The following is a 56,612-nucleotide window of genomic DNA, read 5'->3' as shown; positions in this document are numbered from 1 at the left end:
ATAAATCATGATTAGAGTCTTTTTTGCCTAAAAATTCTACATTAAAAACTACTCCTGCAACAAAAAGCAATAAACATAAAAAACCTACGCCTAAACCTTTAAAAAAAGCTAACATGGATATCCTTAATAATTTAATTTGAGCTAATTTTAGCAAAAAATTTTAAAATTTTTTGTTATACTCTCATTTATGCAAAAAAAAGAGCTTGAAAAACTACAAGAAAATTTACTTCTTTGGTATGAAAAAAATGGACGCAAAACTTTACCTTGGCGTAATTTACAAAGTCAAAATTGTGATGAAAGTTTAAAGCATATTGATAGAGCTTATGGGGTTTATATCAGCGAAATTATGCTTCAGCAAACTCAAGTTAAATCAGTTTTAGAAAGGTTTTATTTCCCCTTTTTGCAAAAATTTCCTACTTTAGAAAGTTTGGCTAATGCTAATGAAGATGAGCTTTTAAAGGCTTGGCAAGGACTTGGTTACTACACTCGTGCTAGAAATTTAAAAAATGCAGCCTTAGAATGTGTGGATAAGTTTGAAGCTAAATTACCCAAAGAAGTTGAGGATCTAAAAAAATTAAGCGGCATAGGAGTTTATACAGCAGGAGCTATAGCTTGTTTTGGCTATGATCAAAAGGTTTCTTTTGTTGATGGCAATATACGCCGTGTGCTTTCTCGTCTTTTTGCTTTAGAAAATCCTAGCATGAAAGAACTTGAAAAAAGAGCTAAAGAGCTTTTAAATTTAAATCATGCTTTTGATCATAACCAAGCCTTGCTTGATATAGGGGCTTTGGTTTGTGTGAGTAAAAATGCAAAGTGTGGAATTTGTCCTTTGTATGATTTTTGTCAAGGCAAATTTCATACAGAGCTTTATCCAAGAGCTAAAAAAATACTTTATAAGAGTGTAAATTTAAATCTTTTTTTGTTTGAATTTAATAAAAAATTTGCCATAGGGCAAAGTCAAGATAAGCTTTATAAGGGTATGTATAATTTTCCTTTTTTTAAAGAAGGAGAGTATAAACTTTCTAAAGATATGAGTTTTGTAGGGGGGTTTAAGCACAGCTATACTAAGTATAAACTTAATATCAAGGTTTATCATCAAATTTTAAACAATGAAAATAAAAATTATGAATTTAAAACCTTAAAAGAGTTAGAAAGTACCGCACTTTCGGCACTTTCTTTAAAAGCGTTAAAATTAATTAAGCTCTGATTTTTTAGGCAAACATAAAGTAGCTATAAGCATGATGATTGTAAAAATAGCTATATATATAAAAAAGCCATTTTCTATACCTGCATTTTTAAATTGTAAAGCAACCCAAGGAGCAGATCCTCCAAAAACAGCATTTGAAATAGCATAACCCAAACCTGTCCCTAAAGCTCTTACATGTTCAGGAAAAAGTTTTGCTTTAAAAATCCCAGCAACTGAAGTATAAAAACTTAAAATAACAAACAATAATACCACCAACATAAATGTCAAAGAAGGATTATTTTGTGCGTTATTGGCTATAAGTGAAAAAATAGGATAAATTCCTACCAATGCCAAAATACAAAATACAATTAAAGATCGTTTGTGACCTATTTTATCTCCTATATATCCAAAAAGAGGTTGAATGATCATTAGTATAAATAAAGCACCTAAGAAAAGATTATTAACAAGCATTTTATCCATACCCGTATTTTCCATAAAAGTTTTAGTATAAGTTGTAATAGTATAAAAAGCTAAAGAACCTCCAGAAGTAACCCCAAGTACCATTAAAAAAGGTTTCCAAGATTTGCATAATGCTTTTAAAGTACCACGATCTTCATGCTGGTGAAGTTTTGTAGCACTTTCATTCATCATTTTTCTTGCAAAAAGCGAGCCTAGTGCTAAAATTCCGCCTATTACAAAAAGTATTCTCCAAGCATAATCTTTCATATCATCAATGCTAAAAAATAAAAACATTATACTAATGCTTGCAACGGCCAAAAGTTGACCACCTATTAGGGTTACATACTGAAAAGATGAGTAAAAACCGCGTTTTTCTTCCGTAGCAAGTTCTGAAAGATAAGTAGCTGCTATGCCATACTCCCCGCCTACACTAAGACCTTGAATGAGTCTTGCTATTAAAAGTAAGATAATAGCAAGATCTCCCACTGTATCTTTGCTTGGCAAGGCTGCTATCATAAAAGAGCCCAAAGCCATTAAAACCACTGATATAACCATAGATTTTTTACGACCTACTTTATCAGCTAAAGAACCAAAAAGCCAAGAGCCTATAGGACGCATAAAAAACCCTGCTGCAAAAACCCCAAAGGCATTGATTTGCTGGATAACAGGATTATCTGAAGTTGAAAAAGTATGAGCAAAATAAGTTGCTGTAAAAGCATAGATATAAAAATCAAACCACTCTACTAAATTTCCGCTACTTGCAGCAATAATAGAGCGAATTTTTTTCGTGCGAGTAAGCTCTTGCATAAACCCTTCCTTAATTTTAGATTTTTATTTAAGTATAGTGTGATTTTTGTTTAATATATTTAAAAATAAAAAAGAGAAATAAAAAAGATAAAAATATTGATAAAAATGTTACATATTTTAATAAATTTCATAAATTTTGGTAAAATGTTTACTCTAGGAAATATAATGAAATTTAAAAAAATATATATAGAATTAAGTGATATTTGTGGTTTAAAATGCGATTTTTGTCCTTCTCGAAAAGGAATTCGCGGGGTAATGAGTGAAGAAAAATTTCAAAACTTAGCTCATGAAATTTCTAATAAGGCTGAGCTTTTTACCTTTCATCTTTTGGGCGATCCTTTGCTTTTACCTAATTTGGAAAATTATCTAAAAATCTCAAAAAGTGAAGCTATGAAGCTTGAAATCACTACAAGTGGCTTTTATTTAAATTCTAAAAATCAAGCTTTATTGTTAGGGTATGAGAATATCCATCAAATCAATATTTCTTTAATGTCTTTTTTAAGTCAAAGCAAAATTTCTTTAGAACAGTATTTTAAGCCTATTTTAGAACTTTGCAAAAAGCATTTAGAGCAAAAAAGCCTTTCTTTTATCAATCTAAGACTTTGGAATTTAGATGCTAATTTTAAAGCACCTAAGTCAAATTTAAAAATTTATGAGTTTTTAGCCAAAGAATTTGAAGTTAAGATTGATACAAACTTAAGTAAAAATCGCTTGCAAAGACATATTTTGCTTCATCAAAATAAACTTTTTAAATGGCCAAATTTAAAAGATGAACCCCTTTATAAAAAAGGAAAATGTCATGCTTTAAAAGAGCAAATTGGGATTTTAAGTGATGGAAGTTTAGTGCCTTGCTGTTTGGATACTAAAGCAGATATTAACTTGGGAAATGTTTTTGAAAATAACTTTGATAAGCTTTTTAAATCACCGCGTATAAAGATGATGAAAAAAGCTTTTGAAGAAGATGAACGCATAGAAAAGCTTTGTCAAACTTGCGAATTTTTTAAAGCAAGATTGGGTGATTAAAAATTGTTATTTTCTAGCTTTGTTTTAAATTCTTGAATTCTATCTATTATCTTAGGACTAAGACGTAATAATATATGTGTATCTTTGTTAAAATAAATACTTCCTGTTTTAACTGCTTTGGTATTTTTCAATAAAGCATTTGTATCCAAAAGATTATTTTTGGCATTCATTCCAAGAATGAGTATATCCGGATTTTGTTTCAGTATGTATTCTGCTGATATAACAGGTCTTGAAATTTGACTTTGCGGACTTAAATTTTTAATCCCTATGAGTCTTAAAATATCAGCTATTAAAGAATTATCATTAAAGGCCATTAAAGGGTTGCTAGAATAAAGATAAATTGCACTTTTATTTAAAGGTTTATCACTTAATTTTTTTAAATTTTGAGCAAATTCTTGTTTTAAAAGCTCCGCTTCTTTTTCTTTTTTGGTGATTTGGCCTAAGGTTGTGATATTTTTTGTTATATCTTCTAAACGCTCGGCTTTTAAATTGATACTTTTGATACCAAAATTTTTAAGTCCTTCTTCTAAATTTAAAGAATAAGAGCTTAAAATCACCAAACTTGGTTTTAATGCTACTATTTTTTCAAGTGAAGGATTTGAAAAAGTGCCTACGCTTGTAAGTTTTGAGGTTTGATCTTTAGGATAGATATTTGAGTGTTGTAAAGTGGCAATGCCTACGATTTGATCTTCAGCCTTAAGCATAAAAAGGGTTTCTATGCTTGCAGGATCAAGCACTACAAGGCGTTCTTTTGCATTTAGTGTGATTAAAAACAAACTCATAATAATTAAAATTTTTTTCATTTTTTCTCCTTTAAAGCTAAAATATAAGGTTTAGAATTTTTATAAATAATCTCGCAGTTTAAATCATAAATTTCTTTTAAAATTTCTTGAGTAAAAAGCTCTTTGCTCGTTCCAAAATACTTTATTTCCCCTTCTTTTAGAAAAAGGATTTTATCGCAGAACATAGAAGCTAAATTTAAATCATGCAAGATAGCAACAACGGCTATATTTTTTTCTTTAACTAGTTTTTCGCAAAGACTTAAAAGCTCTATAGCATAGTTTAAATCAAGGGCTGAAGTGGGTTCATCTAAAAAAAGAATTTTTGGCTTTTTAAGCAAAGCTCTTGCCAAAAGCATTCTTTGAAATTCACCCCCACTTAAAGAAAGTATGCTTCTTTCTAGAAAATTTTCAAGTCTTAAATCCTTAGCAAATTCTTTAATTTCTAAAATATCTTCTTTAGAATAAGAACTAAAAGCGTGTTTTAAATTCGCATATTTGCTCATTAAAAGCACATCGATGACTTTTAAAGGGGTGTTTAATTCTGATTTTTGAGGCACAAAGCCGCAAATTTTGGCAAATTCTTTAAGAGAAAAATCTTTGATATTTGTATTAAAAAGACTTATCTCTCCTTTATTTGGACTTAAATTTTTAAGTATAAGTTTTAAAAGAGTGCTTTTACCTGAGCCATTTGGCCCTAAAATTCCTATAAAAGCCTGATTTTTAAGTTCTAAATGAATGTTTTTTAGTAAATCTTTTTGGTGATAAGCAAAGCTTAAATCATGTATTTTTAGCATTATAAAAATCTCCTAGCACTTAAAGCCAAGTATAAAAAAATAGGAGCTCCAAAAAATGCAGTTAAAATTCCAATCGGAATTTGCACAGGGGCTAAAAGAGTTCTTGCTAAAGTATCACAAATAAGTAAAAATAATCCTCCAAATGCTGTACATAAAGGGATAACTAAGGCATTATCATAATTTTTAAGCAAAAGTCTTATAGTATGAGGAATGATTAGTCCAACAAAGCCTATAAGTCCGCTAAAAGCAACCGCAAAAGATACAGCTAAGGATGAGACAATGAGTAAATTTATCTTTAATTTTTGAGCATTTACCCCTAGATTTCTAGCTTCATCATCTCCGCTTAAAAGTATGTTTAATTCGTTTTTATGAGCGTAAAAATAAAACAAACAAAAAATTAAAGGCAAGATTAAAATTCCCACACGAAACCAAGAAGCATTGCCTATATTTCCCATAAGCCAAGCGACTATTTTAAAAGAATCTTCGCCTATAAGATAAGTGAAAAAAGAAGTAAAAGCTCCTAAAAAAGATGAAGCTGCTATGCCGATAATGAGTAAAGTTGCTATAGAAGCTTTAGAAGAAATTTTAAAAACTCCTAGGGCAAAAAAGGCAGAGCAAACAAAACCTAAAATTCCATAATAATAATCATTCAATTTTAACAAATACGCCAAAACCGCTCCAAAGGTTGCCGCAGAAGCTATACCTATGATATAAGGATCGGCTATAGGATTTGAAAATACATTTTGAGTGATAGCCCCACTGCTAGCTAGAAGCATACCGATTAAAATCGCCATTATAATGCGTGGCAAGCGTCCATCTATGATGATTTGTCTTAAAATTTCATCTTGGCTAAAGATATATGAAAAAAGTTCTTTTGGGTTTAAATTCTCATCTCCTAAGCAAAGTGCTGTAAAAGAAGCGATTATATAAGCTATCAAAAGCCCTATAATCACTAAAATTTTAGAATGCGTATTTAATTTCAACATAGTAGTTTCTGCCATTCCCAACTAGGTATTGATCATTTATACTGTCTTGATAGGTGTAGTATCTTTTATCGAAAAGATTGCGAATTCCTGCTAAAATTTGTAATTTTTTATAATTATATTTCATACCAATATCTGTTAAAAAATAATCCCTTATCCAAGAATTTTTAGACATTTTTCCTGTATTTCCATCTATAGTTCCACCATCTTTTGCTCTAGAAAAATAGGTTAGATCAATAAAATTTGAGAAATTTTTATTCCAAGCGTATTCGAGCCCAGCTGTGGCTTTGATTTTTGAAACATAAGGAATTCTTATGCCGTCATTAACACCTTTAGAAATTTTAGCATCAAGATAAGTTAGACTTTCTCTAAAGATTAAATCATCATCTAAGAAATTTTGACTCAGACTTAATTCTACTCCTAAACGGCGAGTTTGATCTATATTATAATATTGCCAAAATCCTCCACCTGTGGCATGAGGGTTTCCAAGATAAGAAATTTCATCTTTGCTTAGGGTGTAAAATAAAGTTAGATTAAAGCCGTAAAAATCCCACCAAAAATCATCAATTCCTAGTTCAAAGGTATCAAAGATCTCAGGATTTAAATTTGCAGAATAATACTTTTGTAAATTTTTATCCTTATTGACAAATTGTGCTGGACTTGGAGAGACAAAACCTCTTTCGTATTTGATATAAAGCTTTCCTGTGTCTGAGTATTTAAAATTTGGAGTGATTTCAAAGGCGAAGTTATGACTTGTATCATCGGTCGAAAAAAGTTCAGTTTTAATATTAGGTCTTCCAAGTATTATCATATTGCTAGTGTAATTTCTATTTGTGTCATAAAGATTATATTCATATCTTGCTCCACCTAAAATACTAAAAATATCATTAAATTCATGAGAATCAAGAGCGAAAATAGAATGGCTTTGCTTATCCATATCCATAAGCGTTGTCATAGTATGACTCATGTTAGTGCTTACATCATAGTGAATAATGCTTGTTCTTTTTGCATCATGGTTTGTAAATTCATAACCAAAAATAAAATAAGAATTATTTGCATAATTTAGTTTGTTTTTTAAACTTATCCCTGTAAGCGTGTCTTCAAAACCACTTCCATTTTGATATACAGGAAGACTCATACCTCTATAACTCATTGTAGAAACATCTTTTAGATAATTGATCTTTTGATTTTGCCAAAAAGCTTCTAGGTTAAATTCCCATATATCATCAAAATAGTAATGATAATCCAAAGAAATTTCAGGGCGATTGATTTGTGTGATATTATCACTATTACCTTTTTGAGTTGGATTGCTTTGAGCTTGTGCTTTTGTTAGATAGCCACTGCTGGTATTTTTGCTTTTAAAATAATTATAACCCAAAGTTAAATCGCTATTATCATTGATATCAATATAGGTTTTTGTGTTGATAAAATAACCTTTTTCATTATAACCTTCTTGATATCCATCAAGGTTAAAACTTTGTATATCAAAGCTAAAAGCTAAATTTTCATTTATTTGTTTGGCGCCATTGATACCTAAATTTCCACCTAGTCCACCATGATCATAGGCACTGCTTTTTAAATTTATAGCAAAAGCATCTGATTTTTGTTTTTTTGTAATGATATTAATCACACCCCCTCTAGTACCACTTCCATAAAGCACAGATCCACCCCCAGGTATGATTTCTATGCGTTCTACATTATCTAAATTGATACTATCTAGAGGGGTTACACCATGGGAATTATCAAGAACATTAATAGCACGCCCATCGATCATAACTTTTACAGCTATATTGGATTTATCTCCTTGTCCACGCATATCTATATTGCGTCCAAGTCCAAAATTTACAAAGCTAATACCCGAAATTCTTTCTAAGGCTTGTTCTAAGGAAACATAACCTTTATTTTGCAGATCTTTGCCTTCTATGCTGATTACATTGCGTAAATTTGAGTCTGCATCTTGCTCAAAACCTGTTGTACTAACAACAACTTTTTGTAGATTGATAGCTTCATTTGATTCTTGTGCATTTAAATTAGTTATTAGCAATAATGCAAATAAAGATAATTTAAAAGCTTTTTTATTTGGGTGCAAATTTTACTCCTTAAATAAAATAAATAATGATAATTTATATCATAATAATTTAGAACTAAATTTATCCTTTATTAACTTAATTTAGTATAAATTTTTGTTAAAATAGATAATTTATATATTTTAAGTTATTTTTAATTTGATAATTGATACCATTTTTTTTAATATTTTATTTTAAAATCAAGAAAGGATAAAAATGAATTTTGAAAGCATTATTTCTCATATGAATGATCATCATAAATCAAATTTAGTTGATCTTTGTAAAAAATTTGGTGGTATTGAGCAAGTGCAAGATGTTTTTCTAAAAAGTGTTGATTTTAATGGCTTAGATCTTGTTTACAATGATAAAGAAAATTTACGAGTGGAATTTCCTAAAAAAGCCGATGAAAACACGATTAAAGATACTATAATATCCCTTTGCATGAGTGCAAAGAGCGAGCAAAATTTTAGTGGCGTAGAAAAAGAATTAAATGAATTTATGCTAAGTTTTAATTCTGTAGCTTTGGCAACTTTAAATACAAATGGAGAAGTTGTTTGCTCGTATGCACCTTTTGTAAGCACACAATGGGGAAATTATATTTATATAAGTGAAGTAAGTGAACATTTTAACAACATCAAAGTAAATCCAAACAATATAGAAATAATGTTTTTAGAGGATGAGAGTAAAGCTGCTTCTGTTATACTTCGCAAAAGATTGCGCTATAGAGTAAATGCAAGCTTTTTAGAGAGAGGTGAAAGATTTGATCAAATTTATGATGAGTTTGAAAAACAAACCGGAGGAGAAGGAGGCATTAAAACTATACGCAAGATGCTTGATTTTCATCTAATAAAGCTTGAATTTAAAAAAGGACGCTTTGTAAAAGGTTTTGGTCAAGCTTATGATATAGAAAATGGAAATGTTGCACATGTAGGTGCTAGTGGAAATCCACATAAATTCCCACATAAGCATTAATTTGTATAAAATCTTATAAATTTTGTTCTTGTAAAGCTTGGGCTTGATGATGAGTGATTAAAGGTTCTATGATTTCATCAAAAAGCCCATCTTGCATAATGGCATCTAAGCGATATAAAGTAAGATTTATTCTATGATCGCTGATACGATTTTGTGGAAAATTGTAAGTGCGAATGCGTTCGCTTCTATCTCCACTTCCTACTTGTGATTTTCTTGCTTCACTTTCTTTTGCTAGTCTTTCACTCTCTTGCATTTCATAAAGCCTTGCTTTTAGGACTTTCATCGCACTTTCTTTATTTTTGTGTTGGCTTTTTCCATCTTGATTGACTACAACTATACCTGTAGGGATATGAGTGATACGAACAGCTGAATCAGTAGTATTTACACTTTGTCCACCATGTCCTGAAGATCGCATAACATCAACTTTAAGATCGTTTGGATTGATTTCGATTTCTATATCATCAACTTCTGGCATTACTGCCACGGTGATAGCAGAAGTATGCACGCGTCCTTGGGATTCTGTTTGAGGAACTCTTTGAACACGGTGCGTTCCACCTTCATATTTAAGTCTTGAATAAGCCCCTGTTCCTTTAACAAGCATGATGATTTCTTTAAATCCACCTACACTTCCTTCACTAGAGCTTACAATCTCAAGTTTATAGCCGCGATTTTCAGCATATCTTGCATAAGCTTTTACAAGATCTCCTACAAATAAAGATGCCTCATCGCCACCTGTGCCTGCACGAATTTCAAGAAAAATATTTCTTTCATCATTGGGATCCTTAGGAAGAAGTAAAATTTTAATCTCTTCTTCAAGTTTTGGTTTTAATTCTTCTAAAGTTTTTAGTTCTTCTTTTGCAAGTTCCCCAAGTTCTGGATCGTTTAGCAAAGCTTTATTTTCTTCTATATTGTCTAAAGTTTTTAAATACTCTTTAGCTTTTAAAACGATAGGTTCTAAATTTTTTTGTTCTTTAGAGAGTGTAGTCATTTTACTGATATCGTTGAGTATATCAGAACTGCTAAGAAGAGAATTTAACTCTTCAAAGCGTTTTAAAAAAGGATCTAGTTTGCTAGCTAACATTAAAAACTATATAGAAAATTATGCGATTTTATTTACTAAAAGGGCTAAGCGGCTTACACGGCGAGAAGCAGTTTGTTTTTTAATGAAACCGCGACTTACCATAGCATGAATGCTTTTATTAGCTACTTTTAAAGCTTCATTAGCAGCATTTTTATCTCCATTTGCTGCAGCTTCTCTTACGGCTTTAGTTATATTTTTAAGTCTTGTTCTATAGAATCTATTTCTTTCTGTTTTTTTAATAGTTTGTCTTGCTCTTTTTTCAGCAGATTTATGGTTTGCCATTTATATTTTCCTTTTTTGAAATTAAAGACTAAATTATATAAGAATAAAATTTAAAATTTAATTAATTTAAGCAAAATTTCAAAATAAATCTTTTAAATTTATATCCCAAAAAACTAAATTAAATTTAAGTAAAAATCCGTAAATTACCGCACTTAAAAGTCCAGCAAACAATCCTGCTAGCATATCATCAAGCATTACACCTAGTCCGCCTTTGACTTTTTTATCTATCTTGCCAATAATAGAAGGTTTTGTAATGTCAAAGAGTCTAAATAAAACAAAAGCCAAAACAAAATTGACTATCGAGTTTTCAACACTTGCTGCAATAGCACAAGCAAGAAAAACCCCAGCAACTTCATCGATAACTATGTGTTTGTCATCGTGAATTCCTGTTTTTTTTTCATAATCATCTATAACACGAATACTTGCAACAAAAATTAAAATGCTTAGTAAAAACAAAGTATTAATCCCAAGATATTTAAGTATAAAAAAAGCAGGTATTAAAGCAGCGATAGTACCAAAAGTCCCACTTGCCTTTTTTATAGAACCTGAATAAAAAAAAGTTAAAAATAATTTTTGCATTTTGTTACACCATATAAGACATTTGATGAATTTCTAAAAGTTTTTGATAAAATTCTTCATCATTTTTGTATTCTAAAATTCCATCAGTTGGAAAAAGCTCATTATAAATTTTTTGCATATTTTTTAATCTATTTGGAAAAAGAGAAGTTAAGATAACACTAGATACTTCCTTGCGCATGAAAATTGCTGGAGGAATGATACCCGCTCTTAGTAAATCTTTTAAAGACTGAGAATTATAGTGCAAATGGTGATGACAACCATGAGGGCAAGATCTTGTGCTAACAATCATGCGACATTGATCGCAAAATACAAATTCAGGCAAAACAATCACTTCTATGCCATAATCCTTGGAAAAATCATCAAGTATGGTTTTTGGTTGATTATCATCATAAAACATTCCAAGTCCTGTATGATTTTGTCCTACTACTAGTTTGGTACAACCTAAACTTTTTGCGATAATGCTTTCTAAGCCAGGATTTAAATGAGCGTGAAAAATATTAATATTTTTTAATGGAAAAATGAAAATTCTATCCGGTGGAAGATAGTTTTGAATAAATTTTTTCAAATACGCTTCTTTAAGTTCGAATTCAAACCCATTTGCATCAAAAGATTCTACAAGAAAAATTACAACTAAATCTGCTTTATCAATAGTCCAACGAAACATTCTTTCATGAGCACGATGCAAAGGATCAAAACTTGAAACTATAGCGGTAATTTTTTGTGCATTAAGATTGTTTTTGATTTGTTGAAAATTTTCTTTTATTTTTTTAATTTGAGAATTGTAAATTTCTATTTTTCCACTTATACAAGTTGTTCCCATATCTTCCAAAGAGCAAGTGTTAGGACTGAAAATATCAGAAAAATTTTTATTATTTTTAAATTGGCTTTTAAAGTCTATATGTCCTACTACTTTTTCGTCTAGTATGAGATCGATTCTATCGCCAGATTTTATATCATTTAGTGCTTCTTCAGCATTTTTTGGTGCAAAGCTTAAGGGATAGGGAAAACTTTCTCCTTTAAATTTTCCTGATTTAATGATTTCATTGACTTCTTTTTCATTCATTAAATGAGTGCAAGTGCCTAGCAAACTTTCTTTAATAAGTGATAAGATGCCAAATTCATTTTGATCTATGGTAATGTTTTTATTTTTTCTTGCTGATTTCATATTTCTTCCTTTTTTCCCATAAAGATTTACGTGAAATGCCTAATTTTTTTGAAAGATCAGTATCAGGAAATATATTTTGGTAATTTATAATAACATATTTTACATACTCATCTATGGTTAAAATTTCATTGCTATCGATATTTTTTTCATTATCATTTAAATTAATGCAGTTTATTTTTAAATCATCTGTATTTGAATTGGTATGCAAAATAACATTTTTGTTTTGTATAAAATCTAGGAGTTTTTCCTTTTCTGCTGCTTTTAATGCTTGAAAATTACTCAAAAATAAGAGATTGTTTTCTGTGGGAAGTTTCATAACTTTTTCAACTGAATTTGTAGATGTTAAATCAATAAAAGAAAGAGTAATGTCACATTCATTTACATAATTAAAAACAAAAGCATCAGCACTGCTTTGCTTGTTGGATTTTAATATCAATGGAAGTTTTAATTTTTTATAATTATACTCTGGAATTTTGATTGTTTCTAATCTTGATTTGATGTAGCTTTGATAAGCTTTATTAAGGATTGAAAGTTTTCTAAAATCTTGATAATGCTTTATTTTTCTAATCAGCTCTTCTATCATAAAGGGTTTTTGAATATAATCACTAGCACCTAATTTCAAAGGATTTGAAACTGTATCTGTACTTATATAAGAAATAAGCAAAATAATAATACTATGTTTAAACTGACCTACGGCTTTTAGAAAATTATTAGTATTTGTAGAAAGCAGTACAATATCATAGTATTTTTCACCATTGTATTCATCAAACGAGTTGATAATTTCACAGCTATATCCAGCATCACTTAGTTTAATGCTAATGCTTTGTGCTAGATAAATTTCATTTTCAATAATTAAAACTTTCATAATCTTGTCCAATCAAAATATTTTAAATTTACACTACTAAGCACTGCCATACCTTCTTTTCTTCCAATAAAACCCAATTTTTCCGTTGTTGTGGCTTTAACATTGATTCTAAATTCATCTAAATCTAAAGTATGAGCTATATTGCTTTGCATAGCTTGTTTAAAGTCTTTAAGTTTAGGGCTTTGTGCCATGACGCAAATGTCTATATTAATGAGTTCAAAACCTATTTCTCTGACTTTATCATAAGCCTGTTTTAAAAGCTCCATGGAGTTGGCATTTTTAAATTTCATATCAGTATCAGGATAAAGCTCTCCTATATCTCCAAGTCCTGCAGCACCTAAAATCGCATCAGTTAAAGAGTGAGCTAAAACATCTCCATCGCTGTGTGCTTTAAGCCCCATAGTAGGATGAATTTGCACTCCTGCTAAAAGCAAAGGGCGATTCTCTCCAAATTCATGCACATCAAAACCATTGCCAGTAAAAATTTCAAAGCTAGGTGTAGGCAAATCAAGCTTTTTAAGATCTTCTTTAAAGGTTAGTTTTCTTGCATTTTCTTCACCTTCAACAAACCAAATTTTTCCACCCATTGCAGCTATAGCTGTACTATCATCTGTAAATTCTAGGTTTTGATCCAAAGCTTTTTTAAGCAATTTGGTTTTAGAAATTTGCGGGGTTTGAATGAGTTTGATTTTTTCTCTTTGTAAGGCTTCATTGTTAAAAAGTGTTGTATCTGCAACTTTTAAAGCAGGAGTGATGCAATCTGCTTTATCTAAATTTTCAATCAAGCGATCAAATAAATTTTTACTTACTAATACTCTTGCCACATCGCTTACCATAACAAATTCACTATCTATGAGCTCTAAGGCTTTTTTTAAGGATTCTGCTCTGGTATCACCACCTTCTATAAATTCATAGTTTTTAGTGAATTTTTTCATATAAGCGATATTACTAGAGGTAACAACTATTTTTTTAAAAGGATAAAAAGAGCTTAAATTTTTTGTTGCATAAAGCCAAAGAGGGTCATTTCCAAGTCGTAAAAATTGTTTTTTTACCTTTGTGTTAAAACGAGTAGAATTTCCAGCTGCTAACATAATGAGGCTAATTTCACTCATTTTTTCATTCCTCTTTTTAATATTGTTGGTTTTTATAATGTTACCATATTATACACTTATAAAAAGCTAAATTTTATCATTTTATTAGTAAAATTGATTTTTTTAAAAGACAAGGAAAAAACATGAAAGAACAAATTTTAGAGAAATTAAAAACTGTAAAATATCCTGGTTTTGAAAAGGATATAGTGAGTTTTAACTTTGTAAAAGATATTAAAATTCAAGATGATGGTGTATTTATTGATATAGAAATCGTTTCAGCAAATCCTGAAGTAGCTAATGAAATTCGTAAAAATGTTACTGAAGTTTTATCGAGTTTGGCTTTAAAAAATATCGAACTTAATATCATCACTCCAAAAATTCCTGAAGAAAAAAGTAATTCAAGAAGTGGAAAAAATATCGCTCCACAAGTAAAAAATTTCATCATGGTTTCAAGTGGAAAAGGTGGTGTGGGCAAATCTACAACTACAGTGAATTTAGCAATTTCTATGGCTAAAATGGGAAAAAGAGTAGGTATTTTAGACGCGGATATTTATGGGCCAAATATTCCAAGAATGCTAGGCGAAACCAAAACTCAGCCTGAAGTAGTAGGACAGAGATTAAAGCCTATTTTAACTCATGGTGTTTATATGATGAGTATGGGGGTTTTGATCGAAGAGGGTCAAGGCCTTATGTGGCGTGGAGCTATGATTATGAAAGCAATCGAGCAACTTTTAGCTGATGTGATTTGGCCTGAACTTGATGTATTGTTTTTAGATATGCCTCCAGGAACAGGCGATGCACAAATTACTTCCGCGCAAAGTATTCCTATTACTGCAGGAGTTTGTGTAAGCACACCTCAAACCGTATCTTTAGACGATAGTAAAAGAGCTTTAGATATGTTTAATAAACTTCATATTCCTATAGCGGGTGTGATTGAAAATATGAGTGGATTTTTATGTCCTGATAATGGTAAAGAGTATGATATTTTTGGTAAAGGAACAGCTGAAGATATGGCAAAAGCCTATAAAAGTGAAGTTTTAGCACAAATTCCTATAGAAATGATAGTAAGAGAAGGTGGAGATGAAGGCAAGCCTGTGAGCTTTTATCATCCTGAAAGTGTGAGTTCAAAGCGTTATTTAATAGCAGCTGAAAAAATTTGGAGCTTTATAGAAAAGATTAACGATGAAGGTGGTGCGGATAATTCTGCTATACAACCTGTGATGAATGGAAAAAGTGCGTGTTCGCATTAAAAATTAAGTGGATAAGGAAAAGAAAATGATTAATACTAAAGAAGATTTTTTACTTTTAATCAAACAAATCGAGCAAAAAAGTGGCTATAAAAAACCTAAAGCTTTTGGTATAGCAAGGCTTGATAGAGGACAGCTAAATAAAAATAAAATCTTGCAAGCAAGTTTTGCTTTGATTAATTACGAGCAAAATTTTGGCTCAGCAGCAATCATGCTTGAAGCTTTTATGCAAAGGGGTGTGGAGATTGATTTTAATGCGAGTGAGTTTGTACAAACTTTGAAATTAGAAGATATTGATTTTGCACTTTCTTGTTTTAAACCTTTTTTAGAAGAAGAGGGACATCAAAATATTGATTTATTAAAGCTTATCAAAGATAAATTTAAAGACGATGAATTTGCTTTTGTTTGTCTTTTTGAGGATAAAGAACCTTTAAGTGTAGAAAGTGTTTATCTAAAACTTTATTTGCTTTCTACTAAAAAAGTACCTTTAAGAAGTATCAATCTAAATGGAGCTTTTGGACTTTTAAGCAATGTAGCTTGGAGTGATGATAAACCTATTGAGCTTGAGTATTTAAGAGCAAATGAAATGCGTTTAAAAATGAGCAATCAATATCCAAAAATCGATTTTGTTGATAAATTTCCAAGATTTTTAGCACATATTATCCCTGAGAATAATACAAGAATTTTAGAAAGTTCTAAAGTAAGAATGGGTGCGTCTTTAGCAGCAGGAACAACCATCATGCCAGGGGCAAGTTATGTGAATTTTAATGCAGGTACAACAGGAGCTTGTATGGTTGAAGGGCGTATTAGCTCGAGTGCTATAGTAGGAGAAGGTTCTGATGTGGGTGGCGGAGCTTCGATTTTAGGTGTTTTAAGTGGAACAAGTGGCAATGCTATAAGCGTAGGTAAGGCTTGTCTTTTGGGAGCTAATTCAGTGACAGGAATTCCTTTAGGGGATAATTGTATAGTTGATGCAGGTATTGCGGTGCTAGAAGGAACGAAATTTTTACTCAAAGATGCCGAAGAACTTGCTAAACTTAATCCTTATTTTAATTTTGATAAAGAAATTTACAAAGGCTTAGAGCTTAAAGGTTTAAATGGGCTACATTTCCGTCAAGATTCTATAAGTGGTGCTATGATAGTAGCTTTAAATAAAAAAGCAGTCAAACTTAACGAAGCCTTGCATTGATACAAATTTATTTACATAAAGCTTTAAGCTTTATGTCTTTCTTTTAACTTTGAAATCACATCTGAGAAACTAAGATTTGCATCTACAAGTAAAACACTTAAATGATACATTAAATCCGCTGCTTCACAAATAAGTTCTTCTTTATCTTTTACTGTCGCTGCTAAAGCTGTTTCTACACCTTCTTCGCCAACTTTTTGTGCGATGCGTTTTGTACCACTTTTGAAAAGTTTTGCCGTATAAGAAGTATTTTCATCGGCATTTTTGCGTGCATTAATAAGTTTTTCAAGTCTGGCTAGAAAAACAAAATCCGCATTTTTAGAAATTTTTTCAAAACAAGAAATATCGCCCGTATGACAAGTAGGCCCTACAGGATTTGCTAAAATTAAAAGCGTGTCATTATCACAATCTAAGCTTAAATCTACGATATTTAAGAAATTTCCACTTTCTTCACCCTTCATCCAAAGACGCTGTTTTGTGCGTGAAAAAAAGACTACTTTGCCACTTTCTAAGCTTTTTTCTAAGGCTTCATTATTCATAAAGCCCAGCATTAAAACTTCGCAAGTTTTTGCATCTTGGATGATGACAGGTAAAAGATGATCCACTTTTTGCCAAGCAATTTTTTCATTAAGTTCTTTGAAATTTTGCATATTATATCCTTATACTTAAGCCTTGATTTTTAAGATAAATTTTTAATTCTTTAATGTCTATAAGTTTTTGATGAAAAACAGAAGCAGCTAAAGCCCCATCTATACCTAGTTTAAAAGCTTCTAAAAAATGCTCCATTTTTCCCGCTCCCCCACTTGCAATCAAAGGTACTTTACAAATTTTATATACAGCTTCTAATTGTTCTAAATCATAGCCATTTTTAATACCATCTTGATTCATCATATTTAAAACAATTTCGCCTGCACCTAGATCTTGTACTTCTTTAACCCATTCTAAAGTGCTTTTTCCACTATGTTTGCTTGTTTTTTCATCGCCTGTGTATTGAAATACTTTTAAATTTCCATTTTCATCTTTGAAGCTATCAATCCCTACTACTATGCATTGCACACCAAAGCTTTTAGCAAGGCGTGTGATTAGGCTTGGATCATTTAAAGCAGAAGAATTGATAGAAATTTTATCTGCCCCATTAGCTAAAAGTTCAGCTGCATCTTCTTCGCTTTTAATACCCCCTGCAACACAAAAAGGAATATTGATATTTTTTGCTACTTCACTTACCCATTCTCTTGATATGCGTTCTTTTCTAGCACTTGCAGCAATATCATAAAAAATAAGCTCATCAATACCATTTTGAGAATAACACCTAGCAAGCTCTATGATATCTCCCATATCTTTATGGTTTTTAAATTGTGTTCCTTTTACTACTCTGCCATCTTTGACATCTAAACATGCAATTATGCGTTTTGTAAGCATTTATTTCTCCAAAATACATTTTTCTTTAAGATATTTTTCCATTTCTTCATCGCTTTTAATTTCATCAAAATTAGCTTGAATTTTTGCTTCTTTGCCCACTTTAATTTGTTTGTTTATATCATCAATAAATTCTTTAAAATTTGGATTTTTATTAATCAGCATATTTAGTGTTTGAATATCAAGTTCTTTTTCTTTTGCACTAATTAAAATTTGAGAATTTGAAATATCTTTTTCAAGTTTTATCACTCCTATGCCAAAACTTTGATTTAAGCGTCTTAACTCGCTTAAAACTTCGCTATCAATTTCTTGTAAAACAACTAAATAGCCTTCATTTGCCCAGCTAGAATTACTTACAGCTTGAAAATAGCATTCTTTTAAATTTGAAAAATTTAAAGCAATTTTAAGTTCAAAAGAAAAAAGTTTATAGCTGTTTTGTTTGATATTTTCTAAAAGTGTTATGGTTTCTTTTTCATAATCATCATAAGGAAAATAAACCCCTACAATATCAGGATAATTCCACTTATCTTCCCCGCCTTTACCCTTTTTGCTTTGTTCATGGTAAATTGTTTTGCAATTTAAATTAAAATCTAAATTTTCATATAAAAATTTTACAAGCAAGGGGTGTAAATCTCTTTCATGAAATTTATTTTTTTCTTGTTTTTCGTTGGTAATTTCATTTTTATTATCAAGCTTTAAAAGTTCATTTTCTCTTTCTTTTAGCCAAAAAGTTGTAGGTTTTTGGGAAGCTTTGATAAATAAAGAATTGTGTTGTAATTCTTTTATATCTACATATATCCTAGCTCCTAAAGTAGCAATTGGAGTTTGTCCTATGCTAGAAAGCTTTTTATCTAAGCCTTTTTCAAGAGCTTTTTGCCAAATTTCATTAACACTTAAAGGTCTGTCACTTTGTTTTAAAATTTCTAAAGTAAGTTCTTTGTAGCTTAATTTGCTAGACATCTTATCCCTTCTTCTACGCTAAAAACTCCGTCTAATAAAGCTTTTCCTACGATAACCCCGCTACAAATTCCTTTTAAGTTTTCAAGGTCTTTTAAGCTCGCTACTCCACCACTTGCCTGAATGCAAATATTAGGAAAAATTTCATGGATAAGTTTGTAAAGTCTTACATTTGCTCCTTGCATGGTGCCATCTTTTGAAATATCTGTGCAAAGTATGTGTTTTAAGCCTTTATTGCTATAAAAATCTAAAACTTCCATAAGCTTTTTATCACTTGCTTCTTGCCAAGCATTTACAGCCACAACATAATCTTCTTTTAAAATCGTATCTAAGGCTAAAACTATAGCTTCACTATCAAATTCTTTTAAAATTTCAAGACATAAAGTCGCATTTTTAATCGCCATAGATCCTATAACTACTCTTTTTACTCCACAATCAAGCAAAGCTTTAACTTCTTCTTTAGAGCGTATGCCTCCACCTACTTGTAAATTGACACTGACTTCTTTGGCTAATTTTTCTATCAAAGCAAATTGTCTTTTGCTAGGATCTTTTGCACCTGTAAGATCTACAAGATGAAGTTCTTTCGCTCCTGCTTTTTCGTATTCTTTAAATTTCTCCAAGGGATTGTATTTATATACTTTTTTTTGTTCGTAATCCCCTTTTATAAGACGCACCACTTCGCCATCTATAAGATCGAGTGCGGGTATGATTTGAGTCATCCTATATCCTTAATAAAATTTGAAATTAAAATTTCCCCCGCTTCACTGCTTCTTTCAGGGTGAAATTGCACCCCGTAAAAATTATCTTTCATTACACTTGCACTAAATTTTTGCGAATACTCACAATCTGCTATAGTGTATTCCCTAAGTCCTACACAATAACTATGCACAAAATAAAAATAAGCCCCTTCTAAGCCTTTAAACAAAGCATGAGAGCTATGAACTTGATTCCATCCCATATGTGGAAAAGTAAAGCCTTCTTTAGCTTTAAATTTTTGAGTTGTAAAATCTATAAGTTTTAAGGTTTCTTGATTTAATTCTTCAGAAAAATTTCCTAAAATTTGCATACCTAAACAAATGCCAAGTAAAGGTTTTTTAGTATTTTTAATAAAATCAATAAGATTAAATTGTTCTAAATTTTTCATCGCTTCTTTTGCGGTACCCACTCCAGGTAAAAAAAGCTTATCCGCACTTTCAAGTTGTTTTAAATCCCTACTGATAGTTGCATTAAAACCTAATCTATCCACACAAAATTTCAAAGATGCCAAATTCGCACAGGCTGTATCGATGATGATGATTTTCATATCACTCCTTTAGAGCTGGCTAAATTTTCACTTTCTATTTTCACTGCCATTTTCAAAGCTTTTGCAAAGGCTTTAAAAAGCCCTTCGGCTTTATGATGATCATTTTTACCTTTAACTTTTAAATGCAAACTTACACCCATAGCATAGCTTAAAGAATAAAAAAAGTGCTCGATCATTTCTGTGCTTAAAGCCCCTAAATGAGATTTTTTAAATTTGGCTTTATAGACTAAATGAGGACGATTGCAAAAATCCATCGCACAACTTGCCAAACACTCATCCATAGGTAAAGCAAAACCATATCTTGCAATGCCGATTTTATCCCCTAAAGCTTTTTTGATACAAGCTCCAAGTGCTAAGGCTACATCTTCAACGCTATGATGCTCATCGATTTTTAAATCCCCTTTGCAAGAAATTTCAAGCCCTATACCTCCATGTACAGCGATTTGCTCTAACATGTGATCAAAAAAATCAATACCTGTTTTAATGCTAACCTTGCCCCCATTTAAGCACACTTTTACTTTTATATCTGTTTCTTTAGTAGTTCTTTGATAACTCGCACTTCTAAAAGAACTTAAAATTTCATTTTCTATTTCTTTCCAAGAAAGTTTGCCGTATCTTAAACCACGCACGCCTAAATTTGAAGCTAAGATCATATCACTTTCGCGATCTCCTATAACAAAACTTTGCTCCTTATCATAAAGTTCGTGTTTGATATACTCTTCTAACATAGCGGTTTTAGGTTTTCTACAAGCACAATTTTCATTTTCAAAATGCGGACAAATAAAAATATTTTGAAATTCTATACCACAACTTTTTAAAATATCAAGCATTTTTTCATGAGCAATTTCAAAATTTTCCTTTGGAAAACTTGGCGTTCCAAGACCATCTTGATTGCTTACCATGACAAATTTAAATCCAAAATTTTTTAGTTTTAAAAGAGTAGGAATAGCATCTTTTTCAAAACGCAATTTTTCAAGAGTATCGATTTGAAAATCGCTTTTTGGCTCCTCTATTAAAGTGCCATCTCTATCTATAAAAAGGATTTTTTGACTCATTTTAAGCTCTCTAAACGAAAAGTTATAGCGTTTTTGTGTGCGTCTAGATGCTCATTTTGTGCTAAAATTTCAACACTTTTACCTAAAGCTAAAAAGCCTTCTTTACTTAATTCTTGAATGGTCATTCTTTTACTAAAATCTGCCAAACCTAAACTAGAATGCGTTTTAGTAAGTCCATAAGTAGGTAAAACATGATTTGTCCCGCTTGCATAATCACCCATAGACTCTGGGGAATAAGCTCCTAAAAATACCGATCCTGCGTGTTTTACACCTTTTAAAAGTTCTCGTGGATTTTGAGTTTGTATGATCAAATGTTCAGGAGCATAAAGATTTGAAATTTCTAAGGCTTGATTTAAATTTTTAGCTATGATAATGCGTGAATTAGCAATGCTTTTGCTTGCAAGTTCTTTGCGAGGCAAAAGTTCTAATTGACTTTGGACTTCATCACTTGTTTTTTGAGCAAAATTTTGACTTATACACACCAAAATCACTTGAGAATCTGCACCATGTTCAGCTTGTGAAAGCAAATCACTAGCTACAAATTTTTCATTAGCTAAATCATCAGCTATTACTAAAACTTCACTAGGTCCTGCTTGCATATCAATAGCTGCTCCATTTATATCGCTACTTACTTGGCGTTTTGCTTCGGTTACAAAGGCATTTCCTGGGCCAAAAATTTTATCCACCTTTAAAACACTTTGCGTACCGTAAGCCAAAGCTGCTATAGCTCCTGCACCACCCATTTGATAAATTTCATCCACACCACAAAGCTTGGCACAAAAAAGCACGGCATCATTGATTTTTGCAGGACTTGCTAAAACGATTTTTTCACAACCTGCAATTTTTGCAGGAATGGCTAGCATTAAAACCGTTGAAAACAAAGGTGCCAAACCCCCTGGTATATAAAGTCCTACTTTTTCTATAGGACGTGTTAAAACCTCGCATTTAACGCCTTTTGTAGTTTCAAGAGCGATTTCATGCGGGATTTGAGCTTCGTGGAATTTTTTAATATTTTCATAAGCCACTAAAATAGCGTCTTGTAAATCTTTATCTAAACGATTGCTTGCTTGAGTGATTTCTTCTTGAGTGATTTTAATCTTTGAAATTTCAGCCTTATCAAATTTTAAAGCTTGTTCTATTAAAGCTTTATCACCTTTTTCTTGCACTTCTTTAATGATAGAACTTACTATTTTTGAAATTTCATCTTTCGCACTTATAGCAGGGCGTTTTAACGCTTCTTCTTTTTGTTTTTCATCTAAATTCTCATATACTAAAATTTGCATTTTTTACTCACTTTAACATTTTTTCTATAGGCATAACCAAAATCGAACTCGCACCTTCTTCTTTTAAAGCCTCCATGGTTTCCCAAAAAAGATTTTCTTTACTTACCATATGTAAAGCTACATTTTTTTCATCGTGTGCTAAAGGTAAGATAGTTGGTCTTTCAACTCCTGGAAGTAGGGCTTGAATTTTATCAAGCTTTTCTTTTGGAGCATGAAGCATAATGTATTTAGATTCTCTTGCTTGCATTACTCCTGCTACACGCAACATAATTTTATCCACTAAGGCTTGTTTTTCTTTGCTTAAAGCATTTTCTTTTTGAATCAAACAAGCACGAGATTCATAAATGACTTTAACTTCTTTAAGATTATTTGCTTGTAAAGTTGCCCCGCTTGAAACAAGATCGCAAATTGCATCGGCTAAATTTGCCCTAGGGGCTACTTCAACAGAACCTGTAAGCATACAATTTTTATAATTAATCCCATTTTCTTTCATAAAACGCTTTAAAAGTTGTGGATAAGAAGTAGCTATCCTTAAGCCTTCAAAATCTTTCAAATTTTGAAATTTATTTTCTTGAGGTAAGGCAAGAGAAAGACGGCAATATCCAAAATCTAGCTTTTTTAAAAGCTTATAGCTTGGATTTTCTCCTAAAGACTGACGTTCAAGTTCATTTTCTTCTAAAACATTTTCTCCTATAATGCCTAAATCTACAACCCCATCAAAAATAAGCCCTGGGATATCATCATCTCTAACGCGTAAAATATCTATGGGTAAATTTGTAGAAAAAGCGATCAAACTTTGTTCATGGATATGCATTTTAACACCACATTCTGAAAGAAGCTCTATGGATTCTTTTGAAAGTCTACCTGATTTTTGTATCGCAATGCGTAAACGAGTGTTTTCTTGCATAACATATCCTTGAAATTAAAAATTAAAAACTTATATTAGCATAAATAGTTGAATTTTTAGCAAGGGTTTTAGAAAATAAATAAATTTAATTTTATTTAAAATAATTATTTAAAACTTTTTATTTTTAGGGTATTTAATTGAAGTATTAATCCTAGCAAAAGCTAGGATTTGATTAAGCTACAAATTCAATGAAAGCCATTTCAGCAGCATCACCACGGCGAATTCTTGTTTTGATGATTCTTGTATATCCACCATTGCGATCTTTGAATTTTGGAGCAATTTCAGTCACTAGTTTATTAGTAGCGTTTTTATCTTGCAATGAAGCAAAAACTGCTCTATGAGCGTTAAAATCTCCAAGTCTTGCTCTAGTAATCAATCTTTCTACATAACCTCTTAGTTCTTTAGCTTTTGGTAGAGTAGTTTCGATTTTTCCGCTATTTACTAAAGCTATAGTTAAATTTTTTAATAAGGCAGCACGATGAGATGAAGTTCTGCCAAGTTTTCTATATCCATGTTTATGTCTCATTCTTTATCCTTCGTTTTGTGCTTTTAATTCTGCGATTTTATTTTTAAGTATTTCTTTATTATCGCTAAGCTTAGAAGTTCCCACAGGAAAACCTATGCTTTCCATGATGTTTTTAATTTCATCAAGAGATTTTTTACCTAAATTCTTAAGCCCTGCAAGCTCACTTACACTCATCAAAGCAAGCTCACCTATGTAAACTACTCCTGCTTTTTCAAGACAATTATAACTTCTAGCACTTAAATTTAAATCTGTAATGTTTTGCAATAATTTAGTATTTTCTAGTTCATTGCTTGTTGCTTGATTTTTAATTACACTTCTAACATTGGTAATTTTATCAAATACTGATAATTGTTTATACATAGCTTCTAGAGCATTTTGAAAAGCTTCATTTGGAGTGATTTGTCCATCAGTTGTTACGGTTAAAACCACTTTTTCATAATCAGGATTATCTTCAAATAAAACTTTTTCAATATCATAGGTTGCTTCTCTTACAGGTGTAAAGAAAGCATCTAAAGCTATAAATTTAGGATCATTTAAAAGCTCTTTAATTTCTTCGCTTGGTACATAGCCAATACCTTTTTCAACGATCAATGTGAATTTGAGTTCAGCATCTTCGTTGATTGTTGCTAGATAGGCGTCTTTATTTACTACTTCTACTTGATCATTATTTAGATCTTTGCCGTAAATTTCTTTTGAGCCTTTAAAGCTAAATTCTACTATTTCTTTATTTGATTCGCCTTTAATTTTAAAGCGTAGTTTTTTTAGATTAATGATAAAAAGTGCTACATCTTCAAGCATACCACGCATGCTATCAAATTCATGAGCTACGCCATCAATATGGATCGCAGTTGGAGCATATCCTATGGTACTAGTGTAAAGCAAACGGCGTAAAGGATGGGCTAGGGTGATTCCATAGCCGATCTCAAAAGGCCAAGCACTGATTTTAGCCACAGTATCACTAATGTTTTCTATTGTAAATTCTGTTGGCGTATAAGCAGATGTTGTAATATTTCTCATATTTAGCCCCTATTACTTAGAGTAAAGCTCAACGATAAATCTTTCCTCAACCGGAATGACAACTTCTTCTCTTTCAGGTTTTCTTGTGAAAATTCCAAATCTCTTATCTTTTTCAACATCAACCCAAGCAACGATTCCAGTTTGTGCTGTAAGTTCGATAGCTCTTGTTATTTGTGGATTGTTTTTGCTTTTTTCGATGATTTCGATTTTAGCACCTGCTTCTACTCTAAAGCTAGGAATATCCACTCTTTTACCATTTACTAAAACATGTCCATGTGTTACAAGTTGTCTTGCAAAACGACGTGTTGTAGCAAAACCCATTCTATATACCACATTATCTAATCTTTGTTCTAAAAGTTGGATAAGTAATATCCCTGTATTTCCTTCTCTTCTTGCTGCTTCAGCAAATAAACGACGGAATTGCTTTTCGCTTACTCCATACATAAATTTAGCTTTTTGCTTTTCTCTTAATTGAAGTCCATACTCACTAATTTTACCTTTTCTTGCTCCGTGTTGTCCTGGTGCATAAGGGCGTTTATCTAGTGCACTTTTGCCAGCTAGTCTTCTTTCTCCTTTTAATGCTAAGCTAACACCAAAGCGTCTTTCTAATTTTTCTACTGGTCCTCTATATCTTGCCATAATATTCTCCTAAATTTTTCTTATATCTTAGACACGACGACGCTTAGGCGGTCTGCAACCATTGTGAGCTAATGGAGTGATATCTTTTAAGAAAGTTACTTTGATTCCTTCCATAGCACCTACACTCTTAACAGCAGTTTCTCTACCGCTTCCTGGTCCTTGTACTTTAATGCCTACTTCTTTAATTCCGTGTTCTTTTGCTTTATTTAAAGCGTCTTCTACTGCTTGTTGTGCCGCATAAGGAGTTGATTTTTTAGAACCTTTAAATCCTAAACCACCTGCACTACTCCAAGCGATAGCATTTCCCATTTCATCAGTCACTGTAACCATAGTATTGTTAAAAGTCGCACTAATATAAACAATACCTTTTGCTATATTTTTTTTAACTACTTTTTTCTTTACGATTTTTCTTTTTGCCATGATTTATCCTTATGATTTTGCACCAACAGTTTTTCTCTTACCTTTTCTAGTTCTTGCGTTTGTTTTTGTTTTTTGTCCGCGAACTGGTAAGCCTTTTCTGTGTCTTAAGCCTCTAAAGCTTCCTAAATCCATAAGTGCTTTAATATCCATAGCAACTTGTTTTCTCAAGTCCCCTTCAACCATATAGTTTTCTTGAATTTCTTTACGGATAGCCGCTGCTTCATCTTCACTTAACTCATGAACTCTTTTATCATAAGAAATTCCTACTTTATCTAGAATTTTTCTTGAAGTGAAAAGTCCTATACCATAAATATAGGTTAGTCCATACTCAATTCTTTTTTTCTTTGGTAAATCCACACCTGCAATACGAGCCATGTTTATCCTTGTCTTTGTTTATGTTTTGGATTTTCGCAAATAATGCGAACCACGCCTTTACGGCGAACTACTTTGCACTTGTCGCACATCTTTTTAACCGATGGTCTCACTTTCATGAGCGTCTCCTTGAATGAATTCCACTTGATTTACGACTACATAAGGTTTTATGAATAACCAACTATTTTCAAAATAAGTGGTGGATTTTAAAAATACTTCTTCATATAGTTCGATGTAATTTGTCGCAAAAACTCTAATTTTATCTAAAATTAGCTTTTAAATAACTTAGATTATTTATATCTAAAAGTTATACGCCCTTTATCAAGGCTATAAGGTGTAAGTTCTACTTTTACTTTATCACCTGGCATTATTCTTATATAATGCATACGCATTTTTCCTGCAATATGACATAAAATTACATGTTTGTTGTCAAGTTCAACCTTGAAATTTGCATTAGGTAATGCTTCAAGTACGGTGCCATCAATTTCGATTACATCATCTTTTGCCAAAATTTTCTCCTTTCATGAAATAAAAAGGCTATAATTTTAGCAAAAATTATTAAAATTTTTACTTAATTTTTAGTAATTTTTAAGTAATTAATCTAAAAATTTAGGCTCAATAAAAGGCACATGAGTCCCTATAACTTTGAGTTTTCTTTCTTTAAATTCTTTAAGTAGTTTTTCCCTTGTTTGTATAGCCTCATTTTGATCTATATCAAATTTTATAGCGATTTTAGGTTTTGGGATTTGTATATCATAAAGATGAAGTAAATATCTCCCCAAAAGACTATTTTATCATCAATTATGATAGCATTTTGACCTGGGGTATGTCCATAAGCAGGTATGGCTTTAATGCCTGAATTTTGAAAGATCAAATCTTTAGAGTGGTTAATAAATTCTATATTTTTAAGTTTAAACAAGGTGTTTTTAATTTCTTGTCTATCGCTTTTGATCCAAAAATCATATTCTTTTTTATCGATTAAAATTTGAGCTTTTGGAAAAAGATTTTCTTCGCTCATTAAAGCTCCTATATGATCAGGATGCGCGTGTGTTAAGATAATATGAGTGATATCTTTAAAATCGGTTTTGTGGGTATGCAATTTTTCTTTTAATGTGTCAATAGTATCTAAAAACCCTTTGTCTATTAAAGCATTAAAATTTGGATTTTTTATCAGAGCAATATTATGCTCATTTCTTTTGATTTTTGTGCGAGTTTTTTCTATAAAATTCTTATCTTCATCGTTTTGCGGCACTAAAAAAGAAAATAATAAATTAAAAATTCATCATCAGATTGTTTAAGTGAGATTATATGGGTTTGATTTGAACTTTTGCTTGTGGTTTTTTCTTTTAAAAAATAAAGATTGGTTTTTGAAAGAGTGGTTATAAAATTAAACATATTTATCCTTAAATTTTTAGATAATATTTTGGAAATGATTATAGTATAATAAAAACAATATTTTTAAAATTTAAGGTAATTAATCAATGAGAAAATCAAAATTTGGAACAAAGGAAATTAAGATCTTAGGACTTTCTTCACTAGGAGGAACTTTAGAATTTTATGATTTTATTATTTTTGTCTTTTTTGCTGAATATATAGCTAATGTATTTTTTCCTAAAGATATGAGTGAATTTTGGGCTTTATTAAATACTTATGGAGCATTTGCAGCTGGATATTTAGCACGTCCTTTAGGTGGTATAGTTATGGCACATTTTGGGGATAAATTTGGGCGTAAAAATATGTTTATGCTAAGTATTTTACTAATGGTTCTTCCTACCTTTGTCTTAGCTTTTATTCCAGGTTATGAAACTCTTGGGTTTTTAGCTCCTGTTTTATTGATACTTATAAGAATTTTTCAAGGCATAGCTATAGGTGGAGAATTGCCTGGAGCTTGGGTTTTTGTAAGAGAACATTGTCAAGAAAAACAAAAAGCTTTCTTTTTAAGCTGTTTAAATTCAGCTATGGCTTTAGGAATTTTGTTAGGAAGTATAGTATTTTTAATCATTAATGCTTTTTTTAGTATAGAAGAAATTGCTGCTTATGCATGGCGTATTGCTTTTTTTGTAGGTGGAATTTTTGGGATTATTTCTATTTATTTGCGTAGATTTTTGCAAGAAACTCCTGTTTTTAAACAAATGAAAAAAGAATCATCGCTTAGTTCTTTTCCACTTAAAGATTTATTTAAAGAAAAGGATATTGTAAAAAATTTATTTTCATCAATGATGATGACTTGGGTTTTAACAGGTTGTGTTATTGTGCTTGTTTTATTGATGCCTAAATTTATGCCTAGTATTTTAAATTTAAGTGGGGTTGAAGGAAGTTATTTACAGATATTAGGAATTTTGGGAATAGCTTTAGGCGGGGCTTTTATGGGTTATCTTGTAGATAAATTTGGTTTATTTAAAATTTGCATTTTCTTTTCTTTAACTTTTGTATTTTTTTCTTTTTTATATTTTTATGCTTTATATGAGCTTAAAAATTTGGTTTTGGTGTGTATTTTGTATTCGATTGTTTGTTTTTTAGGTGGGATTAATGTGTTTGCGCCTATTTTAATGAGTGAAGTTTTTAGAGCTAAAATAATATTTTCAGGAATTTCTTTTTCTTATAATATTGCTTATGCAATTTCAGGCGGTATTACTCCGCAACTCGTTTTTTGGCTTAATACACTCGCGAGTAAAAATGAAAATCCATTTTTATATGGTATGAGTATATATATGATTTTTTTAGCGTTATTGGCTATTTGTGCTGTTTTTATAGTAAAAGATAAAATAAAATTTGATAATCACTCTTAAAATGTTATAATTAAAATTATATTTTGGAGTTTATAAATGCCTTTTATTATCGAATTACTTAAGCAAAATAAATTAAAGTTGATTTCTTTTTTGCTTTTTTCTTTTATTACAAGTGCTGTTGGAGTTTTAACTCTTGTTTTTATCAATGATTATTTGCTTAAAAATGCACAAAATATTCCTATTTTTTATTTTATTGTTTTGCTTTTGATCTTTTTTATAAGTTCTACCATAGTTGAACTTGGACTTAGTATTTTTGGACAAAATTTTATTTTTAAAATGCAAAGGCGTGTAGTAAAGCAGATCTTAGACACTCCTTTATTAAGAGTGGCTAAAGTAGGTAAGGCTAGAATTTTAGCTTCTTTGGGAAGTGATGTGAGAAATATATCTTTTGGGCTTTTAAGATTGCCTGATTTTTTACAATCAAGTATATTGATTTTATGCACTAGTGTTTATTTATGTTATCTTTCACCACAAATTTTTGCTTTGTGTGTGGTATGGATTATGGTTATTTTTATTACTAATAATTTTTTGATGATGAAAGTATATCAGTATTTTAGAAAGGCAAGGGAAAATGATGATGCTTTACAAAATAATTACCAAAATATACTAGATGGACATAAAGAACTTTTGATCAATCGCGATAGAGCCAAGCTTTACTATGAAGATGAATTTGAAAATAATGCAAGATTGAAAAAGAAAAATAGTACTTTAGGCAATCTTTTTAACAATCTCTCAAACAACTGGACAAATGTAACTCTTTTGGCTTTAGTAGGTGTAGAGTTTTACTTAGCTTTAAAATTTGAATGGGCAAGTGTTGCAGATGCTACAACTATAGCTCTTTCTATTTTGTTTTTACGAACCCCTTTAGTATCTATGATAGGATCTTTTCCTACTTTGCTTTTGGCAAAAATTGCTTTAGATAAGATCGCAAAATTGGAATTAGATGATTATATAGAAGGTTTTAAAAAAACACATTATATTAGCGAATGGAAAAAAATTTCTTTTAGAAATACTCAATTTGCTTATGAAGAAAATTTTCACTTAAATCCTGTAAATATAGAACTTAAAAAAGGTGAATTGGTATTTTTAATAGGTAAAAATGGAAGTGGTAAGTCCACTTTTTGTATGCTTTTGACAGGACTTTTTAAGCCAAGCAAAGGCGGAATTTATGTTGATGATACGCTTATAGATGATAAAAATTTAGATGAGTATAGATCTCTTATTTCTGCTGTTTTTAGCGATTTTCATCTTTTTACTAAAACCTTAAATAAAGAAAATTTTGCAAGCGAAGAAAAAATTGCTTTTTGGTTGGAGTTTTTAGAACTTAAAGATAAAACAAGTGTCAAAGATAATGAACTGACTTTAACTAAACTTTCTACAGGGCAAAAAAAGCGTTTAGCTATGCTTATAGCCTTGCTTGAAGAAAGGGATATTTTAGTGCTTGATGAATGGGCGGCTGATCAAGATCCTGTTTTTAGAAGATTTTTTTATAAAAAACTTTTACCTTTGCTAAAAGAGCAAGGTAAAACAATCTTTGCTATCACACATGATGATGCATATTTTGATAGTGCTGATAGAATTTTCTTGGCTCAAAATGGTGAAATCAGCGAATTAAAGGGTGAGAATATAAAGGAATTAGCTAAAAATTTAGTAGAAAAATTTGATTAAAGCCCAAAATGGGCTTATATTATTTATCATAGAGCTTTTTTTCTATATCGATATAAAATTCAGCAATTTTTCCATAAGCAACTTCCCAAGCTTTAAGAGTGGCTTCATCAGGATTTAAAAGATTTTTAATAGCTTTTAAAAGGCAAGCTCCAACTATAGGATAATGCTCTTCTTTAACCCCTAAATTAACATGAGTTATGGCAACTTTATCAACAAAACTTCTCATATTTTCTAAATTTTCTATATTTTTAGCTGCCATTAAAATAGCCATCGCTAAAGCTTTTGGTTGTTCTCCTGAAATTTGTTTTTCCATATTAAACATAGGTTTTACCTCAGGATAATCATTAAACATTATTTTATAAAACTCATTGGTTAAATCCTCTCCATTTTTTTGCAAAATAGGCACACAATCTTTGATGATTTGAATTTGTTCTTTTGTCATAATTTCTCCTTTTTGTTGTAAAAGAGATATTTTATATCTTAAAAAGGAGAAAAAAATTGACTTGTGTTAAAATTTTGTATTTAGTTGATTGAAAAAATCTTGCATTAACATTGTTAATGCTTTATAAAAATGTGTTTTAGCTTTATTGATAACATCAAAACTCCACATGTTAAACCAAGTAAAAAATTCTTCTTTTAAGAATTTTTGCAAAGTTATATCATCTTGTTTTTTGATTAAAAAACTAATAAATAATAATTCATTTATCAAGCTATCTGCAGGTTCTTCATTAAAAAAAGAAAAAAAGTTATTTTGCGCAAAAATTTGCTTAACTTTATCAGAATTATCTGAATAAATTTCTTTATTTTCATCAAGATAAAAAGAAGCAAAAGGCGGTGCTTTTACATAATCAACATCGCTTAAAAACAAAGATGTAAAATCACTTGCTATTAATTTATCATCTTCGTTTGAAGATGATAAAAGCTTTAAAGCGGTGCATTGCAATTTGCTATTATTTTTTAAAAACCAATTTTGCCAGAATTTTTCTTTTTTAAGTTTTTCTAGTAAAAAATGATTAGGTGGATTTTGCAAAAAATTGATAAATATATCTATTGCCAATTTTTGCATTAAGAATGTCCCAACATGATTTGAGTACTTATAAGTCCATAAAATAGCATTCTAGTGGTAAACACCCCTAAAAATGCACAAAGCAGGGCAAAATAAGCAAAAAATTTACTTTTAAATTTTTCATGTAAATAATTATGCAAATACCAAGTAACAATCCCAAGTCCTAAGAATACAAAAGAAAGCGATATAAACCAATCATAGGTTCCACCTAAAAGTTCAAAAGGGTTTACAAGCCCCATAATCCAAGTTTGTCCTACATGTAGGGTTTGTAAAACTATAGCAGTGCTTAAAAGCCCTATGCCTATAAGTCCTGTAAAAAATGACATTTTTCTTTCATGTTCGCTATTTTCAAAAAAACAATAATAAACAATAGCACCTAAAAATATAGCACTAGCAAAAAAATAAAGTAAAGTGATCTTAAAATCCCAAGTAGGTACACTTTCTTGCATGGAACCATAAGCTCCACTCATAAAGAAAAGTCCTAAAATTCCACATACTAGCGTAAGATAAAACACCCAATTTGAAGTTTTTAGATAAAGCAAAAAGCCCAAAGCACATAAAAGAGATACAAATAAAATTTCATTATTCATCCAGCCTATATGCCACTCATTGTTTGCATAAAAAACACCCATTCTATTTAATACATTAAAAATATGTGTAATATCATTTAAATGAAAAAATGAAGGGATAAAAGCAACCATCATTGCAATTCCTAAGGCTAATCCAAAAGACTTTAAATTTGCATAATTTTTGTAACCATTTATAAATGCAGGTGCATAAACCAAACTAAGTCCAATTACAGCTTGTGCTAAAATAGTAAATAATACCAAAGGCATTTCGCTTAAAATGTGATTAAATGATGTCATTTTTAACTCCTTGGTAGTTTTGAGGTAGATGAAAAATCGCACTTTTATTACCTGAAGGCAAACTATGTTTTTCAGGCACTATACATAAATTTGGATGCGTGATAGAAGCATCAGGTAAAGGTGTGATAGAGGCTAAATTTCCATGTTCTTCTCTCAGTTTTGTTATATCTCCTGCTTTTAATGCTCTAAAAGGACAAGAGTCCACGCAAATTGGATTTTTACCTTCTTTTAATCTCTCATAACACCCATCGCATTTGCTCATATGACCACTTTCATGGTTAAATTGAGGTGCGCCATAAGGACATGCCATAGCACAAGCTTTGCAGCCTATACACATACTATCATCGATTGCTACTATTCCCCATTTTATTTTCATTGTTGCACCGGTTGGACAAGCTTTAAGACAAGATGGATTAGAACAATGATTGCAAGAAATAGAAGTGTAGTAAGCAAAAACACTTTGCTCAAAACTTCCATCTTCTTTAGCTGTCCAATTTCCCCCTTCAGTCTCAAACACACGGCGAAAATTAACCCCCACAGGCATGTTTTTATAATCCTTGCAAGAAAGTGAGCAAGTCCTACAGCCTACGCATTTGCTTTGATCTAGCATAAAACCAAATTGTGAATTTTCTTCTAATTTCATCTTTTTCTCCTTAAATTTTTGCAATTTCAACTAAAATAGAATGTTGTCCATTTCCTTTAGAAATAGCAGTTGGCACTATACTTGCCAAAGAATTCACACAAGTTCCCACATCGATACCATTTTCATATTTTGTCCATGCACCTTGTGGGGTTACTGCACAACCTGGTATGATTTTTGGAGTAACTTTTGCTATGCCTTGTATGATTCCTAAGTCATTTCTTACTTGCACCACATTGCCCGTTTTGATACTTCTTTGCTCTGCATCTATGGTATTTATCCAAATTTCTTGTGGATTAGCTTCTCTAATTTGTGGAATTTCCCAAAAGCTAGAATGTGTTCTACCTTTGTAGTGATAGCCAAAAAATTGCAAAGGATATTTTTGTTTTAATGGATCTAAAATCCCTTCTCTTTGGCTTTCAAAAACAGGAATAGGCACTATTTGTTGTCCTTCTTTTAATTTCCAAGTTTTTTGCATTTGTGCGAGTTTTGTGCTATAAATTTCTATCTTTCCGCTAGGAGTTTTAAAGGATTATTGATAGGATCTTTTATAAAACTTTGTAATGCCACTACAGGTTTTACAGGCTCAAATTTTACAAGTCCTTTTTCGCACATTTCTTCAAAACTAGGCAAAAGTGGATTTTTTTTCATACTTTCTTCATAAAGGTATTTTAGCCAATCTTTTTGTGTTCTTCCTTCGCTAAATTCTTTTTCTATGCCAAGTCTTTTAGCAAGTTCAAGACACATTTCATAAATAGGTTTTGCTTCACCAACTGGCTCGATAGCTTTTTGACAATAAATAATATAAGGCTTATTGCTATAATATCCTGCGCTAGGTCTTATAAAATCTTCTTGCTCTAGCATAGTTGCATCAGGTAAGATATAATCTGCGTAGTTATTTGACGGAGTTCTAGTTACATTAACATCTACTATACACTCACACAAATTCTCATTGCTTAAAATATCATGCACTTCTTTAATGGTGCTATGCTGATTTGTAAGGCAATTTCCACTTATATTAAAAATAAATTTGATATTTTGTTTTAATTATGTTGTGCCACGCACCCCATCGCTAATATCTGTCATTTCTTTTCCACGATAAATGGCGTCTGTAAATAAAAAACAAGGAATAGAATCTTTTATTGGATTTTTAAAAGGCATACCCATTATATCATATGTTTTACTTGACCCTGTTCGCCATTTGAATGTCTTTGCACTCCCCAACCTTGTTCTATAAAACAAGGCTTTATGGTGGCAATTTCTCTTGCAAGTTGAACTATGCGGCGTGCCGGAATTTTTGTAATCTTGCTAGCCCAATCAGGAGTTTTTTCTACTCCATCGTTTAGTCCTAAAACATAGCTTTCATAGCTTGAGTTTTGGTTGTATCTTGTGGCAGAGTATTTTCGCTAAAGCCTATGGTGTATTTATCAAGAAAAGTTCTATCAAGTAAATCTTCTTTTATCATCACATAAGTTAGTGCAACAATCAAAGCTGCATCGGTTCCTGGTGCTATAGGTATCCACTCATCGCAATGCCCTATCATAGAATCATTGTATCTTGGGTCAATGTGAATTATTTTACATCCACTTTCTTCTAAGGCTTTTTGATAAGCATAGCATACTCCACCACCTCCCATTCTAGTTTCAACATGATTTACTCCAAAAAATATAGCTAATTTTGCAGAGCGTAAAGTGTATATATCGCTAGTAGGAGATCTACCATAGAAAAAATTCATAACATTTGAAATTTGAGCCGTAGAATAAGAGTTGTGATAATTTAAATAACCACCATAAAGACTTCAAAGTCTAGCCCATGAACCTTGTGTGCAGCGATTGATTATTGTTCGTGTTGTTCCTGTTGCATAATTTATATAAAAGGCTTCATTGCCGTATTTTTCTTTAATTTCTTGCATTTTGGCAGAAATTTTATCAAAAGCCTGTTTCCAAGAAATAGGCATAAAAATTTACCTTCACCCCTTTTTTCACTCTTTTTAAAGGTCTTTTTAGGCAATTTGCGTTGTAAACTTTATATCTTGAACTACGCCCTCTAATACAGGCTTTTGCTTGACGATTATCAAAGCTATCATCACCTTCATTATCAGTACTGATTATTTAATAATTCCATCTTGAGTATGCACTTTTACAGGACATTTTGTTCCACAATTTACATTACATCCAGCCCATTTGCTGATCAATGGTGGAGTTTTTAATAAATTTGCACTTAGATTTATAGGGCTTAAGGTTAAGCCGCCAAACAAAGAACTCCATTTTAAAAAATCTCTACGATTTTGTTCCATGTTATCTCCTTACATTTATGTGATAAAAATTATTGCGATTATAATACAAATAATAATTTTATTCAATTAAAATTAAGACTTTAAAACTCCTAAATATAGGCTTTATAATGGATTTTTCGTTTATGAATTTAACTTCAAAAAATAAAAATTTGAATAATATAGTGATAGAAATTTATTAAAATAGTATTTAAATAGAAATTTATAACTAAAATATAACTTTATCCCCCGTATAGGCTTGCGAGTTGAGTTTTTTTGTTTTATAATTTTACAAATTATTAAATGAAAAGGTTTATTTATGTTGAGATTTTTAATTTTTGTATTGTTATTGTTTATAAATTTAGAAGCAAAAACCCAAAAAGATATGCTTATTATAGCAGTTGAAAATGAAATCACAAGGATAAATCCTGCTTATAGCGAGGATCATGATGCAGTGATTAATCTTGTATTTTCAGGGCTTACGCGTTTTGATGAAAATATGAGTTTAAAACCTGATTTGGCTAAGTCTTGGGATGTTAGTAAAGACGGGCTTGTTTATGATATTTTTTTAAGAGATGATGTTTTATGGCATGATGGAGTCAAATTTAGTGCTGATGATGTGAAATTTAGCATAGAAGCCTTTAAAAATCCTAAAAACAATTCTTCTGTTTATGTCAATTTTGAAGATATTAAAAGTGTGGAAATTTTAAATCCTTCTCATGTAAAAATCACACTTTTTAAACCTTATCCTGCATTTTTAGATGCTTTAAGCATAGGAATGCTTCCTAAACATTTGCTTGAAAATGAGAATTTAAACACAAGCTCTTTTAATCAAAATCCTATAGGTACAGGTCCTTATAAATTTGTAAAATGGAAAAAAGGTGAATATGTTGAATTTAAAGCCAATGAACATTTTTATCTTGATAAGGTAAAAACTCCAAGACTTATTATAAAACACGTTTTTGATCCTTCTATAGCTAGTGCCCAGCTTAAAAATGGCAAGATAGATGCAGCTTTAATCGATGTTTCTTTGCTAAATATTTTTAAAAATGATGAAAATTTTGGAATTTTGCGTGAAAAATCGGCTGATTATCGGGCTTTAATGTTTAATTTTGATAATGAATTTTTAAAAGATTTAAAAGTAAGACAAGCCTTAAATTACGCAGTTGATAAAGAAAGTATAGTAAAAAATCTTTTACATGATTATGCTTTTGTAGCCAATCACCCTTTAGAGCGTTCTTGGGTAAATTCTAAGAATTTTAAAATTTACAAATATGATCCTAAAAAAGCCGAGGACTTGCTTGTAAGTGCAGGTTTTAAGAAAAATAAAGATGGAAATTTTGAAAAAGATGGGAAAATTTTAGAATTTGAAATTTGGGCGATGAGTAATGATCCTTTAAGGGTAAGTTTAGCTGGAATTTTGCAAAGCGAATTTAGAAAAATAGGAGTTGTAAGCAAGGTGGTGGCTAAACCTGCTGGAAGTTTTGATTATTCTAAAGTAGATAGTTTTTTAATAGGCTGGGGAAGTCCTTTAGATCCTGATTTTCACACTTTTAGGGTATTTGAAAGTTCGCAAGATAGTGCTTTAAATGATGAGGGTTGGAATTTTGGACATTATCATGATAAAAAAGTGGATATAGCCTTGCAAAAAGCAAGAAATACTTCAAATTTAGAAGAGAGAAAAAAATATTATAAAGATTTTATAGATGCTTTGTATGAAAATCCTCCTTTTATTTTTTTAGCTTATCTTGATTTTGCTTTGGTTTATAATAAAGATTTAAAAGGTATCAAAACAAGGATTTTAGGTCATCACGGAGTGGGTTTTACTTGGAATGTTTATGAGTGGAGTAAATAGTGCTAAAACGCTTAGTTTTTAGTATTGTCGTAGCATTTTTTAGCACTTTTTTATGTTTTGTTTTACTTTATTTTAGTAAAGGCAGTATAGCTTATGCTAATGGAGTTAATTCACAAAGTAAAGAATTTGTTCAAAGAATAGAACAAAATTTAGGGCTTGATAAGCCTTTTCTAGAGCAGTATAAAATTTGGCTTTTTAAGGCTTTAAAAGGAGATTTAGGGGTTTCTTTTTTAAGTGGAGAAAGTGTTTTAAAGCTTATAAAAGAAAGAATTTTTAATACTTTTATTTTGGGTTTTAGTGCCTTAATGCTTTTATTTTTACTCAGTGTTTTTTTGGCACTTTTGGGATATTCTTATAAAGAAAGTTTTATAGATAAAATTATTACTTTTTTAGCTTTTAATTTTTTTGCTTTACCTCCTTTTGTTTTGGCTTTATTGTTTGTTTTGATTTTTGGAATTTTTTGGAAAATTTTGCCTGTTATGGGAAGTAGTGATATAGGTTTTGAAGATGATTTTTTAAATCGTTTAGAGCATTTGATTTTACCTGTTTTGGTGCTCGTTTTATCACATTTGGCGTTATTTTTAAGGATTGCTAGAAATTTTATCAATGAAAGTTTTTCTCAAATTTTTATTCAAAATTTATACGCTAGAGCTTTAAGGGAGAAAGATATTTATTTTTTAGTTTTGAAATATTCTTTAAGCCCTATTGTGGCTTATTTTGGGGGAAGTGCTTTAAGTTTTATGATGGGAACTTATGTGGTAGAAAGTGTCTTTGCTTACGAGGGACTTGGGTCTTTACTTTTTAAAAGTATTATTTTTAAAGATTATCCTGTTGTTCTTGCGCTTATATTTTTTAGTGTTTTGCTTGCAGCATTTTTTACATTTTTAAGTGATATTGTAGCTAGGATTTTAAATCCTAGATTAAGAAGGCTTGATTTTGTTTAAATTTCTTATCATTCTTGCGCCTTTAATTTTTTTGTTTTTATGCGCCTTGTTTGCACCTTTTTTGGCTCCTTTTGATATTTTAAGTACTCATTTAGAAAATTTGCATCAAGCTCCTAATTTTACTTATATTTTAGGGACTGATTTTTTAGGCAGAGATTTGTTTTCTCGTTTGCTTTTTGCTTTGAGAAATTCTTTGATTATAGGTGTTGGTGGATCTTTATTGTCTATTATCTTTGCTTTGTGCTATTTGTTTTTAGCGCGATGTTTTTTTTATGTTTTTTGGATGCGTATTTTAGAGTTTTTTTTAGCCTTGCCTGCTTTTTTACTTATGATGTTTTTTCAAAGTATGATAACTTCTGATGTGTTTTTGATGATTTTTTTAATCGCTTTAATTCATTGGTGTTTCATAGCAAGAATTATAGAAAGTGAATTAAAAAGACTTGAAAATTTAGATTTTTACAAAGCAAATATAGTGCTTGGAAGAACTAAATTTAGAGCTTTTTTTAAAGATTTAATACCTGCTTTAAAAACACTGATTTTTACACTTTTTATATTTAATATTGTTCATGCTATAGCCACAGAAGCTACTTTGAGTTTTTTTGGACTGGGTTTAGGATTTGAAATTCCAACTTTAGGTACTCTTTTGAGTGAGTCTTCAAAAGCAGTTTTTATAGGTGCTTGGTGGATGATACTTTTTCCACTTTTAAACTTGCTTTTGTTGTTTTTACCTCTTTTATGGTTGGGTAATTTTTTACAAAAAATTTGGGGTATAAGATCTTGAAGGTAAGAAATTTAAATATCAGTTTGAAGAATAATTTATTGCTTAAGGATATTAATTTAAATATAAAAACAGGTAAAACTTTAATGATACTAGGACAAAGTGGAGTGGGCAAAAGTTTGTTAGGAAAAGCTTTGGTAAGACTTTTAGATTCTAATTTCACAATAAGTTTTGATGAATTAAGTTTTCATAATTCTTGTATTTTTAATTTTAACAAAGAAGAACTTAGAGATTTTCGTTCTAATGTAGCACTTGTTTTGCAAGATGCAGAGCTTAGTCTTTATCCTTATTTGGATATTGGAAATTTATGTCATCTTGTTTTAAAAACTCATACAAAATTAAAACAAAAAGAAAGAAAAGATTACGCTTTTTCTTATTTTCAAAAATTAGGATTTGAAAATCTTGATCGTTTGTGGCATTCTTATGCTAATGAATTAAGTTTGGGTATGGCAAGAAGGGTGAGCCTAGCTTTGGCATTATTAAATCAACCCCAAATTTTAATTTGTGATGAAATCACAGCTTCTTTGGATAAAGAAAACGCTTCTAAGATTATATCGATTTTAGAAGAATTAAAAAATAACACAGCCTTAGTTTGCATCACTCATGATTTAAATTTGGTAAATTCTTTAGCAGATGAAATTCTTATGCTAGAAAAAAATAGTTCAAATTTATATAGCTTAGATGAATTTTTAAGGTATTATAATGCTTAAAGTTTGTAATTTAAGTAAGTTTTATGAGCTTAAAAAGCATTGGTATTTAAAAAAAGAAAGACATATTATTTTTGATAATATCAATTTTTCTTTAAATGAAAATGACAATTTAATAATTTTAGGTAAAAGTGGTGCAGGTAAAAGCACATTAGCTAAAATTCTTTGTTTTTTAGAAGATCCAAGTGAGGGTGAGGTATGGTATGAAAATCTTAACTTACACAAGCTTGATAAAAACAAACAAAGACTTTTAAGAAAGCAAATTCAGTATTGCTTTCAAGATCAAAAAATGGCTTTAAACCCTTATAAAAAAATCAAAAATCTTATACAAGATGGTTTGGAAAATTTTAATTTACAAAAGAATGATGATTTGATTTTAGAATTTTTTGATTTTTTTAGTCTAAAAAAACAAATTTTAGAACAAAAACCCTATGAGTTAAGCGGAGGAGAAGCCACGCGTGTAGGTCTTATCCGTGCTTTGGTTTTAAATCCTAAATTGTTGATTTTAGATGAAATTACTTCAGCGCTTGATATTAAAACCTCTAAAGAAATTTTAACTTTTTTATATGACTATCAGCAAAAAAATAATATTTCTTATATATTTATAACCCATCAAAGTGATCTTTTTTATAAATTTAATCATAAAAAATTAAAACTTTAAAAAATATTTTTTAATATAAGTTTCAATATAGAAAGTTTAGAGTAAAATAAAGAAAAGTGTAAATTTAATTTTTGTTGTGGAGTGATTAAAGTGCTTTAAAAAAGGAGAATAAATGTCTCATATAGATGCTTCGCATCCTTATTTTGGTATTTTTTTAATGCTAGTACTTGCTAGTGTTATTTTTTTTGGACTGGTTTTTTTAGCTTCAAAAATCGGTAATAATTTTGCCGCAAAAAATCGCAAAAAATTAGGACTTGGAATTTATGAATGTGGTCCTATTCCTGTTAAACAAGCTAACAAGATTAACTCTCAATTTTTCATCATCGCCTTAATCTTCATACTTTTGGATATAGAAGTTGTGTTTTTATTTCCTTGGGCTTTGATTTTTAAAGATTTAGGTTGGTTTGGGCTTTTAGAAGTTTTTGTTTTTATCGTACTTTTAGGAGTTGGATTTTTATATGCTTATAAAAAAGGAGCGTTTGCATGGCAGAGCATCAAGTAAATTATGCAAGTGGTTTGCCCGTAGTTTTAACTAGTGTTGATAAACTAGTTCAATGGGGCAGGAGTAATTCTTTATGGGCTTTATCTTATGGACTTGCCTGTTGTGCGATTGAGATGATGGCGGCTGGGGGTTCAAGATATGATTTTGATAGATTTGGAACGATTTTTAGAGCTTCACCACGCCATAGTGAAGTGATGATTATCGCAGGAACTTTATGTAAAAAGCATGCTGAATTTACAAGAAGACTTTACGATCAAATGCCTGATCCTAAATGGGTGATTTCTATGGGAAGTTGTGCCAATACAGGCGGTATGTTTAATACTTATTCTACGGTTCAAGGAGTGGATAGAATTATACCTGTAGATATTTATGTGCCAGGCTGTGCTCCACGTCCAGAAAGTTTTCAGTTTGCTTTGATGATTTTGCAAAAAAAGATCCGCAAAGAAAAAGCAAGTCGTAAAATCGCACCTAAAAGGTTGGTATAATGAGAAAGTATAGCGATAAAAAAAATGCTCAAACTCAAAATTATTACAAAGATAGATTTTATCACGCGCCACACACTGTAAAATCTGATGTTAATGAAAGTGTTTTTAAAGATGATTTTGAAGTTTTAAAAACTCAAGTAGAAATTTTAAATTCCTTTGTAGAGCTTGATTTTTGGGTAATAGAAATCAAAAAAGAAGACAATGTTAAAATCTTGCAAATGCTTAAAACTTTAGGTTATTTAAGTTTTACAGAAGCAAGTGCTATTGATTTTATAGCAGATAAAAATGGTTTTGAAGTGTTTTATCAGCTTTTAAATTTAGAAAAAAAATTAAGAGTGAGAATAAAAACTTTTGTAGGCGTAAAAGAGCGTTTGCAAAGCGTGGCTCATATTTTTAAAGGAGCAAACTGGAGTGAGAGAGAAATTTATGATATGTTTGGAATTTTCATCATAAATCATCCCAATTTAAAACGCATTTTAATGCCTGATGATTGGTTTGGACATCCGCTTTTAAAAACTTATCCTTTAAAGGGCGATGAGTTTGCAAGATGGTATGAGATTGATAAAATTTTTGGCAAAGAATATCGTGAAGTAGTGGGTGAAGAACAAAGAGATTCTGGTTTTGTTGATGATAAAGATACGCTAAATTTTGCAAGACTTTATCATGAAGTGCCAAAAGGTGGTCAAAAGAAGGAAATTTCCTTTAAACAAGAATATCAAGAAGATGAAGGCGTGGCTTTTGTAAAAAAAGTAAAACGTGATGAAGCAAAAATTTTAGAGAAAAGGCGTTAAAATGCAAATTCCTAGCAAGTTAAAACCTTATTATGAAAATATAGCTTTTGAGCAAGAAGACTCAAAGATGATTATCAATTTAGGCCCTCAACATCCTTCAGCACATGGAAATTTACGCCTTATTTTAGAACTTGATGGAGAGCAAGTTGTAAAAGCACGTCCTTGTATAGGTTATATGCATCGTGGTATGGAAAAAATGGCTGAAAATATGATTTATCAAGAATTTATTCCTACTACTGATAGAATGGACTATATCGCTGCTTCAGCAAATAATTATGCTTATTGTGCAGCGGTTGAAAAGCTTTGTGGTTTAGAGATTCCACGCCGTGCAGCAGTGATACGTATGATGCTTTTAGAATTAAATCGTATCACATCACATTTGCTTTGGCTTGCCACTCATGCGCTTGATATTGGTGCGATGAGTGTGTTTTTATACTGCTTTAGAGAACGAGAATATGTTTTGGATTTGATAGAAAAGTATTGTGGTGCAAGGCTTACACATTCTTCTATGAGAATAGGCGGGGTTATGCTTGATTTACCTGAAAATTATTTAGAAGAAATGCTTGCATTTTGCGATAAATTTCCAAATGATTTAAAAGATTATGAAGATCTTTTAGATGATAATAGAATTTGGCGTTTAAGAACTGAAAATGTAGGTGTAGTTACTAAAGAACAAGCCTTAAATTGGGGTTGTACAGGTGTGATGTTAAGAGGAAGTGGCATAAAATACGATATACGCAAAGAAGAGCCTTATTTGCTTTATAATGAAGTTGAATTTGGTGTGCCTTATGCTACACAAGGGGATTCTTATGCAAGATATAAAGTTTATATGCAAGAATTTCGTGAAAGTTTGAAAATCCTTAGACAATGTGCCACGCTTTATAAAGATACTCCACCTGAAATTTTAGCTACGCATCCTGAGTATGTAAGTGCTTCAAAGGAACAAATTTTAACGCAGAATTATTCTTTAATGCAGCATTTTGTTTTAATCACTCAAGGTTTAAAACCCCCTAAAGGTGAAGTTTATGTGCCTACTGAAAGTCCAAAAGGTGAGCTTGGCTTTTTTATCCATAGTGATGGTACAGGAAGACCTTATCGCTTAAAGGCTAGAACGCCTAGTTATTGGCATTGTGCGTTTTTTGAAGAAATGCTTGTAGGTACTTATTTAGCTGATGTTGTAGCCATTATGGGTAATGTAAATATAGTTTTAGGCGAGATAGATCGATGAGAAGAGTAGATTTAAGAAAAAGCAAAGAGCTTTTTGAAGATTTAGCACAAATCATAAAAGAAGCAAAACAAGGTGAGGTTTTAGTGGTGCTTTTTGAAATCGGCGATTTTTCTCCTGTTGAAAAAAGTTTTTCTTTTGTAAAAGAACAAGGCTGTGAGCTTTTAAATTCTTTGAAATTTAATCAAGTGGATTGGACTATTGTTATAAAAAAGGAGAGAGTATGATTTATGATAATGCTCTTTGTTTTTTAGATATGCCAAGCCTTAAAAACAAAAATTTATGTGAAAAAATAGGTGTAAATAGCATTAATATTTCTTGTTTGGAAGATAAAAACTTAAAAGCTAAATTTTACAAATGCGAAATTGCAAGTTTGAGTTTTGTTTTAGCCTTGCTTTGTAAATTAAGCGATGAAAGGCATTTTTGCGATTTAGATGAGGGATATTTAAGTGCTGAATCTTGTTTTGGAGAGGAAGAAGCAGGTGAAGTGCTTGCTTTTTTAAAAGAGGCTAAGTATTTAATTATAGATAAAAATATCCATTCTTACAAAGATAGTGAAAATATCAAATATTTTTTGAATTTCTTAAGCGTAAAATATGAATTAAAGATTTTAGATAGCGATGAAGAAGAATGCGATTTTAAAAAGGCAAAATTAAACACCCTAAAAGAACTAGATAATTATGATGGTTTAGTGCTTTTTAGAGCAAATTTGCAAGATAAAAATTTACATTGTTCAAGGCAATTTTTACAAATTGCAAAATGTAAAGATCAAAGTGAAGTTGAAATTTTGGCTAAAGATTTTAGTCTTAAAACCAAGCTTTGTTTAGATGAAAATTTACAAGGCACCATAGCTTTTTTAAATTATGAAAACAATGGTTTTGATTTTACTCCAATTCGCATAAAGGAAGCAAAATGACAGTTAAGATTAATGGTATAGATTGCGCCTTTGAAGAAGGCGAATATATTTTAAATATAGCAAGAAGAAATGATATTTTTATCCCAGCGATTTGCTATCTTTCAGGCTGTAGTCCTACTTTGGCTTGTCGTATGTGTATGGTTGAAGCTGATGGTAAAAAGGTATATTCTTGCAATACTAAAGCAAAAGAGGGTATGGTTGTAGAAAGTGATTTGCAAAATCTTTGGGATGAAAGAAATGAGATCATGCAAGCTTATTGCATCAATCATCCTTTAGAATGTGGAGTTTGCGATAAATCAGGCGAGTGTGAATTGCAAAATTTCACTCATAAAAGTCGTGTAAATGTTCAAAAATATTGGATTAAAGACACACATAAACCGCATAAACATTGGGGAATGATTAATTACGATCCCGCACTTTGCATAGTATGTGAGCGTTGCATTACGGTTTGTAAGGATAAAATCGGTGAAAGCGCTTTAAAAACTGTTCCTCGTGGTGGCGATAGTGTAGATAATAGCTTTAAAGAGAGCATGGGAAAAGATGCTTATGCGATTTGGACTAAATTTCAAAAAAGTTTGATAGGCCCTGCAAATGGCGATACGCTTGATTGTTCATTTTGTGGAGAATGTACAAGTGTGTGTCCAACAGGGGCTTTGATAGGTTCGAAATTTCAATACACTTCAAATATTTGGGAACTTAAAAGAATCCCTGCTTCAAATCCGCATTCAAGCGATTGTGAGTTGATGTATTATGATATTAAGCAAAGTGGTATTAGCAGTCAAAAAGAAAAAATTTATCGTGTGAGTAATGATTTTGCTTTTGCGAGTTTAAATAAGGCTGCAAGATTTGCTTTTGATACACAAAATGAGGCGGATAAAGATGAAAAAGCCTTTGAAGAACTTGTGAAACTTTTTGAGAAAAATGAAATTAAAAACATTAAATTTAATAGTTTTATTACCAATGAAGAAGCTTTGATTTTGCAAAATTTAAAAAAGAAATTTAATCTTTCTTTGATCAATGAAGAAGCTTTGAAATTTAAAGAATTTTTACAAGAATTTATCGCTAATTCTGGCGAGTTTTATAGCGCTAATACTCAAGATATAACAAAAAGTGATTTTTTGGTTGTAGCTGGAACGCTTTTAAGATATGATGCTCCAACGCTTAGCTATAAAATCAATAATGCTTTAGTGATGAGTAAAGGATCAGGGCTTTATTTTCATCCTATAGAAGATGCGGGTATAGCAAAATATTCTAAAAATTTTATCTCACACGTTCATAAAAGTGGCGATGAAGAGCAAATTTTATATTTTTTACTTCAAAAATTTAGCCAAGATGAAGGTATCAAAACTCATTTAGCAGAGTTTTTTGTTAGTGAAAATAAAGAAATAGAAGAAAGTATCAATGAAGAAGTTGTAGAACAAGTCATAGAAAAAGATGAAGAAGGCAATGAAATTCAAAAAGAAGTAAAAAAAGTCGTACCTAAGAAAGTAAAAAAAATTATAGAAGTCCAACGCTCTGTTTTTGCTAAAAATTTAGGTATAGATGAAGATAAACTAGAAGATTTATTGCTTAAAAAAGTAAATTTTGCTCTTGTTATAGGGAGTGATTTTTATTTTCATAAAAATGCCAAAAAACTTGCTAAATTACTTGCTTTGATCCAAAATACCACTCCTTTTAAAGTCTTTTTAAATCCTACACATACCAATACCTTAGGTGTAGCTATGATTTGTGATTTGGATAAAAACACACAAGAGGGCAAGACTTTAGGTTATAATGAAAAAGGTGATTTTAGTTTTTCTTATGAAGAGCATGCAAATTTAGCTAGTGCGAGTTTAAATCAGCAAGAAGGAACTTTTTTAAATTATGATAAAAGAGTGGTGCCAACTAACGCTGCTTTAGAATTTAAGGGATATTTTTTAAATGATTTAGCTAATGCTTTAGGTTTTGATGAGGAATATACTATAAATTATACTAAGAGACTCCCTATAAATAAAGGTTTTTCTCCGATTGATTTTGATCATTTAGACAATTTTTATACTAATGCAGGTGAGTGTAAAAGGGGGTATGAGCTTAATTTAGAATGTTTTAAACAAGTTGCTAAAAAAGAATTCATTTCTCCAAATTTTGAAAATTTAAACCCAAAAGAAGATGAAATTTTGCTTTATAGTGCTAATCCTAGTTATCAATTTGGTAGATTTTCAAATCGTGCTAGTGCGATTAATGAGGTGATTTTTTTAGGTGTAAGTGAAAATTTAGCTAAAGAGAAAAATTTAAAAGATAAAGATCTTGTAAAACTTAAAGTAAAAGATAAAGAATTAAGCCTTAGCGTGCGTGTGGATAAGGATATAAAAAATGGGGCTTTCTTGCCGTATTTTGATGAAAAACTTGACACGCTAAGCTTTTTTGATGAAAGATTTGTTGTGGCGAATTTAGAAAAATTAGGAGCAAGCCATGAGTGATTTTGCTTTTTTTGCTTTAGAGGCTTTGATTAAATGTATTATTATCATTGCAATATTTGCGAGTTTAGCAGGTCTTGCAACTTATGCTGAAAGAAAAGTTTTAGCTTATTTTCAAAGACGCATAGGGCCTGATATGGTAGGGCCTTTTGGGCTTATTCAACTTGTAGCTGATATGATAAAACTTTTTACTAAAGAAGATATAATCCCTTCAAATTCGCAAAAATTTATTTTTGCTATAGCACCTTTGATTTCTGCTATTTGTGCTTTTGTTTCTTTAGCAGCTATTCCTATGCTACCTGAATTTACTTTATTTGGAAGAGCGATTCAGCCTATAGTGGCAGATATTAATGTAGCTTTGCTTTTTGTCATCGGTACTTCAGGGCTTTGCTTTTATGCGGTATTTTTGGGTGGACTTGCAAGTAATAATAAATGGTCGATTTTAGGGGCTGCAAGAGGGCTTGTAGCGATTATTTCCTATGAAAGCGTAGGAGCTTTAGCTTTGATCGCTATTGTAATGCTTGTAGGTTCTTTTTCTTTGGTGGATATTAACAATTATCAAAGCGATGGATTTTTTTCTTGGCTTATTTTTAAACAGCCCTTGGCTTTTGTGCTTTTTATAATTGCTTTATTTATAGAGACTAATAGAACTCCGCTTTGTTTGACGGAAAATGATGCTGAAATTGTAGCGGGTTATGGAACGGAGTATTCGGGTTTAAGATGGGGTATGTTTTTTATAGGTGAATATGCTTCTATGATAGCTGGAGCTATTTTGGTAACTCTTTTGTTTTTAGGGGGTTTTAATAGCTTTTGGATTATTCCTGGTTGGATTATGATGATAGTAAAATCAAGTTTTATTTTCTTTTGGTATTTTTGGGCAAGAGCTGCTTTTCCGCAATTGCGTCCAGATCAAGTGATGAAAATGTGCTATTTGATCTTAATCCCTTTAGCGGTTTTAAACCTTTTAATCACTGCTTTGGCAGTTCTTTTATAGGAGTTTGATATGAAAAATTATTATTTAGTGGATGAGAAAAGAAAAACTCCTGTTAGCACTTGGGAGAAAATTTCACAAGCTTTGCGTAGAAGCATTAAACTAGAGCTTTTTGTAGGGCTTTTTGTGATGATGAGAGAATTACTTAAGAGAAATAATAGCGCTACGATTAAATATCCTTTTGAAAAGGTAAAGCTTGACAATCGTTACCGTGCTGTTCATCGTTTGATGCGTTTTATAGAAAGCGAAAATGAAAGATGTATAGGTTGTGGGCTTTGCGAAAAAATTTGCATTAGCAATTGTATTAGAATGGAAACTTCTTTAGATGAAAATGGGCGTAAAAAAGTAGGAAATTATAGTATTAATTTAGGGCGTTGTATTTATTGTGGTTTTTGCGCTGAGGTTTGCCCAGAACTTGCTATAGTACATGGGACAGAGTATGAAAATGCAGCCGAGCAAAGATCTTATTTTGGCTATAAGCAAGATTTTTTAACTCCTATTGATAAGCTTAAAAATCAAGTTGAATTTGAAGGAGCGGGAAGCCTTAGAAAGGATGCAAATTTGTGGGTTAAAAAAACACCAAATTATTACGATGCGATGCTTGAAAGTGCCTTAGAAAATCAAAACACACAAGAGCAAGGAGAAAACAAATGATAGAAAATTTAGCCTTTGTATTTTTTAGTGTAGTGGTTTTAGGCTTTTTTACTATTGCGGTTTTAAGTAAAAATATGCTTTATTCTCTTTCGGCTTTAGCAGGTGGAATGGTGTTTTTATCAGGATTTTATTTTTTACTTGATGCAGAGTTTTTAGGCGTGATACAAATTATTGTTTATAGTGGAGCTGTGCTTGGACTTTATAGTTTTGCGATGATGTTTTTTGATGCTTCTAAAGAATTTAAAGAACAGCTTAAAGCTAAAAAAAGTTTTTTTACTTTGGTGGTTTTAAGTGCAATTTTACTTTTGGCCATGCTTATAGGTTTTAAATACCAAAATATCAGCACGGATTTGCCTTTAAACGATCCTGCTTTGTTTGATTTTAATAAACAACTGGCTTTAGCGATTTTTTCAAAATATCTTTTGGCTTTTGAGTTTATAGCTATTTTGCTTTTGATTGCTTTAGTTTGTGCTATCACTCTTACTCATAAAGAGCTTACAAAGGAAAAACAATGATAGAAAAGTATTTTTTTGTCGCCATTTTAATGTTTGTTATAGGGCTTGTAGGGATTTTAAAAAGACAAAATCTCATTATGCTTTTTATTTCGAGTGAAATTTTATTAAATAGTGCTAATTTAGCCTTAGTAGCAGCTTCTAAAATGCACAATGATTTAAATGGACAGGTTTTTGCACTTTTTATCATGGGTGTAGCAGCTTGTGAAGTAGCTGTTGGTGTAGCTTTGTGTGTGCTTTGGTATAGGAGAAAAGGCACTTTGGAATTAAAAAGCTTAAAAGAAGTGGAGGCTTAGTATGCAAAATTTAGCTTTGATTTCTCTTTTTAGTCCTTTTATAGCTTTTTTGTTTGCAAGTTGTTTTGCTTTGAGTGAGAAAAAACAATTTGTAGGGATATTTTGTTCACTTTTAGTAGCTTTAAGTGCTTTTTGTTCTTTGTATTTGCTTTTTTGCAATGAAGCTTTTAATGTGAGTTTGTTTGAATGGTTTGCTGGAGTAAATTTTGGCTTTGATATAGATGCCATTTCGCTTACTATGATGAGTGTTGTAGGTATTGTAGCTACTTGTGTGCATTTTTATAGTATTTTTTATATGGCTCATGATGAAGGTTTTAATAAATTTTTTGCTTATTTGGGGCTTTTTGTCTTTTCTATGCTTTTTTTAGTTATGAGTGATAATTTCTTAGGACTTTTCGTAGGTTGGGAAGGTGTAGGGCTTTGCTCTTGGTTGCTCATAGGTTTTTGGTATAAAAACGATACTTATTCTTTTGCGGCTAATGAAGCTTTTATTATGAATCGTATTGCGGATTTGGGTATGCTTTTAGGAATTTTTTGGCTTTATTTACAAGCAGGAACTTTAAAATATGATGAAGTTTTTTCTATGGTACAAAGCCTAGATCATAACGCTTTGATCTTAATCGCAACTTGTTTATTTATAGGAGCTATGGGAAAATCTGCACAATTTCCTTTTCACACTTGGCTTGCTGATGCTATGGCAGGGCCAACTCCTGTTTCTGCCCTAATCCATGCAGCAACCATGGTAACAGCGGGGGTTTATTTGGTAATTCGTGCGAGTACGCTTTATGATTTAGTTCCTGAGGTTTCTTATATTATTGCCTTGCTTGGAGCTTTTGTAGCGATTTTTGCAGCCTCTATGGCTTTGGTGGCTAGGGATTTAAAACGCATTATTGCTTACTCTACCTTATCGCAACTTGGATATATGTTTGTGGCTGCAGGACTTGGGGCTTATGGTATAGCTTTATTTCACTTAGCTACACATGCTTTTTTTAAATCTTTACTTTTTTTAGGTGCTGGAAATGTAATGCATGCTATGAATGATAAATTAGACATTAAAAAAATGGGTGGACTTTTTAAACCTTTAAAATTTACGGCTATTTTGATGTGTATAGGATCTTTAGCTTTAGCAGGAATTTATCCTTTTGCAGGATTTTTCTCTAAAGATTTGATTTTAGGATATTCTTTCATTTCTTTTCATCACGGTATTTTTTTAGTGCTTTTAATCGCAGCTTTTTTAACAGCATTTTATAGCTTTAGACTTTTAATGTTGGTATTTTTTACCCCTGCAAGGCATGATGAACATCCACATGAAGCAAGTAAAATCGCACTTTTGGCTATGAGTCCTTTGATGGTTTTAGCTATTGTTGCAGGATTTTTTGAACATAGTTTTTTTGAATATTTAAGCACAAAATTAGTTTTTATTGATGCACAAAATCAAATTGTAATGATTTGTGCGAGTGTAGCAGCTATTTTGGGTGTAATTTTGGCTATTTTTGCTTATAAAAATTCTTGGTTTAAGGAAAGTATTGAAGAAAATAAAATTCACAAACTTTTAAGTAATGATTATTTTATTCCTAGATTCTATCATCAATTTATCGTTTCAAAATATGAAAGTTTATGTGCGATTTTAAAGCATTGCGATCTTTATATTTTTGATAGAATAGTTGAAAAAATTGCTTTGTATTCTCAAATTATTTCACAAAAAATGATTATGCCAAACAGCTTAAACTTAATGCTTAGATTTTTGGTGGCAGCTTTTGTGATTTTGTTGATTTTGGTATGGATGGTGTAAAATGCTAAATTATTTGATATTTTTTCCTTTAATTTCTGCTTTTGTGGTTTTGCTTTTAAATCGTGGAGGCGTTAAGGTTTTTAGCGTTGTTGTAAGTTTTATGATTTTGGCTTTAAATTTGGATATTTTTGCGGATTTTTTACAAGGGGTAAGCTTTGATTATAATCTCTCTTTTAAAATTTTGAAATTTTTTAGCTTTCATGTAGGAGTAGACAGTATTGCACTTGTATTGATGCTTTTAAGTTCTTTGATGATATTTTTAAGCTTTTTATTTTTAAAGCTGGAACAAAAAGCACTTGTATCTTGTATATTCTTTTTAGAATTTGCTATTATGGGGCTTTTTAGTGCAAAAGATGGTTTGTTATTTTATGTTTTTTGGGAATTTTCTCTTTTGCCTTTGCTTTATATTATGGGAGTTTATGGTAAAGATTTTAGAGCAGGGGTGAAATTTTTTATCTATGCTTTTGCGGGTTCAATTTTAATGCTTGTAGCATTGATTTATCAAGCTTATTTGAATTATCAACTTTTAAACATCTTCACTTTTGACTTAGAAATTTGGAAAAATAATGCCTCGGCAGTAAATTTTACAGAGCAACTTTTACTTTTTGGAGCATTTTTTATCGCTTTTGCTATCAAAGCTCCTTTATTTCCACTTCATACTTGGGCACCTAAGGTTTATGCAAATTCGCCTGTACTTGTTTCTGTAATGCTTGTAGTTTTTAAAATGGCTCCTTTTGGATTTTTGCTTTTTTGTTTACCGCTTTTTCCAGATGCGAGTGTGTATTTTATGCCTTTAATTGTAGCTTTATGTATAGTGAGTATCGTTTATAATGCTTTAATTGCTTATAGAGCAGAAAATATTAAAGAATTGATCGCTTATAGTTCTATTTCACATCTTGGTGTGATGATTTTGGGAATTTTTTCTTTAAATGCTTTGGGTATTAGTGGTGCGGTTTTTTATATGTTTGCACACGGTATTGTAACGGGAGCTTTATTTTTAATGGTTGAACTTTTATACCAAAGATATTATACTTATGATATTTCTTTTTACCATTCTTTGGCCAAAAAAGCACCTTTATTTTCAATTTTCTTTATGTTAATTTTACTCGCAAGCGTTTCTTTGCCTTTAACTGTTTCTTTTGTGGGAGAGTTTTTAATTCTTTTAGGTATAGCAAAGATTAATTTATTTTACGCTTTGTTGGCAGGTTTGGTGATTATTTTGGGAGCGATTTATATGTTCGCAGTATTTAGAAAAATATTTTTCATGCAAAAACAAAGCTTTATAGAGAGTTTTTCTTTACGCCTTAGAGAAATAGTAGCGCTTGTGTGTATTGTAGTAATGATTTTTGGACTAGGGCTTATGCCAAATATACTTTTAAAGCCGATACAAAAAGATGTGGATAATCTTATAAAAACAATGAATATTAGAGCTGTTGAGCAAAATACTTTAGATTTTTTATCTAAAATAGGAGAGGCAAATGTTAAATAATTTTTTAAATTTAGAACTTTTAAATATAAGCTTATCTTATCCATTTTTATTTTTAATTACAACTGCAATAGTTCTTTTGCTTTGCTCTGGTTTTTGGAAATTTCATCGATCGTTTTATATCGGTATAAGTTCTTTATCTTTAATTGTAAGTGCTTTTTTGATTTTAAATAATGCAAATGCTCAAGGTTTAGAAGCAAAAGCTTTTTTGACTACTTTAAATAATGATATTGTTTCATTTTATGCTTCTTTGGTGATTTTGTGTTTTTCATTTTTATATCTTTTAATGCAAAAAGAAGAAAATCAAGGTGAATTTTATGCTTTATTTTTATTTATGATCGCATCTTTGCTTTTGATGGTTTCAAGCTCAAATTTAGTGCTTATTTTTATAGGACTTGAAAGTTCTTCTTTAGCACTTTATACTTTAATAGCAATGCGTGGAAGTGATAATGCTATTTCAAGTGCGATAAAATACTTTAGTGTAGCGGCTGTAGGAGCTGGGTTTTTTGTTATGGCTGTAGCTTTTATTTATTTAAAAACAGGAACTTTAGATTTATCTGCTAATTTAGCGTTAAAAAACGAGTTTCAAAAAGATCCCATGCTTTTGGGTGCTGGAGTGATGATTTTTGTTCTTTGTGCAATCAAGCTTTCTTTGGCACCTTTTCATTTTTGGCTTAAAGATGTGTATTATGCAGCACATACAAATTTGGTTGCTTTTATTTCAGTTGTGCCAAAAGTTGCCATGTTGGTTGTGGTTATTCGTTTGTTTGATTTTTTAAATAATACAGGTTTTGAATATATCATAATAGTTCTAGCGATTTTTTCTATGCTTATAGGTGCTTTTGCGGCTCTAAGTCAAAACAATATCAAAAAAATGTTTGCTTATAGTTCTGTAGTGCATTCTTCTTTGGTTTTGGTAGCTTGTATTCCTTTATTAAAAGAACAAAATTTTGATGGGATTTTGCTTGCTATTTTTGGATATTGGACTTTATTTGCTTTTGCAAATTATGCTGTATTTATGATTTTAAGCAATTATGAGAATAATTCTTATGAGAGTTTAAATGGGCTTTTGGTTAAAAAACCTTTAATTGCTTTTTGTTTAAGCATTAGTGTGCTTTCTTTAGCAGGTATCCCGCCTTTTGGAGTATTTTGGGGTAAATTTATGATTTTAAATACAGCAATTTTAAATGGATATTGGTATTTGGCGCTTTTTGTGGCTTTATCTTCTGTTATTATGCTTTATGCGTATTTAAAGATTTTAATTCATGCTTTATTTATGAAAAATGATAGGGTTCATAATATTAAGTTTAGTTTTATACAAAATTTTATTTTAGCTTGTTGTGTTTGTGTAAGTACTTTTGCTATATTGTTAATGTTATAAGAGTTTTGCTATAATTATTTTTATGAGAATATTATTTTTAATTTTATTAAGTTTTTTAAATGCTTTTGCTTTTGAGCTTGTTTTAAACACGGGTCGCGAAAATAATCAAGCTTTTGCAGTTTTACATGCGAGTAATGATTTAGAATTTACATGTCAAAAATTTATTACCGAAGCAAAAGTTCATTTTGAATGTGATATTGCAGGTATGGTTGATAATAAATTAAAAGATCAGAGTTTTTCTGCTTTTGATTTAAAATTTATACAAGAAGCTCAAAAAATTAAAATGATCATTTTGCCAAAAATACAAGCAAGAATGTTTGACACTTCTCAAAATATTTATATAGATAAAGAACTTAGTTCATCAAGTTCGCATAAAAGTAAGGCTTTTACTTTTATTTTTACACCAGAACTAGTACGCGTTAAAGACTATGATGGACTTGATTTTAATATCAATTTTCCACATGAGAGTTTGCCTTATGTTGGAGCTTTAGATTTAAATTCTGATCCTGTTGTTATTCCTCAAAGTGCAGATATCAATACTTATTTACGCATCAAAAAAGAATACGATAAGGCTAATTACAATCAAGTTGTGATTGATGCACAAAATGCTATCAATAGATATCGTGGCAGTATTTTTACTAGTGAATTTATACTTTATAAATTAAGAGCTCAAAATAAACTTTACACTCAAGATCCAAGTATGCGTGATCAACAAATTTTAGAAAAGATGATTGATGATGCTAAAAATTGGACGCGTACTTTTACAAGTGATAAAAATTTTTCAGAAGTTTTACATATAATGTTAAGAACTTATATCGCTTTAGCCCAGCGTGCTGATGTAGAGTATACAATGTCGATTTTGGATAATGAACAACCTAATAATTATTTTACTCAGTTATCAAAACTTGATTATGCAGACTATATTTATAATTTAAATGAAAAAGAAAAAGCTCTAAATATTTATGAAAATACTTATTTTAATACAAAAAATTTAGATTTAGCTGCAAGAGCAGCTATGAGTTTGGCAAAGAATTTACTTTCAAATGAGCAAGTAAATAAAGCTATAGAGTATATTAATACCATTTTAAAAGCCAATCCTGAATATTTTGGAAAAGATATTCCAAGATCTTTAGAACTTGCTAAATTATTTAATCAAAAAGGACAATTTGATATAAGTGCAAGTATTTATGAAGATGCCTTTGCTAAAATGTCAAAACTTGATCCAAGTTATGAAGAAACTTTAAAAGATTTAGCCTTAGTTTTATCACATACTAACAGATCTAGTGATGCTAAAAAATACCTTGATTTATATATGGATGATTATTTAGATGGTAAGTATTTAGATGAAATCAAAAAAGCAAGTGATGAGGTATTCTTTGCTTTAGGTGATAATAATGCAAGCTTTTTGCATCAGCGTTATACAGATTTAATGAAGCAATATGCAAATAAAGATGAGAATATTGCAAATAAAGCTTTAGATGAAGATGTTGCACTTTATTATAAAGAGGGAAATTTTAGCGCTATTTTAGCTTATAAAGATCTTATAGAAAGTAAAAAAATTCCAAATGCTACTCAATTTTTAGAGAAAGCAGCCATTAATGATTTAAAAAATGCGATAAAAGCTGATAATTGTATCAATGCTGCAAATATTTTTATGCGTTTTAGTGCTTATGATATAGGTCAGAAAATTGAGAATAAAAAACAAATGTTAGCTTGTCTTATCAGAACTTCTAATGTTGAACAAGCACTTGATTATATAGATAAAAATTATAATGAAGATTCTATATTTTATGGTCTTCAAAAAGCATCTATTCTTTTTGATAATAAACAATATCCTCAGGTGATTAAAATTTCTAAAGATATAGCTAATTCTAGAATTTTAAAAAGTGATGATGAGAATTTTAAGGCTTATTATTTGCAATTTTTATCTTTATTGCGTTTAAATGACTATAATCAAGCCATTAAAATTTTGCAAATTTTAGAAAGTTTTCCAATGAATTTTAGTATGGTGGAAGCTTATGATGCTTTACTTTCTTACGCTAATGATCATAATATGCAAACAACTATTTTAACTTACGCACCTAAGGCCATTGACTATCAAAATTTTAAAGGTATAAATCTTTTTAGTCCTAATTTAGAATTTATGTATCTTGATGCTTTGGCTAAAATCAATAAAAATGAAGAAAGTTTAGCTGTTTTAACAGATTTACTTAAATTAAAACTTTCAGATGAAGATAGAGCAAGAGCTTTATATATCCAAGCCTTAACTTATGAAAGAATGCAAAATGTACAAGCTGAAAAAGAAAGTTTAAAACAATGTCTTGAAATCAAAAGTGCTTCAAATTGGCAGAATTTATGTAAGAGTAAAAATCAAATTTTAAATCAATAAGTAAATTTAGAGATAACTAGCTTTTTG

General features: G+C 30.6%; 61 protein-coding genes and 2 pseudogenes (1 of these 63 running past the window's edge). 27 read left to right on the top strand and 36 right to left on the bottom strand.

Annotated features, from left to right (window positions below; all coding sequences use genetic code 11):
- Positions 1-115 carry the beginning of a hypothetical protein gene (locus FBE93_RS04745; protein ID WP_002932473.1) on the bottom strand. The gene continues 638 nt to the left of window position 1, outside the view, so only the first 115 of its 753 coding nucleotides appear in the window; its start codon is at positions 113-115; its stop codon lies off the left edge, out of view.
- A gap of 72 nt (positions 116-187) precedes the next feature.
- On the opposite strand from FBE93_RS04745, the gene mutY reads away from it, so the two are divergent.
- Positions 188-1,207, top strand: coding sequence for an A/G-specific adenine glycosylase (gene mutY, locus FBE93_RS04740; protein WP_165434224.1), 1,020 nt, complete (start codon positions 188-190; stop codon positions 1,205-1,207).
- Here the strand turns inward: mutY and FBE93_RS04735 are convergent.
- Positions 1,193-2,452, bottom strand: a complete 1,260-nt coding sequence (locus FBE93_RS04735; protein ID WP_165434223.1) for an MFS transporter — start codon at positions 2,450-2,452, stop codon at positions 1,193-1,195. The two genes, mutY and FBE93_RS04735, sit on opposite strands and share 15 nt — an antisense overlap.
- Before the next feature lie 165 nt (positions 2,453-2,617).
- Here FBE93_RS04735 and FBE93_RS04730 point away from each other — a divergent pair, with 165 nt between their 5' ends.
- Complete coding sequence (locus FBE93_RS04730; RefSeq protein WP_002932467.1) at positions 2,618-3,475, top strand: radical SAM/SPASM domain-containing protein; 858 nt, start codon at positions 2,618-2,620, stop codon at positions 3,473-3,475.
- Here the strand turns inward: FBE93_RS04730 and FBE93_RS04725 are convergent.
- The 4 genes from FBE93_RS04725 to FBE93_RS04710 are packed head-to-tail and all read right to left on the bottom strand — an operon-like array spanning position 3,472 to position 8,123.
- The gene (locus FBE93_RS04725) at positions 3,472-4,278 is read right to left on the bottom strand and encodes an ABC transporter substrate-binding protein (protein WP_002932465.1); all 807 of its coding nucleotides are present in this window, start codon (positions 4,276-4,278) and stop codon (positions 3,472-3,474) included. The two genes, FBE93_RS04730 and FBE93_RS04725, sit on opposite strands and share 4 nt — an antisense overlap.
- Entirely contained in the window at positions 4,275-5,051 is a 777-nt protein-coding gene (locus FBE93_RS04720) for an ABC transporter ATP-binding protein (RefSeq protein ID WP_002856079.1), read from the bottom strand. Before FBE93_RS04720 ends, FBE93_RS04725 begins: the two co-directional genes overlap by 4 nt.
- Positions 5,051-6,037: an iron ABC transporter permease gene (locus FBE93_RS04715; RefSeq protein ID WP_002932462.1), complete on the bottom strand. Its 987-nt coding sequence runs from the start codon at positions 6,035-6,037 to the stop codon at positions 5,051-5,053. Before FBE93_RS04715 ends, FBE93_RS04720 begins: the two co-directional genes overlap by 1 nt.
- Entirely contained in the window at positions 6,012-8,123 is a 2,112-nt protein-coding gene (locus FBE93_RS04710; protein WP_165434222.1) for a TonB-dependent receptor, read from the bottom strand. The genes FBE93_RS04715 and FBE93_RS04710 overlap by 26 nt, the downstream gene beginning before the upstream one ends.
- Positions 8,124-8,316: 193 nt before the next feature.
- On the opposite strand from FBE93_RS04710, the gene FBE93_RS04705 reads away from it, so the two are divergent.
- Positions 8,317-9,072, top strand: a complete 756-nt coding sequence (locus FBE93_RS04705) for a HugZ family heme oxygenase (protein WP_002932456.1) — start codon at positions 8,317-8,319, stop codon at positions 9,070-9,072.
- 13 nt (positions 9,073-9,085) lie between these two features.
- Here FBE93_RS04705 and prfA read toward each other — a convergent pair whose 3' ends face one another.
- The 6 genes from prfA to FBE93_RS04675 all read right to left on the bottom strand — a co-directional run bounded on the left by prfA (position 9,086) and on the right by FBE93_RS04675 (position 14,156).
- Positions 9,086-10,153, bottom strand: a complete 1,068-nt coding sequence (gene prfA, locus FBE93_RS04700) for a peptide chain release factor 1 (protein ID WP_002858952.1) — start codon at positions 10,151-10,153, stop codon at positions 9,086-9,088.
- Positions 10,154-10,171: 18 nt separating this feature from the next.
- Positions 10,172-10,435, bottom strand: coding sequence for a 30S ribosomal protein S20 (gene rpsT / locus FBE93_RS04695; RefSeq protein ID WP_002856547.1), 264 nt, complete (start codon positions 10,433-10,435; stop codon positions 10,172-10,174).
- A gap of 78 nt (positions 10,436-10,513) precedes the next feature.
- Positions 10,514-11,014, bottom strand: coding sequence for a phosphatidylglycerophosphatase A (locus FBE93_RS04690; RefSeq protein ID WP_002862253.1), 501 nt, complete (start codon positions 11,012-11,014; stop codon positions 10,514-10,516).
- Between the two features lie 4 nt (positions 11,015-11,018).
- A complete protein-coding gene (locus tag FBE93_RS04685) occupies positions 11,019-12,179 on the bottom strand; it encodes a sulfate adenylyltransferase (RefSeq protein WP_002932450.1) in 1,161 nt (386 codons plus the stop codon).
- A complete protein-coding gene (locus FBE93_RS04680; RefSeq protein ID WP_165434221.1) occupies positions 12,157-13,044 on the bottom strand; it encodes a response regulator in 888 nt (295 codons plus the stop codon). Before FBE93_RS04680 ends, FBE93_RS04685 begins: the two co-directional genes overlap by 23 nt.
- Complete coding sequence (locus tag FBE93_RS04675) at positions 13,041-14,156, bottom strand: bifunctional 2-C-methyl-D-erythritol 4-phosphate cytidylyltransferase/2-C-methyl-D-erythritol 2,4-cyclodiphosphate synthase (RefSeq protein ID WP_002932449.1); 1,116 nt, start codon at positions 14,154-14,156, stop codon at positions 13,041-13,043. The genes FBE93_RS04680 and FBE93_RS04675 overlap by 4 nt, the downstream gene beginning before the upstream one ends.
- A gap of 122 nt (positions 14,157-14,278) precedes the next feature.
- On the opposite strand from FBE93_RS04675, the gene FBE93_RS04670 reads away from it, so the two are divergent.
- Positions 14,279-15,385 carry an Mrp/NBP35 family ATP-binding protein gene (locus tag FBE93_RS04670; RefSeq protein ID WP_002932448.1) on the top strand — a complete coding sequence of 369 codons (1,107 nt, stop codon included), beginning with the start codon at positions 14,279-14,281 and terminating at the stop codon, positions 15,383-15,385.
- A gap of 25 nt (positions 15,386-15,410) precedes the next feature.
- Positions 15,411-16,571: a 2,3,4,5-tetrahydropyridine-2,6-carboxylate N-succinyltransferase gene (locus tag FBE93_RS04665; protein ID WP_165434220.1), complete on the top strand. Its 1,161-nt coding sequence runs from the start codon at positions 15,411-15,413 to the stop codon at positions 16,569-16,571.
- A gap of 23 nt (positions 16,572-16,594) precedes the next feature.
- Here the strand turns inward: FBE93_RS04665 and hisIE are convergent, their stop codons facing one another.
- The 16 genes and pseudogenes from hisIE to FBE93_RS04585 form a co-directional block, all read right to left on the bottom strand.
- The gene (gene hisIE, locus FBE93_RS04660; RefSeq protein ID WP_002932443.1) at positions 16,595-17,218 is read right to left on the bottom strand and encodes a bifunctional phosphoribosyl-AMP cyclohydrolase/phosphoribosyl-ATP diphosphatase HisIE; all 624 of its coding nucleotides are present in this window, start codon (positions 17,216-17,218) and stop codon (positions 16,595-16,597) included.
- Position 17,219: 1 nt separating this feature from the next.
- A complete protein-coding gene (gene hisF, locus FBE93_RS04655; RefSeq protein WP_165434219.1) occupies positions 17,220-17,987 on the bottom strand; it encodes an imidazole glycerol phosphate synthase subunit HisF in 768 nt (255 codons plus the stop codon).
- Positions 17,988-18,944, bottom strand: a complete 957-nt coding sequence (locus FBE93_RS04650) for an HTH domain-containing protein (RefSeq protein WP_002932439.1) — start codon at positions 18,942-18,944, stop codon at positions 17,988-17,990.
- Positions 18,929-19,660 carry a 1-(5-phosphoribosyl)-5-[(5-phosphoribosylamino)methylideneamino]imidazole-4-carboxamide isomerase gene (hisA, locus tag FBE93_RS04645; RefSeq protein ID WP_165434218.1) on the bottom strand — a complete coding sequence of 244 codons (732 nt, stop codon included), beginning with the start codon at positions 19,658-19,660 and terminating at the stop codon, positions 18,929-18,931. Before hisA ends, FBE93_RS04650 begins: the two co-directional genes overlap by 16 nt.
- The gene (gene hisH / locus FBE93_RS04640; RefSeq protein WP_002932434.1) at positions 19,657-20,244 is read right to left on the bottom strand and encodes an imidazole glycerol phosphate synthase subunit HisH; all 588 of its coding nucleotides are present in this window, start codon (positions 20,242-20,244) and stop codon (positions 19,657-19,659) included. The genes hisA and hisH overlap by 4 nt, the downstream gene beginning before the upstream one ends.
- Positions 20,241-21,299 carry a bifunctional histidinol-phosphatase/imidazoleglycerol-phosphate dehydratase HisB gene (gene hisB, locus FBE93_RS04635; RefSeq protein WP_002932429.1) on the bottom strand — a complete coding sequence of 353 codons (1,059 nt, stop codon included), beginning with the start codon at positions 21,297-21,299 and terminating at the stop codon, positions 20,241-20,243. The genes hisH and hisB overlap by 4 nt, the downstream gene beginning before the upstream one ends.
- Positions 21,296-22,582: a histidinol dehydrogenase gene (gene hisD / locus FBE93_RS04630; RefSeq protein WP_002932426.1), complete on the bottom strand. Its 1,287-nt coding sequence runs from the start codon at positions 22,580-22,582 to the stop codon at positions 21,296-21,298. The genes hisB and hisD overlap by 4 nt, the downstream gene beginning before the upstream one ends.
- A 7-nt stretch (positions 22,583-22,589) precedes the next feature.
- Positions 22,590-23,489 carry an ATP phosphoribosyltransferase gene (gene hisG / locus FBE93_RS04625; protein ID WP_002932423.1) on the bottom strand — a complete coding sequence of 300 codons (900 nt, stop codon included), beginning with the start codon at positions 23,487-23,489 and terminating at the stop codon, positions 22,590-22,592.
- A gap of 172 nt (positions 23,490-23,661) precedes the next feature.
- Positions 23,662-24,015, bottom strand: coding sequence for a 50S ribosomal protein L17 (gene rplQ / locus FBE93_RS04620; protein WP_002851332.1), 354 nt, complete (start codon positions 24,013-24,015; stop codon positions 23,662-23,664).
- A 3-nt stretch (positions 24,016-24,018) separates the two neighbouring features.
- Positions 24,019-25,032, bottom strand: coding sequence for a DNA-directed RNA polymerase subunit alpha (locus tag FBE93_RS04615; RefSeq protein ID WP_002932419.1), 1,014 nt, complete (start codon positions 25,030-25,032; stop codon positions 24,019-24,021).
- 12 nt (positions 25,033-25,044) lie between these two features.
- A complete protein-coding gene (gene rpsD / locus FBE93_RS04610; RefSeq protein ID WP_002932416.1) occupies positions 25,045-25,671 on the bottom strand; it encodes a 30S ribosomal protein S4 in 627 nt (208 codons plus the stop codon).
- A gap of 27 nt (positions 25,672-25,698) precedes the next feature.
- The gene (gene rpsK, locus FBE93_RS04605; protein WP_002779544.1) at positions 25,699-26,091 is read right to left on the bottom strand and encodes a 30S ribosomal protein S11; all 393 of its coding nucleotides are present in this window, start codon (positions 26,089-26,091) and stop codon (positions 25,699-25,701) included.
- 9 nt (positions 26,092-26,100) lie between these two features.
- Positions 26,101-26,466 (bottom strand): 30S ribosomal protein S13, encoded by a 366-nt coding sequence (gene rpsM, locus FBE93_RS04600; RefSeq protein WP_002800121.1) that lies wholly within the window; start codon positions 26,464-26,466, stop codon positions 26,101-26,103.
- A gap of 2 nt (positions 26,467-26,468) precedes the next feature.
- The gene (gene rpmJ, locus FBE93_RS04595; protein ID WP_002781429.1) at positions 26,469-26,582 is read right to left on the bottom strand and encodes a 50S ribosomal protein L36; all 114 of its coding nucleotides are present in this window, start codon (positions 26,580-26,582) and stop codon (positions 26,469-26,471) included.
- Positions 26,583-26,753: 171 nt separating this feature from the next.
- Complete coding sequence (infA, locus tag FBE93_RS04590; RefSeq protein WP_002781436.1) at positions 26,754-26,972, bottom strand: translation initiation factor IF-1; 219 nt, start codon at positions 26,970-26,972, stop codon at positions 26,754-26,756.
- An 87-nt stretch (positions 26,973-27,059) separates the two neighbouring features.
- Positions 27,060-27,858, bottom strand: a pseudogene (locus FBE93_RS04585) (MBL fold metallo-hydrolase).
- Between the two features lie 86 nt (positions 27,859-27,944).
- On the opposite strand from FBE93_RS04585, the gene FBE93_RS04575 reads away from it, so the two are divergent.
- The gene (locus FBE93_RS04575; protein WP_048818649.1) at positions 27,945-29,252 is read left to right on the top strand and encodes an MFS transporter; all 1,308 of its coding nucleotides are present in this window, start codon (positions 27,945-27,947) and stop codon (positions 29,250-29,252) included.
- A 36-nt stretch (positions 29,253-29,288) separates the two neighbouring features.
- A complete protein-coding gene (locus tag FBE93_RS04570; protein WP_002855865.1) occupies positions 29,289-30,920 on the top strand; it encodes a multidrug ABC transporter permease/ATP-binding protein in 1,632 nt (543 codons plus the stop codon).
- Between the two features lie 19 nt (positions 30,921-30,939).
- On the opposite strand, the gene cgb is transcribed toward FBE93_RS04570, so the two are convergent.
- From cgb to FBE93_RS08445, 8 genes and pseudogenes are all read right to left on the bottom strand, one after another.
- Positions 30,940-31,362: a single-domain globin Cgb gene (gene cgb / locus FBE93_RS04565; protein WP_002862237.1), complete on the bottom strand. Its 423-nt coding sequence runs from the start codon at positions 31,360-31,362 to the stop codon at positions 30,940-30,942.
- A 66-nt stretch (positions 31,363-31,428) separates the two neighbouring features.
- Positions 31,429-31,986, bottom strand: a complete 558-nt coding sequence (locus FBE93_RS04560) for a molecular chaperone TorD family protein (RefSeq protein WP_002934202.1) — start codon at positions 31,984-31,986, stop codon at positions 31,429-31,431.
- Complete coding sequence (locus FBE93_RS04555) at positions 31,986-32,852, bottom strand: DmsC/YnfH family molybdoenzyme membrane anchor subunit (protein WP_165434217.1); 867 nt, start codon at positions 32,850-32,852, stop codon at positions 31,986-31,988. The genes FBE93_RS04560 and FBE93_RS04555 overlap by 1 nt, the downstream gene beginning before the upstream one ends.
- Positions 32,839-33,495: a DMSO/selenate family reductase complex B subunit gene (locus tag FBE93_RS04550; protein WP_002866871.1), complete on the bottom strand. Its 657-nt coding sequence runs from the start codon at positions 33,493-33,495 to the stop codon at positions 32,839-32,841. Before FBE93_RS04550 ends, FBE93_RS04555 begins: the two co-directional genes overlap by 14 nt.
- 10 nt (positions 33,496-33,505) lie before the next feature.
- The gene (locus FBE93_RS08460) at positions 33,506-33,970 is read right to left on the bottom strand and encodes a molybdopterin dinucleotide binding domain-containing protein (RefSeq protein ID WP_242631494.1); all 465 of its coding nucleotides are present in this window, start codon (positions 33,968-33,970) and stop codon (positions 33,506-33,508) included.
- Positions 33,971-33,996: 26 nt separating this feature from the next.
- Positions 33,997-34,473 carry a molybdopterin-dependent oxidoreductase gene (locus FBE93_RS08455; protein ID WP_230401233.1) on the bottom strand — a complete coding sequence of 159 codons (477 nt, stop codon included), beginning with the start codon at positions 34,471-34,473 and terminating at the stop codon, positions 33,997-33,999.
- A 367-nt stretch (positions 34,474-34,840) separates the two neighbouring features.
- A pseudogene (locus FBE93_RS08450) lies at positions 34,841-35,449 on the bottom strand (molybdopterin-dependent oxidoreductase).
- A 150-nt stretch (positions 35,450-35,599) separates the two neighbouring features.
- The gene (locus tag FBE93_RS08445; RefSeq protein WP_048818645.1) at positions 35,600-35,788 is read right to left on the bottom strand and encodes a hypothetical protein; all 189 of its coding nucleotides are present in this window, start codon (positions 35,786-35,788) and stop codon (positions 35,600-35,602) included.
- A gap of 295 nt (positions 35,789-36,083) precedes the next feature.
- On the opposite strand from FBE93_RS08445, the gene FBE93_RS04540 reads away from it, so the two are divergent.
- The 20 genes from FBE93_RS04540 to FBE93_RS04445 all read left to right on the top strand — a co-directional run bounded on the left by FBE93_RS04540 (position 36,084) and on the right by FBE93_RS04445 (position 56,585).
- A complete protein-coding gene (locus FBE93_RS04540) occupies positions 36,084-37,619 on the top strand; it encodes an ABC transporter substrate-binding protein (protein ID WP_165434216.1) in 1,536 nt (511 codons plus the stop codon).
- A complete protein-coding gene (locus FBE93_RS04535; RefSeq protein WP_002934206.1) occupies positions 37,619-38,563 on the top strand; it encodes an ABC transporter permease in 945 nt (314 codons plus the stop codon). Before FBE93_RS04540 ends, FBE93_RS04535 begins: the two co-directional genes overlap by 1 nt.
- Entirely contained in the window at positions 38,550-39,344 is a 795-nt protein-coding gene (locus tag FBE93_RS04530) for an ABC transporter permease (protein WP_072225825.1), read from the top strand. The genes FBE93_RS04535 and FBE93_RS04530 overlap by 14 nt, the downstream gene beginning before the upstream one ends.
- The gene (locus tag FBE93_RS04525) at positions 39,341-40,051 is read left to right on the top strand and encodes an ATP-binding cassette domain-containing protein (RefSeq protein WP_002934208.1); all 711 of its coding nucleotides are present in this window, start codon (positions 39,341-39,343) and stop codon (positions 40,049-40,051) included. The genes FBE93_RS04530 and FBE93_RS04525 overlap by 4 nt, the downstream gene beginning before the upstream one ends.
- Positions 40,044-40,709, top strand: a complete 666-nt coding sequence (locus FBE93_RS04520; protein ID WP_002934209.1) for an ATP-binding cassette domain-containing protein — start codon at positions 40,044-40,046, stop codon at positions 40,707-40,709. Before FBE93_RS04525 ends, FBE93_RS04520 begins: the two co-directional genes overlap by 8 nt.
- 112 nt (positions 40,710-40,821) lie before the next feature.
- Complete coding sequence (locus FBE93_RS04515) at positions 40,822-41,211, top strand: NAD(P)H-quinone oxidoreductase subunit 3 (RefSeq protein ID WP_002824972.1); 390 nt, start codon at positions 40,822-40,824, stop codon at positions 41,209-41,211.
- Positions 41,193-41,696, top strand: a complete 504-nt coding sequence (locus FBE93_RS04510; protein ID WP_002777888.1) for an NADH-quinone oxidoreductase subunit B — start codon at positions 41,193-41,195, stop codon at positions 41,694-41,696. The genes FBE93_RS04515 and FBE93_RS04510 overlap by 19 nt, the downstream gene beginning before the upstream one ends.
- Positions 41,693-42,487 (top strand): NADH-quinone oxidoreductase subunit C, encoded by a 795-nt coding sequence (locus FBE93_RS04505; RefSeq protein ID WP_072225826.1) that lies wholly within the window; start codon positions 41,693-41,695, stop codon positions 42,485-42,487. Before FBE93_RS04510 ends, FBE93_RS04505 begins: the two co-directional genes overlap by 4 nt.
- A gap of 1 nt (position 42,488) precedes the next feature.
- The gene (gene nuoD / locus FBE93_RS04500) at positions 42,489-43,715 is read left to right on the top strand and encodes an NADH dehydrogenase (quinone) subunit D (protein ID WP_002934211.1); all 1,227 of its coding nucleotides are present in this window, start codon (positions 42,489-42,491) and stop codon (positions 43,713-43,715) included.
- Complete coding sequence (locus FBE93_RS04495; RefSeq protein ID WP_002824979.1) at positions 43,712-43,939, top strand: NADH-ubiquinone oxidoreductase subunit E family protein; 228 nt, start codon at positions 43,712-43,714, stop codon at positions 43,937-43,939. Before nuoD ends, FBE93_RS04495 begins: the two co-directional genes overlap by 4 nt.
- The gene (locus tag FBE93_RS04490) at positions 43,936-44,628 is read left to right on the top strand and encodes a hypothetical protein (RefSeq protein ID WP_002934213.1); all 693 of its coding nucleotides are present in this window, start codon (positions 43,936-43,938) and stop codon (positions 44,626-44,628) included. Before FBE93_RS04495 ends, FBE93_RS04490 begins: the two co-directional genes overlap by 4 nt.
- Positions 44,625-47,087 (top strand): NADH-quinone oxidoreductase subunit G, encoded by a 2,463-nt coding sequence (locus tag FBE93_RS04485; RefSeq protein ID WP_002934214.1) that lies wholly within the window; start codon positions 44,625-44,627, stop codon positions 47,085-47,087. Before FBE93_RS04490 ends, FBE93_RS04485 begins: the two co-directional genes overlap by 4 nt.
- Positions 47,080-48,078: an NADH-quinone oxidoreductase subunit NuoH gene (gene nuoH / locus FBE93_RS04480; RefSeq protein ID WP_002934215.1), complete on the top strand. Its 999-nt coding sequence runs from the start codon at positions 47,080-47,082 to the stop codon at positions 48,076-48,078. Before FBE93_RS04485 ends, nuoH begins: the two co-directional genes overlap by 8 nt.
- A 9-nt stretch (positions 48,079-48,087) precedes the next feature.
- The gene (nuoI, locus tag FBE93_RS04475) at positions 48,088-48,729 is read left to right on the top strand and encodes an NADH-quinone oxidoreductase subunit NuoI (protein WP_002934216.1); all 642 of its coding nucleotides are present in this window, start codon (positions 48,088-48,090) and stop codon (positions 48,727-48,729) included.
- Entirely contained in the window at positions 48,726-49,244 is a 519-nt protein-coding gene (locus tag FBE93_RS04470; protein WP_002870708.1) for an NADH-quinone oxidoreductase subunit J, read from the top strand. The genes nuoI and FBE93_RS04470 overlap by 4 nt, the downstream gene beginning before the upstream one ends.
- Complete coding sequence (nuoK, locus tag FBE93_RS04465; RefSeq protein ID WP_002851490.1) at positions 49,241-49,537, top strand: NADH-quinone oxidoreductase subunit NuoK; 297 nt, start codon at positions 49,241-49,243, stop codon at positions 49,535-49,537. The genes FBE93_RS04470 and nuoK overlap by 4 nt, the downstream gene beginning before the upstream one ends.
- 1 nt (position 49,538) lies before the next feature.
- Positions 49,539-51,329 carry an NADH-quinone oxidoreductase subunit L gene (gene nuoL, locus FBE93_RS04460; RefSeq protein ID WP_002934217.1) on the top strand — a complete coding sequence of 597 codons (1,791 nt, stop codon included), beginning with the start codon at positions 49,539-49,541 and terminating at the stop codon, positions 51,327-51,329.
- 1 nt (position 51,330) lies between these two features.
- Positions 51,331-52,818: an NADH-quinone oxidoreductase subunit M gene (locus tag FBE93_RS04455; protein WP_002934218.1), complete on the top strand. Its 1,488-nt coding sequence runs from the start codon at positions 51,331-51,333 to the stop codon at positions 52,816-52,818.
- Positions 52,808-54,196: an NADH-quinone oxidoreductase subunit N gene (locus FBE93_RS04450; protein ID WP_002934219.1), complete on the top strand. Its 1,389-nt coding sequence runs from the start codon at positions 52,808-52,810 to the stop codon at positions 54,194-54,196. The genes FBE93_RS04455 and FBE93_RS04450 overlap by 11 nt, the downstream gene beginning before the upstream one ends.
- Before the next feature lie 22 nt (positions 54,197-54,218).
- Complete coding sequence (locus tag FBE93_RS04445) at positions 54,219-56,585, top strand: flagellar protein (protein WP_165434215.1); 2,367 nt, start codon at positions 54,219-54,221, stop codon at positions 56,583-56,585.
- Positions 56,586-56,612: the final 27 nt, after the last annotated feature.

Source organism: Campylobacter sp. CFSAN093229 (assembly GCF_011068225.1).
GTDB lineage: Bacteria > Campylobacterota > Campylobacteria > Campylobacterales > Campylobacteraceae > Campylobacter_D > Campylobacter_D jejuni.
The sequence above is the reverse complement of the archived record's forward strand: the minus strand, read 5'-3'. Positions and strand labels throughout refer to the sequence as shown.

Bases quoted from the DNA above. Each gene is read 5' to 3' on its own strand.
- mutY (WP_165434224.1), top strand. From the start codon at position 188: ATGCAAAAAAAAGAGCTTGAAAAACTACAAGAAAATTTACTTCTTTGG.
- FBE93_RS04735 (WP_165434223.1), bottom strand. From the start codon at position 2,452: ATGCAAGAGCTTACTCGCACGAAAAAAATTCGCTCTATTATTGCTGCA.
- FBE93_RS04730 (WP_002932467.1), top strand. From the start codon at position 2,618: ATGAAATTTAAAAAAATATATATAGAATTAAGTGATATTTGTGGTTTA.
- FBE93_RS04725 (WP_002932465.1), bottom strand. From the start codon at position 4,278: ATGAAAAAAATTTTAATTATTATGAGTTTGTTTTTAATCACACTAAAT.
- FBE93_RS04720 (WP_002856079.1), bottom strand. From the start codon at position 5,051: ATGCTAAAAATACATGATTTAAGCTTTGCTTATCACCAAAAAGATTTA.
- FBE93_RS04715 (WP_002932462.1), bottom strand. From the start codon at position 6,037: ATGTTGAAATTAAATACGCATTCTAAAATTTTAGTGATTATAGGGCTT.
- FBE93_RS04705 (WP_002932456.1), top strand. From the start codon at position 8,317: ATGAATTTTGAAAGCATTATTTCTCATATGAATGATCATCATAAATCA.
- prfA (WP_002858952.1), bottom strand. From the start codon at position 10,153: ATGTTAGCTAGCAAACTAGATCCTTTTTTAAAACGCTTTGAAGAGTTA.
- rpsT (WP_002856547.1), bottom strand. From the start codon at position 10,435: ATGGCAAACCATAAATCTGCTGAAAAAAGAGCAAGACAAACTATTAAA.
- FBE93_RS04690 (WP_002862253.1), bottom strand. From the start codon at position 11,014: ATGCAAAAATTATTTTTAACTTTTTTTTATTCAGGTTCTATAAAAAAG.
- FBE93_RS04685 (WP_002932450.1), bottom strand. From the start codon at position 12,179: ATGAAATCAGCAAGAAAAAATAAAAACATTACCATAGATCAAAATGAA.
- FBE93_RS04680 (WP_165434221.1), bottom strand. From the start codon at position 13,044: ATGAAAGTTTTAATTATTGAAAATGAAATTTATCTAGCACAAAGCATT.
- FBE93_RS04675 (WP_002932449.1), bottom strand. From the start codon at position 14,156: ATGAGTGAAATTAGCCTCATTATGTTAGCAGCTGGAAATTCTACTCGT.
- FBE93_RS04670 (WP_002932448.1), top strand. From the start codon at position 14,279: ATGAAAGAACAAATTTTAGAGAAATTAAAAACTGTAAAATATCCTGGT.
- FBE93_RS04665 (WP_165434220.1), top strand. From the start codon at position 15,411: ATGATTAATACTAAAGAAGATTTTTTACTTTTAATCAAACAAATCGAG.
- hisIE (WP_002932443.1), bottom strand. From the start codon at position 17,218: ATGCAAAATTTCAAAGAACTTAATGAAAAAATTGCTTGGCAAAAAGTG.
- hisF (WP_165434219.1), bottom strand. From the start codon at position 17,987: ATGCTTACAAAACGCATAATTGCATGTTTAGATGTCAAAGATGGCAGA.
- FBE93_RS04650 (WP_002932439.1), bottom strand. From the start codon at position 18,944: ATGTCTAGCAAATTAAGCTACAAAGAACTTACTTTAGAAATTTTAAAA.
- hisA (WP_165434218.1), bottom strand. From the start codon at position 19,660: ATGACTCAAATCATACCCGCACTCGATCTTATAGATGGCGAAGTGGTG.
- hisH (WP_002932434.1), bottom strand. From the start codon at position 20,244: ATGAAAATCATCATCATCGATACAGCCTGTGCGAATTTGGCATCTTTG.
- hisB (WP_002932429.1), bottom strand. From the start codon at position 21,299: ATGAGTCAAAAAATCCTTTTTATAGATAGAGATGGCACTTTAATAGAG.
- hisD (WP_002932426.1), bottom strand. From the start codon at position 22,582: ATGCAAATTTTAGTATATGAGAATTTAGATGAAAAACAAAAAGAAGAA.
- hisG (WP_002932423.1), bottom strand. From the start codon at position 23,489: ATGCAAGAAAACACTCGTTTACGCATTGCGATACAAAAATCAGGTAGA.
- rplQ (WP_002851332.1), bottom strand. From the start codon at position 24,015: ATGAGACATAAACATGGATATAGAAAACTTGGCAGAACTTCATCTCAT.
- FBE93_RS04615 (WP_002932419.1), bottom strand. From the start codon at position 25,032: ATGAGAAATATTACAACATCTGCTTATACGCCAACAGAATTTACAATA.
- rpsD (WP_002932416.1), bottom strand. From the start codon at position 25,671: ATGGCAAGATATAGAGGACCAGTAGAAAAATTAGAAAGACGCTTTGGT.
- rpsK (WP_002779544.1), bottom strand. From the start codon at position 26,091: ATGGCAAAAAGAAAAATCGTAAAGAAAAAAGTAGTTAAAAAAAATATA.
- rpsM (WP_002800121.1), bottom strand. From the start codon at position 26,466: ATGGCTCGTATTGCAGGTGTGGATTTACCAAAGAAAAAAAGAATTGAG.
- rpmJ (WP_002781429.1), bottom strand. From the start codon at position 26,582: ATGAAAGTGAGACCATCGGTTAAAAAGATGTGCGACAAGTGCAAAGTA.
- FBE93_RS04575 (WP_048818649.1), top strand. From the start codon at position 27,945: ATGAGAAAATCAAAATTTGGAACAAAGGAAATTAAGATCTTAGGACTT.
- FBE93_RS04570 (WP_002855865.1), top strand. From the start codon at position 29,289: ATGCCTTTTATTATCGAATTACTTAAGCAAAATAAATTAAAGTTGATT.
- cgb (WP_002862237.1), bottom strand. From the start codon at position 31,362: ATGACAAAAGAACAAATTCAAATCATCAAAGATTGTGTGCCTATTTTG.
- FBE93_RS04560 (WP_002934202.1), bottom strand. From the start codon at position 31,986: ATGCAAAAATTGGCAATAGATATATTTATCAATTTTTTGCAAAATCCA.
- FBE93_RS04555 (WP_165434217.1), bottom strand. From the start codon at position 32,852: ATGACATCATTTAATCACATTTTAAGCGAAATGCCTTTGGTATTATTT.
- FBE93_RS04550 (WP_002866871.1), bottom strand. From the start codon at position 33,495: ATGAAATTAGAAGAAAATTCACAATTTGGTTTTATGCTAGATCAAAGC.
- FBE93_RS08460 (WP_242631494.1), bottom strand. From the start codon at position 33,970: ATGCAAAAAACTTGGAAATTAAAAGAAGGACAACAAATAGTGCCTATT.
- FBE93_RS08445 (WP_048818645.1), bottom strand. From the start codon at position 35,788: ATGGAACAAAATCGTAGAGATTTTTTAAAATGGAGTTCTTTGTTTGGC.
- FBE93_RS04540 (WP_165434216.1), top strand. From the start codon at position 36,084: ATGTTGAGATTTTTAATTTTTGTATTGTTATTGTTTATAAATTTAGAA.
- FBE93_RS04520 (WP_002934209.1), top strand. From the start codon at position 40,044: ATGCTTAAAGTTTGTAATTTAAGTAAGTTTTATGAGCTTAAAAAGCAT.
- FBE93_RS04515 (WP_002824972.1), top strand. From the start codon at position 40,822: ATGTCTCATATAGATGCTTCGCATCCTTATTTTGGTATTTTTTTAATG.
- FBE93_RS04510 (WP_002777888.1), top strand. From the start codon at position 41,193: ATGGCAGAGCATCAAGTAAATTATGCAAGTGGTTTGCCCGTAGTTTTA.
- nuoD (WP_002934211.1), top strand. From the start codon at position 42,489: ATGCAAATTCCTAGCAAGTTAAAACCTTATTATGAAAATATAGCTTTT.
- FBE93_RS04495 (WP_002824979.1), top strand. From the start codon at position 43,712: ATGAGAAGAGTAGATTTAAGAAAAAGCAAAGAGCTTTTTGAAGATTTA.
- FBE93_RS04490 (WP_002934213.1), top strand. From the start codon at position 43,936: ATGATTTATGATAATGCTCTTTGTTTTTTAGATATGCCAAGCCTTAAA.
- FBE93_RS04485 (WP_002934214.1), top strand. From the start codon at position 44,625: ATGACAGTTAAGATTAATGGTATAGATTGCGCCTTTGAAGAAGGCGAA.
- nuoH (WP_002934215.1), top strand. From the start codon at position 47,080: ATGAGTGATTTTGCTTTTTTTGCTTTAGAGGCTTTGATTAAATGTATT.
- nuoI (WP_002934216.1), top strand. From the start codon at position 48,088: ATGAAAAATTATTATTTAGTGGATGAGAAAAGAAAAACTCCTGTTAGC.
- FBE93_RS04470 (WP_002870708.1), top strand. From the start codon at position 48,726: ATGATAGAAAATTTAGCCTTTGTATTTTTTAGTGTAGTGGTTTTAGGC.
- nuoK (WP_002851490.1), top strand. From the start codon at position 49,241: ATGATAGAAAAGTATTTTTTTGTCGCCATTTTAATGTTTGTTATAGGG.
- nuoL (WP_002934217.1), top strand. From the start codon at position 49,539: ATGCAAAATTTAGCTTTGATTTCTCTTTTTAGTCCTTTTATAGCTTTT.
- FBE93_RS04455 (WP_002934218.1), top strand. From the start codon at position 51,331: ATGCTAAATTATTTGATATTTTTTCCTTTAATTTCTGCTTTTGTGGTT.
- FBE93_RS04450 (WP_002934219.1), top strand. From the start codon at position 52,808: ATGTTAAATAATTTTTTAAATTTAGAACTTTTAAATATAAGCTTATCT.
- FBE93_RS04445 (WP_165434215.1), top strand. From the start codon at position 54,219: ATGAGAATATTATTTTTAATTTTATTAAGTTTTTTAAATGCTTTTGCT.